Annotated in this window: 52 protein-coding genes and 1 tRNA gene (1 of these 53 running past the window's edge); 50 read left to right on the forward strand and 3 right to left on the reverse strand. The window is 46.8% G+C overall.

Annotated features, from left to right (window positions below; genetic code table 11):
- Positions 1-185 precede the first annotated feature (185 nt).
- From ARB69_RS08940 to ARB69_RS09030, 18 genes are all read left to right on the forward strand, one after another.
- Complete coding sequence (locus ARB69_RS08940; protein WP_055152716.1) at positions 186-566, forward strand: hypothetical protein; 381 nt, start codon at positions 186-188, stop codon at positions 564-566.
- Positions 563-2,137 carry an IS66 family transposase gene (locus ARB69_RS08945; protein ID WP_055152718.1) on the forward strand — a complete coding sequence of 525 codons (1,575 nt, stop codon included), beginning with the start codon at positions 563-565 and terminating at the stop codon, positions 2,135-2,137. The genes ARB69_RS08940 and ARB69_RS08945 overlap by 4 nt, the downstream gene beginning before the upstream one ends.
- A gap of 87 nt (positions 2,138-2,224) precedes the next feature.
- Positions 2,225-3,082, forward strand: coding sequence for a DeoR/GlpR family DNA-binding transcription regulator (locus ARB69_RS08950; RefSeq protein ID WP_055152720.1), 858 nt, complete (start codon positions 2,225-2,227; stop codon positions 3,080-3,082).
- A gap of 446 nt (positions 3,083-3,528) precedes the next feature.
- Positions 3,529-4,890, forward strand: coding sequence for a dicarboxylate/amino acid:cation symporter (locus ARB69_RS08955; protein WP_050638778.1), 1,362 nt, complete (start codon positions 3,529-3,531; stop codon positions 4,888-4,890).
- A gap of 304 nt (positions 4,891-5,194) precedes the next feature.
- Positions 5,195-6,580, forward strand: coding sequence for an MATE family efflux transporter (locus ARB69_RS08960; protein ID WP_050638777.1), 1,386 nt, complete (start codon positions 5,195-5,197; stop codon positions 6,578-6,580).
- 66 nt (positions 6,581-6,646) lie between these two features.
- On the forward strand, positions 6,647-7,846 hold the full coding sequence (locus tag ARB69_RS08965) for an MFS transporter (protein WP_330377587.1): 1,200 nt from the start codon (positions 6,647-6,649) through the stop codon (positions 7,844-7,846).
- 359 nt (positions 7,847-8,205) lie between these two features.
- On the forward strand, positions 8,206-8,661 hold the full coding sequence (locus tag ARB69_RS08970) for a MarR family winged helix-turn-helix transcriptional regulator (protein WP_050638776.1): 456 nt from the start codon (positions 8,206-8,208) through the stop codon (positions 8,659-8,661).
- A 34-nt stretch (positions 8,662-8,695) separates the two neighbouring features.
- The gene (locus tag ARB69_RS08975; RefSeq protein WP_055152722.1) at positions 8,696-11,020 is read left to right on the forward strand and encodes an ABC transporter ATP-binding protein; all 2,325 of its coding nucleotides are present in this window, start codon (positions 8,696-8,698) and stop codon (positions 11,018-11,020) included.
- A complete protein-coding gene (locus ARB69_RS08980; RefSeq protein ID WP_055152724.1) occupies positions 11,013-12,857 on the forward strand; it encodes an ABC transporter ATP-binding protein in 1,845 nt (614 codons plus the stop codon). Before ARB69_RS08975 ends, ARB69_RS08980 begins: the two co-directional genes overlap by 8 nt.
- Before the next feature lie 928 nt (positions 12,858-13,785).
- Positions 13,786-14,340: a sigma-70 family RNA polymerase sigma factor gene (locus ARB69_RS08990; protein WP_050638772.1), complete on the forward strand. Its 555-nt coding sequence runs from the start codon at positions 13,786-13,788 to the stop codon at positions 14,338-14,340.
- A 2-nt stretch (positions 14,341-14,342) separates the two neighbouring features.
- Entirely contained in the window at positions 14,343-15,356 is a 1,014-nt protein-coding gene (locus ARB69_RS08995) for a DUF5643 domain-containing protein (protein WP_050638771.1), read from the forward strand.
- A gap of 544 nt (positions 15,357-15,900) precedes the next feature.
- Complete coding sequence (locus ARB69_RS09000) at positions 15,901-16,320, forward strand: pyridoxamine 5'-phosphate oxidase family protein (protein ID WP_055152728.1); 420 nt, start codon at positions 15,901-15,903, stop codon at positions 16,318-16,320.
- A gap of 60 nt (positions 16,321-16,380) precedes the next feature.
- Positions 16,381-17,007 (forward strand): CatA-like O-acetyltransferase, encoded by a 627-nt coding sequence (locus ARB69_RS09005; RefSeq protein ID WP_055152730.1) that lies wholly within the window; start codon positions 16,381-16,383, stop codon positions 17,005-17,007.
- Positions 17,008-17,053: 46 nt separating this feature from the next.
- A complete protein-coding gene (locus tag ARB69_RS09010) occupies positions 17,054-17,545 on the forward strand; it encodes a GNAT family N-acetyltransferase (protein WP_055152732.1) in 492 nt (163 codons plus the stop codon).
- Between the two features lie 24 nt (positions 17,546-17,569).
- Positions 17,570-18,250, forward strand: coding sequence for a response regulator transcription factor (locus ARB69_RS09015; protein ID WP_055152734.1), 681 nt, complete (start codon positions 17,570-17,572; stop codon positions 18,248-18,250).
- Positions 18,251-18,412: 162 nt separating this feature from the next.
- Positions 18,413-19,786: a sensor histidine kinase gene (locus ARB69_RS09020; RefSeq protein WP_055152794.1), complete on the forward strand. Its 1,374-nt coding sequence runs from the start codon at positions 18,413-18,415 to the stop codon at positions 19,784-19,786.
- Positions 19,787-19,875: 89 nt separating this feature from the next.
- The gene (locus tag ARB69_RS09025) at positions 19,876-20,613 is read left to right on the forward strand and encodes a PepSY domain-containing protein (protein ID WP_167702489.1); all 738 of its coding nucleotides are present in this window, start codon (positions 19,876-19,878) and stop codon (positions 20,611-20,613) included.
- Between the two features lie 75 nt (positions 20,614-20,688).
- A complete protein-coding gene (locus ARB69_RS09030) occupies positions 20,689-22,038 on the forward strand; it encodes an alanine/glycine:cation symporter family protein (RefSeq protein ID WP_055152736.1) in 1,350 nt (449 codons plus the stop codon).
- 339 nt (positions 22,039-22,377) lie between these two features.
- Here ARB69_RS09030 and ARB69_RS09035 read toward each other — a convergent pair whose 3' ends face one another.
- Positions 22,378-23,229 carry an Rpn family recombination-promoting nuclease/putative transposase gene (locus ARB69_RS09035; protein ID WP_055152738.1) on the reverse strand — a complete coding sequence of 284 codons (852 nt, stop codon included), beginning with the start codon at positions 23,227-23,229 and terminating at the stop codon, positions 22,378-22,380.
- A gap of 360 nt (positions 23,230-23,589) precedes the next feature.
- Here ARB69_RS09035 and ARB69_RS09040 point away from each other — a divergent pair, with 360 nt between their 5' ends.
- The 9 genes from ARB69_RS09040 (at position 23,590) to thiI (ending at position 32,406) form a co-directional block, all read left to right on the forward strand.
- Complete coding sequence (locus tag ARB69_RS09040; RefSeq protein WP_050638762.1) at positions 23,590-24,114, forward strand: MogA/MoaB family molybdenum cofactor biosynthesis protein; 525 nt, start codon at positions 23,590-23,592, stop codon at positions 24,112-24,114.
- Positions 24,111-25,112, forward strand: coding sequence for a GTP 3',8-cyclase MoaA (gene moaA / locus ARB69_RS09045; RefSeq protein ID WP_055152739.1), 1,002 nt, complete (start codon positions 24,111-24,113; stop codon positions 25,110-25,112). The genes ARB69_RS09040 and moaA overlap by 4 nt, the downstream gene beginning before the upstream one ends.
- A gap of 2 nt (positions 25,113-25,114) precedes the next feature.
- Positions 25,115-25,543, forward strand: a complete 429-nt coding sequence (locus tag ARB69_RS09050; RefSeq protein WP_055152741.1) for an MOSC domain-containing protein — start codon at positions 25,115-25,117, stop codon at positions 25,541-25,543.
- A gap of 57 nt (positions 25,544-25,600) precedes the next feature.
- Positions 25,601-26,503, forward strand: a complete 903-nt coding sequence (locus ARB69_RS09055; protein WP_055152743.1) for a DMT family transporter — start codon at positions 25,601-25,603, stop codon at positions 26,501-26,503.
- Positions 26,504-26,768: 265 nt separating this feature from the next.
- On the forward strand, positions 26,769-28,148 hold the full coding sequence (locus ARB69_RS09060) for an MATE family efflux transporter (RefSeq protein WP_055152745.1): 1,380 nt from the start codon (positions 26,769-26,771) through the stop codon (positions 28,146-28,148).
- Positions 28,145-29,098 carry a 50S ribosomal protein L11 methyltransferase gene (prmA, locus tag ARB69_RS09065; RefSeq protein WP_050638757.1) on the forward strand — a complete coding sequence of 318 codons (954 nt, stop codon included), beginning with the start codon at positions 28,145-28,147 and terminating at the stop codon, positions 29,096-29,098. Before ARB69_RS09060 ends, prmA begins: the two co-directional genes overlap by 4 nt.
- Before the next feature lie 52 nt (positions 29,099-29,150).
- On the forward strand, positions 29,151-29,894 hold the full coding sequence (locus tag ARB69_RS09070) for a 16S rRNA (uracil(1498)-N(3))-methyltransferase (protein WP_050638756.1): 744 nt from the start codon (positions 29,151-29,153) through the stop codon (positions 29,892-29,894).
- Positions 29,895-30,013: 119 nt separating this feature from the next.
- Positions 30,014-31,171 (forward strand): cysteine desulfurase family protein, encoded by a 1,158-nt coding sequence (locus tag ARB69_RS09075; RefSeq protein ID WP_050638755.1) that lies wholly within the window; start codon positions 30,014-30,016, stop codon positions 31,169-31,171.
- 53 nt (positions 31,172-31,224) lie between these two features.
- On the forward strand, positions 31,225-32,406 hold the full coding sequence (gene thiI, locus ARB69_RS09080) for a tRNA uracil 4-sulfurtransferase ThiI (RefSeq protein ID WP_055152747.1): 1,182 nt from the start codon (positions 31,225-31,227) through the stop codon (positions 32,404-32,406).
- Positions 32,407-32,615: 209 nt separating this feature from the next.
- Here the strand turns inward: thiI and ARB69_RS09085 are convergent, their stop codons facing one another.
- Positions 32,616-32,852, reverse strand: coding sequence for an HPr family phosphocarrier protein (locus ARB69_RS09085; RefSeq protein ID WP_050638753.1), 237 nt, complete (start codon positions 32,850-32,852; stop codon positions 32,616-32,618).
- 277 nt (positions 32,853-33,129) lie between these two features.
- Here ARB69_RS09085 and mtaB point away from each other — a divergent pair, with 277 nt between their 5' ends.
- The 8 genes from mtaB (at position 33,130) to ARB69_RS09125 (ending at position 39,939) form a co-directional block, all read left to right on the forward strand.
- Positions 33,130-34,452 carry a tRNA (N(6)-L-threonylcarbamoyladenosine(37)-C(2))-methylthiotransferase MtaB gene (mtaB, locus tag ARB69_RS09090; protein ID WP_050638752.1) on the forward strand — a complete coding sequence of 441 codons (1,323 nt, stop codon included), beginning with the start codon at positions 33,130-33,132 and terminating at the stop codon, positions 34,450-34,452.
- Between the two features lie 171 nt (positions 34,453-34,623).
- Positions 34,624-34,887 carry an IreB family regulatory phosphoprotein gene (locus ARB69_RS09095; RefSeq protein ID WP_009003184.1) on the forward strand — a complete coding sequence of 88 codons (264 nt, stop codon included), beginning with the start codon at positions 34,624-34,626 and terminating at the stop codon, positions 34,885-34,887.
- A gap of 5 nt (positions 34,888-34,892) precedes the next feature.
- Complete coding sequence (gene ruvX / locus ARB69_RS09100; RefSeq protein ID WP_050638751.1) at positions 34,893-35,339, forward strand: Holliday junction resolvase RuvX; 447 nt, start codon at positions 34,893-34,895, stop codon at positions 35,337-35,339.
- A gap of 51 nt (positions 35,340-35,390) precedes the next feature.
- Positions 35,391-35,651 carry a DUF1292 domain-containing protein gene (locus ARB69_RS09105; RefSeq protein WP_025656754.1) on the forward strand — a complete coding sequence of 87 codons (261 nt, stop codon included), beginning with the start codon at positions 35,391-35,393 and terminating at the stop codon, positions 35,649-35,651.
- A 106-nt stretch (positions 35,652-35,757) separates the two neighbouring features.
- Positions 35,758-36,225 (forward strand): Fur family transcriptional regulator, encoded by a 468-nt coding sequence (locus ARB69_RS09110; RefSeq protein WP_025656755.1) that lies wholly within the window; start codon positions 35,758-35,760, stop codon positions 36,223-36,225.
- Between the two features lie 137 nt (positions 36,226-36,362).
- Complete coding sequence (locus ARB69_RS09115; protein WP_055152749.1) at positions 36,363-38,033, forward strand: ribonuclease J; 1,671 nt, start codon at positions 36,363-36,365, stop codon at positions 38,031-38,033.
- A gap of 3 nt (positions 38,034-38,036) precedes the next feature.
- A complete protein-coding gene (locus ARB69_RS09120) occupies positions 38,037-38,699 on the forward strand; it encodes an O-methyltransferase (RefSeq protein WP_050638749.1) in 663 nt (220 codons plus the stop codon).
- A gap of 16 nt (positions 38,700-38,715) precedes the next feature.
- Positions 38,716-39,939, forward strand: coding sequence for a peptidase U32 family protein (locus ARB69_RS09125; RefSeq protein ID WP_055152751.1), 1,224 nt, complete (start codon positions 38,716-38,718; stop codon positions 39,937-39,939).
- 408 nt (positions 39,940-40,347) lie between these two features.
- Here ARB69_RS09125 and sigK read toward each other — a convergent pair whose 3' ends face one another.
- Entirely contained in the window at positions 40,348-40,965 is a 618-nt protein-coding gene (gene sigK / locus ARB69_RS09130) for an RNA polymerase sporulation sigma factor SigK (protein ID WP_035312852.1), read from the reverse strand.
- A 1,085-nt stretch (positions 40,966-42,050) separates the two neighbouring features.
- Between sigK and ARB69_RS09145 the strand changes: the two genes are divergently transcribed.
- The 15 genes from ARB69_RS09145 to ARB69_RS09215 all read left to right on the forward strand — a co-directional run.
- Positions 42,051-43,583 (forward strand): YifB family Mg chelatase-like AAA ATPase, encoded by a 1,533-nt coding sequence (locus tag ARB69_RS09145; protein ID WP_055152757.1) that lies wholly within the window; start codon positions 42,051-42,053, stop codon positions 43,581-43,583.
- A gap of 4 nt (positions 43,584-43,587) precedes the next feature.
- Positions 43,588-44,670 carry a DNA-processing protein DprA gene (gene dprA / locus ARB69_RS09150; protein ID WP_050638745.1) on the forward strand — a complete coding sequence of 361 codons (1,083 nt, stop codon included), beginning with the start codon at positions 43,588-43,590 and terminating at the stop codon, positions 44,668-44,670.
- Positions 44,671-44,705: 35 nt separating this feature from the next.
- A complete protein-coding gene (gene topA / locus ARB69_RS09155; protein WP_050638744.1) occupies positions 44,706-46,778 on the forward strand; it encodes a type I DNA topoisomerase in 2,073 nt (690 codons plus the stop codon).
- A 96-nt stretch (positions 46,779-46,874) separates the two neighbouring features.
- Positions 46,875-47,654: a GTP-sensing pleiotropic transcriptional regulator CodY gene (gene codY, locus ARB69_RS09160; protein WP_050638743.1), complete on the forward strand. Its 780-nt coding sequence runs from the start codon at positions 46,875-46,877 to the stop codon at positions 47,652-47,654.
- 141 nt (positions 47,655-47,795) lie between these two features.
- Positions 47,796-48,122, forward strand: a complete 327-nt coding sequence (locus ARB69_RS09165; protein ID WP_050638742.1) for a hypothetical protein — start codon at positions 47,796-47,798, stop codon at positions 48,120-48,122.
- A 240-nt stretch (positions 48,123-48,362) separates the two neighbouring features.
- A complete protein-coding gene (locus ARB69_RS09170) occupies positions 48,363-48,647 on the forward strand; it encodes a co-chaperone GroES (RefSeq protein ID WP_025656764.1) in 285 nt (94 codons plus the stop codon).
- Positions 48,648-48,755: 108 nt separating this feature from the next.
- On the forward strand, positions 48,756-50,381 hold the full coding sequence (groL, locus tag ARB69_RS09175) for a chaperonin GroEL (RefSeq protein ID WP_050638741.1): 1,626 nt from the start codon (positions 48,756-48,758) through the stop codon (positions 50,379-50,381).
- A gap of 818 nt (positions 50,382-51,199) precedes the next feature.
- On the forward strand, positions 51,200-52,654 hold the full coding sequence (gene guaB, locus ARB69_RS09180) for an IMP dehydrogenase (protein WP_050638740.1): 1,455 nt from the start codon (positions 51,200-51,202) through the stop codon (positions 52,652-52,654).
- Positions 52,655-52,932: 278 nt separating this feature from the next.
- On the forward strand, positions 52,933-53,625 hold the full coding sequence (locus ARB69_RS09185) for an N-acetylmuramoyl-L-alanine amidase family protein (RefSeq protein ID WP_050638739.1): 693 nt from the start codon (positions 52,933-52,935) through the stop codon (positions 53,623-53,625).
- Positions 53,626-53,772: 147 nt separating this feature from the next.
- Positions 53,773-54,558, forward strand: a complete 786-nt coding sequence (locus tag ARB69_RS09190; protein ID WP_055152759.1) for a shikimate kinase — start codon at positions 53,773-53,775, stop codon at positions 54,556-54,558.
- Entirely contained in the window at positions 54,558-55,070 is a 513-nt protein-coding gene (locus ARB69_RS09195) for a YqeG family HAD IIIA-type phosphatase (RefSeq protein WP_055152761.1), read from the forward strand. The genes ARB69_RS09190 and ARB69_RS09195 overlap by 1 nt, the downstream gene beginning before the upstream one ends.
- Before the next feature lie 91 nt (positions 55,071-55,161).
- A complete protein-coding gene (efp, locus tag ARB69_RS09200) occupies positions 55,162-55,719 on the forward strand; it encodes an elongation factor P (protein WP_025656772.1) in 558 nt (185 codons plus the stop codon).
- A 463-nt stretch (positions 55,720-56,182) separates the two neighbouring features.
- The gene (locus tag ARB69_RS09205; protein WP_055152763.1) at positions 56,183-57,127 is read left to right on the forward strand and encodes a DUF5688 family protein; all 945 of its coding nucleotides are present in this window, start codon (positions 56,183-56,185) and stop codon (positions 57,125-57,127) included.
- Positions 57,128-57,408: 281 nt separating this feature from the next.
- A tRNA-Arg gene (locus tag ARB69_RS09210) sits at positions 57,409-57,480 on the forward strand.
- A 178-nt stretch (positions 57,481-57,658) separates the two neighbouring features.
- A protein-coding gene (locus ARB69_RS09215; RefSeq protein ID WP_050638734.1) for an AzlC family ABC transporter permease crosses the window boundary here: on the forward strand, positions 57,659-57,671 show its beginning. 692 nt of this gene lie beyond the right edge of the window; 13 of the gene's 705 nt are visible here — the first part of the coding sequence; it begins with the start codon at positions 57,659-57,661; the stop codon falls past the right edge of the window.

The raw sequence follows: 57,671 nt of genomic DNA on the forward strand, positions 1-57,671 counted from the left end.
GTTACTATTCACAGTCGATTTAGCGTTCATTCTTTAGGAAGCTCGTAACAGAGCTTCTTTTTCTTTGCCATAATGCACAAACATAGTGGTCATATTTGTATATATTTATAGCCACTATCCCTTGACAATTAGTAGTGGTTATAATATAATATATATAGCCATTATTCGTTGAAAGGAGATTCACCATGTCTACTATCGTTCGTCATTATGATAAGAAAACCGGCAAGACCCGAGTTTATGAGTCTACCCCTCACTATGATCCCGTCACAAAGCAATCAAGACCTAAGAGAAAATATCTTGGTACACTTGATCCAGAAACCGGGGAATTAATTCCCTCTTCCGGGCGTCGCGGAAGAACTTCATCTTCAGATAATAAAACCACTAATACTGCTACTGACAGTTCATCTTCAAGGATCAAATCTCTTGAAAAGAGTTTGGCAGATAAAAATGACGAGATATCTGCTCTCCAATCCGAGATAAAAGCTTTGAGAGCCACTATTCGATCCTTCGAGAAAATATGCAGTTCTATATCTGCTATTCTTACAAAGGTGCCTGACAATCTATGATAAAGTTTACCGGTGATCTGCGTTGCGACTTTGCAAAGGCAACCGCAGAAATAGCAAAACTAAAAGATCGTATTCTCGGCTACCAGGAGGAGATTGCCAGTCTCCGCAGGTCTGTTAAGAGTCTCCAAAAATCAAAGGATTCCGATAAAAAACGATATCAAGAATCCTTGTCCGAGAAGGACGCTGTTATCAAGGAACTTCAAAACAGGCTTGCCCATGCGGAGGCTCTTCTTAATCATGATGGCAGCAATACCGGTACTCCGACATCACAAACACCGATAAATAAAAACAAACTCATACCAAACTCCCGACGTAGTTCGGGCAAGCCTAAAGGCGGACAGGTTGGACACGAAAAATCATCTCTGAAAGAGCCGGATGAATCCGAGGTGACCGAAACGATCGAACATCCATTGCAGGATGATGAGTGTTGCCCAAAGTGTGGTCTCTCTGACTGCACGCCTACCGGCGAATCCGAGGTCAAATACGAATACGATATACGCATCAAAGTAGTAAAGATAAGGCATGAATTCTTTTACTACGAATGTAATAATTGCGGAACCGTATTTCGCTCTCAAATACCACCGACGCTCAAGGAAAAGGCTCAGTATGGCAGTGAATTACAGGCACTCGCTTTATCCCTCACTAATACTGTCAATGCGTCCATGAATAAGGTCTCTATGTTTCTCGATGGTATCACAGGCGGAGAATTAACCCCATGTGAGGGATATGTTGCGAAGCTGCAGGTGCGTGCCGCAAAGGGACTGCTTCAATTTCGAGAGGATCTTAAGCTTTTGCTCATCACGCGCAAGATAATCTACTGGGATGATACGGTAATCATGATCCTCACAGAAAGAGCCTGCTTTCGTTTTTATGGCGATGAAACCATTGCTTATTACACCGCTCATGCCCATAAGGATATGGAGAGCCTTGATGATGACAACGTTTTAAATCTCCTGACTTCTGCCACAAAAACAATGCACGACCACAATACCGTAAACTACAACAAGAAATACAGCTTCGAAAACATCGAATGTAACCAGCATCTTCAAAGAGACTGCCAAAAAAACTCTGATAATACCTGTCATAAATGGTCTGACGATTTAAAGGAGCTTATCAGCTCAACCATCAAGGAACGCAATGACGCGATTGCCCGGAACGAGTCTTCTTTTGATGAGTCCTACATCTCACAATTTTACAAGAAAGTGGATGAATATCTTGCAAACGGCTGGTCTGAAAATGAGGCTGATCCCAACAATTATGGTGCGGCATGGGAAAGAACCCTTTTGAACAGAATTGCCACTTATCGCAGACCATACTTTCTATGGGTAGAGGACTTCAGCTTGCCTACCACAAACAACCTCAGCGAACGTGGACTTCGTGGTGTGAAATCCCATATGAAAATATCTGGCCAATTTGAATCTGAAGCCGCAGCGGACAATCATGCACTCATCAGAACATACATAGAAACCTGCCGCCGAAATCACATCAATGAGATCGACGCTCTAAAACGTTTGTGTACCGGAAATCCCTATACAGTTGAAGAAGTTTTTTCCTCATCACCTCCTCTTTGAAAGTCGATTCAAATATGAAAAATCAAGCGGAAATGACACCCGCTCTATTTGTCATGCCCTAATCGACTGTGAATAGTAACGGAAAAAATGCCTTCAAAGGAAAAAACTCTTGCTAAAACTCTAGTGGCGGGTATATTATTAAAGAAAACAGGCACTGAAAATAGTAATGAGAAGAGGAAGGAAAGCATGTCGAGCAGAGAGAGACTGATGGTCATCAGGCAATGTATTCAGAATATGAAGAAAGTATCTGTTGCGGAGCTGAGCAGTCAGTGCTCCGTGACGGAAGAGACAATCCGCCGGGATCTGGATAAGCTGGAAGCCGAGGGCGTTGTAACCAGGATCCATGGCGGAGCAATCTGGAATGCGGATGTACAGAAGGAAGGCATTCATTTTTATAAGAGAATGTCTAAAAATCTGAAAGAAAAACAGAATATCGCCCGCAAGACGGCAGAGCTGCTTGAGGGGAAGCATACCATTATAGCGGACTCCAGCACAACCGTTATGGAGGCGCTGAAGCTGATGCAGGATAATCCGGATGTCACAATTGTGACCAACTCCACGGAAGTATTCCGTGAATTTCAGCAGTCCGCGGTAAATGTCATATCCGTGGGAGGCGAATTTAATAAAAAATCGCTGTCGCTCCAGGGACAGCTCGCGAAGAGCAACATGTCCAAATACCATGTCAGCGTGGCCCTGATCAGCTGCAAAAGCGTGGATATTGAGAAGGGTGTCCAGGACTCCAATGAAAGCGAGGCGGAGATTAAGAAGATTATGCTTGAGCAGGCGGATGAGGTGGCCCTCCTTGCAGATCATACCAAGTTTGACCAGACGGCATTCGTATGCCTGATTGATCTGAAGAGTGTAAACTATATTATCACAGACAGACAGCCCAGCGATATCTGGATACATTACTGCAGGGAGAACGGGATAGAGCTTATATATTAAACAACACTACACCTATAAACTAAAACTGAACACCTGAGTTTTCGGCTATACTGTGAAACAAACTCCATTAGAAAAGCTGCCATTTTGGGCGGCTTTCTTTGTTTTGGGCTAGATAAACAGTATAAATATTTGAAACACAGAATATATTGCTTTGAAAACAAAAATGTGCATAAAAACAAGATAAAAAAGTTGTGAAAAACAACTAAAAATATTTGAAACACAGAAATAATGTTGACATTAATCACCATAAAATGTAAAATAAAAGTAGATCAAAGACAGGGGCGTGTAACCTTAGAAGTATGAGTAAGGCCCTGAAAACCGGCATTTCTTTCTTCTTGGCAACGGGGGATATAGGTTGGGTAGGAAAGCCGGAGACGTTCTTGGAAAACCAAAAATAGAGAAGCGATGCAAAGCAAAAGCAAAGAAGAAAGAGGTTGGTGGATTTTATGGGTAAGAGAAGGAAAAAAATGTCGATCATCAGGCGGATGATGTTTGCAGTACTGTTCGGATTCTGCGCCGGTTTTTTGTGTCTGCTGCTGAGAGAATTTCTGCTTGGAAATGGAAACAGTGATGTCTGGAATACGATTCATGCCATTTTCTTTCAGGATATCACGGCGACAGAAGGAATCGAAGGAATCGGGCTGTTCTATATTATCGGGCAGGTATTTATGCGGGGACTTCAGATGTCGATCGTTCCGCTGGTCATCACCTCTCTGAGTCTGGCGCTCTGCAGTCTGGCAGATCCGGAGCGCCTTGGCAAGATTGCCGGAAAGACATTTATTACATATATCTGTTTCTATGCGGCGGCGGCAGCCCTCGCAGGGGCAGCGGCCTATTTCGTGAAAAGTATGGGCTGGTTTGATGTAAAGCTTCCGGGAGAGATGGTGACAGAGGCAGTCACCATGGAAGGATATAATCCCCTGGTCACAATTGTAAATGCCGTGCCGTCAAATATCTTTTCCGTATTTTCATCTAACAGTTCCATCCTGTCTGTAGTAGTTGTTGCCATTATCATGGGCCTGTGCATGACGGCAATGGGGAAAAAGGCAGAGCCATTGAAAAAGGTTCTTGAGAACTTAAACGAGATTGTACAGAGGTTTCTGGACTTCTTGATTGATGAGGCCGGCCCCATAGCGATTTTCTGCATGATTACAAGAACCCTTGCAGTATATGGGATTGAATATATCGGTCCCACGCTGGTGTGGATCGTGACGACAATCGTAGTCAGTCTGGCACTGGTAGTTACGATTTATCCGATTGGAATCATGCTGACAACACGGATGAATCCGATTCCGTTCATGAAGAAAACATTTAAGGTTGGCTTGTTTGCAGCGGCTACGAATTCATCAGCAGCTACCTTACCGCTGAATACGAGAACCTGTGTGGATGAGCTTGGATGTACGGAAGAGATCAGCAGTTTTGTCCTGCCGACAGGTATGACAGTGAATATGAACGGTACCACCGCAATGCACATGATCGCCGTTACATTTATCGCGTCTGCGGCAGGCATCGATATCAAACCTTCCACCCTGGTCGTAGCGGCCTTCCTTTCGATCTGTACGGCAATGGGAACACCAGCAATTCCAGTGGCCGGCACTACCATGGTATATGTAGTTATGACCGGGCTGGGCCTGAACAGTGACTTATGCATGATTGGATATTCCCTTGTACTTGCAATGAATTACCTTCCGGGTATGGCGGTAATCACGCTGAATGTCATCGGAGATGCAGCAACGAATCTGATTATTAACGTAAAAGAAGGCGTGCTCAATAAAGAAAAATATTATAAGAAAATGGAAAAGGAATAAAACCTGCGGATTCTATACGGCGGAGAACCGCAGTCTTAATGAAAAATATGTGGTCAAAGATGGCTGCAATGTGTTCAAAATGAAGTGATTTTGAACACATTGCAGCCTTTTTTCAACACGATATAGGGGCAGGATTTTCTGAATCATATTAGATATTAAGGCGGCAGAAATAGCAGATGAAAAAATGGCTGAAAAAATGAAATATCTTTTGCTGCATTTAGCTGGAAATAGTATGAGAAATCCTTTATACTATAAGTATTTCGGTTCTATAGAAATTAGAAGGATAAAGAGAGAAGGTTACCTTATGTTAACAGGTATGAAGAAATTATTCGCCCCGGTAGATATGACGGAGGGGAGCCCGTGGAAACGGATTGTTGCATTTACGATTCCTATGCTGATGGGAAATATTGCACAGCAGCTGTACAATACGGTGGACAGCATTATCGTGGGAAGATTTGTGGGGGATAATGCCCTTGCAGCAGTCGGGAGCGCGGGGCCGATTCTCAATCTGCTGCTGGTCCTGTTTGTGGGAATTTCGGTCGGAGTGGGAATCATGGTGTCCCAGTATTTTGGGGCCAGGCAGAGATTGGAGTTATCCAAAACGATTGGCTGTTGTATTACCCTGACCGTGATAACAACGATCCTGGTTATGGTGGTCACACCGATCGTCACGATGCCGCTTTTGAGGCTTTTGAATACGCCGGATACGATTATCGGATGGTGCAATTCGTACCTTATGATTCTGTTTATGGGGATTATCGGGTGTGCATTTTATAATATTCTGGGCGGGATTCTCAGAGGTTTGGGGGATTCCATTTCGGCCCTTGTTTATCTGCTTGTAGCTACCGTACTGAATATTGTTTTGGATTACATATTTGTTGCGTATTTTAACATGGGAGTTGCCGGAGTTGCCCTGGCTACTGTGATTGCGCAGATGGTATCGGCGCTGTTGTCTCTGCGGAAGCTGCTCAGAATGAAAGAGGTATTTGATATGAAGAAAGAATACCTTGTGCCGGAGAAGAAGTATATGTGGGGCCTGATACGTTTGGGGCTGCCTTCCGGGTTAACCCAGGCGATTTTTTCGCTGTCCATGATTATTGTACAATCTCTGACAAACAGCTTTGGTGAAATGTTTATCGCTGCCAATGTGATAGTGATGCGTGTGGATGGGTTTGCAGTCATGCCGGCGTTTTCTTTTGGAACTGCGATGACCACTTATTCCGGCCAGAATGTGGGCGCGCGCCGGATGGACCGGGTTGTGCAGGGGGCTAAGCAGGGGACTGCCATAGCAGTCGGAACGTCTACGGCGATCACCATCCTGATCCTGCTGTTCGGCAGATATCTGATGTCCATATTTACCTCCACACCGGAACTGGTGGAATTAAGCTTTTCCATGATGAAGATACTGGCTGTGGGCTATATCGCCATGGAGGTGACCCAGTGTCTGTCGGGTGTAATGAGAGGGGCAGGCGATACCGTGACGCCGATGTGGATTTCTATGGTGACCACAGTTGTAATCCGCGTTCCGCTGGCCTATGGTATCGCGTGGCTGACCAGATCCGATTCCATGCCTAACGGAAACAGTGCATGTATTTTTATCTCCCTGCTGATCTCATGGATACTGGGAGCGTGTATTACAGTTCTCTGCTACCGCGCCGGACGGTGGAAGAAAAAAGCAATAGCAGAATAGAAAGGAACGATAACAGGAGCCGTGCATAGTAACCTGCGCGCCCCCTGTTCTGAACATATGGAGATGATGAAAAGTTATAAAAAAACAATTTATGCCTGCTATACAGGGTACATTACCCAGGCAATCGTTAATAATCTGGGGCCGCTGCTGTTTTTGACCTTTCAAAACCAGTTCGATATATCTGTGGAAAGAATCGGTTTCCTGATTACACTGAACTTCGGCGTACAGCTTGTGGTTGACCTGCTGGCCGCAAAATATGTGGACCGTATTGGCTACAGAATCAGTATTGTGGCCGCTCACATCATGGCATCCGCAGGGCTTGTGGGAATGGGCCTGTTCCCGTTCGTGATGCCGGATCCCTATCTGGGCCTGCTGGCAGCTATTGTGCTGAACGGGATCGGCGGCGGACTGATCGAAGTCCTGATCAGTCCGATTGTGGAGGCTGCACCTTCGGGGGAGAAGGAAAAGGCGATGAGCCTACTTCATTCTTTTTACTGCTTCGGGCAGGTGGGCGTGGTGATACTGTCCACGCTGGGCTTTAAAGTATTCGGGATGGAACACTGGAATTACCTGCCGGTTATCTGGGCCGTGGTTCCGTTTGTCAATATTTTTGTTTTTACAAAAGTTCCGATCCGTACCCTGGTTGAGGAAGATGAGAGGCTGCCGGTAAGAAAGCTTTTTTCCATGAAAATGTTCTGGATTTTTGTTCTGATGATGCTCTGCGCCGGTGCATCCGAGCAGGCCATGTCCCAATGGGCTTCCTACTTTGCGGAAAGCAGCCTGCAGGTATCGAAAACGATGGGAGACCTGATGGGACCCTGCGCGTTTGCGGCATTGATGGGGGCATCCCGGGTATTCTACGGAAAATGCGGGGACAAAATCCCTCTGGAGAAGTTTATACTGGGCAGCAGTATTTTGTGTATCATAAGCTACCTGTTCGCGGTCTTTATGCCGGTTCCGGTTCTGAGCCTGCTGGGCTGTGCGATGTGCGGGCTCTCAGTGGGAATTATGTGGCCGGGTACGTTTAGTATTGCGGCAAGAGAATGTACCCGGGGAGGAACGGCAATGTTTGCGTTTTTTGCACTGGCTGGAGATGCCGGATGCATGGCGGGGCCGGGACTAACGGGCGTAGTGGCGGAACAATTCCCGAGATGGGGGCTGAAGGCGGGCCTGCTTTTTGCCATTGTATTTCCTGTTGGGATGGCGGGGATACTATTGGGGAGGCGGGCCGGGAAAGTACAGAGGATGCCGGACAGAAACCTGTGACAGGAACCTGACGGGAAGCAGTCTTCCGATTTCGCGGGCTGCTGTTTTGTGAAGAAATACTTGGGCGGGGGTGAAAATTGCTTACAGCAATGAATTTTCACCCCCGCCCTTTATCTGAGCACTCTCAGAAACTCTATGTGTGAACGCAATGCATGCGAAACAGGAAGACGGTTTCTTGATAACCTGTGCCTTGTTATTATATTAATTCACATAACTAATTAATTGTGATGCATAATTGTTAAAAAACTGTGAAATATTGAACCATATATTGACATTTCTATATAATACTACTAATATAATCGTTAAACGTCTAACTAATTTTCGGATTTGGGATAGGGATTCCGGGAAAGGAGATTTATATGAATTGTGATGCCAACCATGTTCCCACAGTTGGGATTATGAGCCAGATCATGCATATGAGCATGAATCGGGCCAGGCTGTTATTTGATGAGTATGATTTAAAGATTGGGCAGGCGGGGATTCTCTTTATGCTGGAACATTTTGGAGAGATGTCCCAGCGGGAACTTGCCTCGAAGATGAATGTGACTCCGCCGTCTATTACTGCGGCAATCGGGAAGATGGAACGTCTGGGATACATCAGGCGTAAGCCGGATGATAAAGACCAGAGGATTATGCGTCTGAGTACCACTGATAAGGGGAAGGCGTGCCTGGAGCATACCAAAAAAGTGGCGAAGCAGATGGATGAACTCATGTTCAAAGGCATGAGCCAGGAGGAGAAGCTGCTGTTTAGAAGACTTCTGCTTCAGATGCAGGAGAATTTAAAAGAGGAAAAAGAACTCTCCGGTTTAAAATGACAGACATGATAGTATATGCAGAAAGGGAGATATTATGAAGAAACTATTTAAGTATATGGGGATGTACTGGAAAGCCGTTATAGCGATTCTGGCAGTCCTCATCATACAGGCGTACTGCGACCTGTCGCTGCCCGGATATACTTCGGACATTGTGAATGTCGGGATTCAGCAGGGCGGTATTGACGAATCGATACCGAGAGCAGTTACGGCGGATGATATGGAGAAGCTTCTGCTTTTTGTAAGCAGCAAAGATGCGGATACAGTGAAAGAAGCTTATCAGTTGAAGGAGAAGGACACAGGGTATGACTATGACGGTTCTGTGTATGTCCTGAAGAGTAAGGCCGCAGAGGATGAAGCGCAGGTGGAAAAACTGTCCTCAATTCTTGGCAGTCCGATGATGCTGGTGTCCGGCTTTGAATCCGGAAGCGATATGACTGACCAGATGGAAGTCTCCATGAAAGACAAAATGAAGGCTATGATTGAGGAGCAGGCGCAGAAGCAGGCAAAGGAACAGATTGACGCTCAGCTGAAAAAGATAGATGAAGCCGATGTATTTGAACTGTTTGGTATGATTCCTGAGGAGCAGCGTTCTGAGGTGACGAAGCAGATAGAGGACAAATTTTCCGACATGCCGTCGACTATGATAGACCAGGCTGCCAAAGTGTACATTAAGGATGCATACACACGGCTGAACGTGGACACAGATCAACTGCAGAACAGTTACCTGTTGTCTACGGGGGCGAAGATGGTAGGACTTGCATTTTTGGGGATGGCAGCCAGCATTCTGGTAGGATTTATGGCTTCCCGCGTGGGTGCAACTGCAGGACGTGATCTCCGAGGAAAAGTATTCCGGAAGGTTGTCGGCTTTTCGAACAATGAATTCGACCACTTCTCAACTGCGTCTCTGATCACGCGGAGCACAAACGATATCCAGCAGATCCAGATGCTGCTGGTTATGCTGCTGCGGCTGGTATTATATGCACCGATTATGGCCGTGGGAGGCATTTACAAAGTATTCCATACCAATGTATCCATGTCATGGATCATTGCACTGGCAGTGATCCTGATCGGCCTGGTAGTTCTGGTTCTATTTACCGTGGCTATGCCGAAGTTTAAGATTCTGCAGACCCTGGTAGATAAGCTGAACCTGGTTACAAGGGAGATTCTGACAGGGTTATCCGTTATCCGTGCATTTTCGACGGAAAAGCACGAGGAAGCGCGTTTTGACAAGGCAAACAGGGATCTGACGAGAACGACCCTTTTTGTAAACCGTGCCATGACATTCATGATGCCGGTTATGATGCTGATTATGAACGGCATTTCCGTTCTGATTATCTGGAGCGGCGCCCACGGCGTTGACAGCGGACAGATGCAGGTCGGGGATATGATGGCCTTTATTCAATATACAATGCAGATCATTGCCAGCTTCCTGATGCTATGCATGATTTCCATTATGCTGCCAAGGGCGGCCGTTTCTGCGGACCGTGTAGATGAAGTGCTTACAAGCAAAACCATAATACATGATCCGAAGGAAGCAGTAAAGCTGCCGGAAAAAATGCAGGGCGTTCTGAAGTTCGACCATGTATCGTTCCGATATCCGGGGGCAAGCGAAGACGTGCTCCACGATATTGATTTCACAGCGAAGCCGGGTGAGACAACTGCGATCATCGGAAGCACGGGAAGCGGCAAGTCCACGCTGGTGAATCTGATTCCAAGGTTTTATGATGTGACGGAAGGCAGTATTACCCTGGACGGCATAGATATCCGCGATATAACCCAGCATGACCTGCGGGATAAGCTGGGATATGTGCCGCAGAAAGGGGTGCTGTTCTCCGGCGACATTGCTTCTAATATTATGTATGGGAACCCGGAGGGCAGCGATGAGGAGATGGAAGAGGCAGCAGCAGTCGCACAGGCTGCCGGATTCATTGAAGAAAAATCCCAAAAATATGAGAGCCCGATTTCCCAGGGAGGAACGAATGTATCGGGCGGACAGAAACAACGCCTCTCCATAGCCAGAGCGATCGCAAAACATCCGGATCTCTATATTTTCGACGACAGTTTTTCTGCGCTGGATTATAAGACAGATGTTACGCTTAGAAGAGCGCTGAAGGAAAATACGGCAGACAGCACGGTACTGATTGTTGCGCAGCGTATCAGTACGATCCTGCATGCGGAACAGATTATTGTTCTGGACGATGGTATGGTGGCAGGGAAGGGTACACACCGGGAGCTGCTGAAGAATTGTGAAGTATATCAGCAGATTGCGGCATCCCAGCTGTCGGAGGAAGAACTGAAGGCGGGGATGGAGACAGCAGAGTCAGACACGAAAGGAAGGGAGGAAAACAGCCATGAGTAGAGAAGGCGGCAGAAGGCCTATGGGCAGACGGGGCCCTATGAAGGGTATGGTTCCGGGTGAGAAGCCAAAGAATCTCAAAGCAACCGTAAAAAAACTGCTCAAATATATGAGCAAATATAAAATACAGCTGTTTTTCGTAATCGTATTTGCGATCGGCGGTACGATTTTTAACATCATTGGCCCGAAGGTCCTTGGTAAGGCAACTACGGAGATATTCAACGGCCTGGTCAGCAAAGTGTCCGGCGGAGACGGCATGGATTTTGGGAAAATCGGTCAGATCCTGATCTTTACGCTGAGCCTGTATCTGGTGAGCGCCTTGTGTTCGTTTGTTCAGGGCTTTCTGATGACCGGCATTTCCCAGAAAATGACATACCGTCTGAGGAGAGAGATATCAGAAAAAATCAACAGAATGCCGATGAATTATTTTGATACAAAGACATATGGTGAAGTGCTGTCCAGAGTGACCAATGATATAGATACGCTGGGACAGAGCCTGAATCAGAGTATGACCCAGATGATTACTTCAGTTACGACAATCATCGGTGTGCTGGTCATGATGCTCTCGATCAGTCCTCTGATGACAGTAGTGGCGCTTTTAATACTTCCGCTTTCCATCGGTTTCATTTCCGTGATCATGAAACGTTCCCAGAAGTACTTCCGCGGACAGCAGAAATACCTCGGTGAAGTCAACGGACAGGTGGAGGAAGTATATGGCGGCCATAACATCGTAAAGGTATTTAATAAAGAAAAAGATGTAATAGAAGAATTCGAAGAAACCAACAATAAACTATACGACTCTGCATGGAAGTCCCAGTTCATATCCGGTATGATGATGCCGATCATGCAGTTTGTCGGGAACCTGGGGTATGTGGTAGTTGTTATTCTGGGAGGTTATCTGGCGGCAAAGCGTACAATCGAGGTTGGAGATATCCAGTCCTTTACGCAGTATGTAAGAAACTTTACGCAGCCGATCCAGCAGGTAGCGCAGGTAGCCAATCTGCTGCAGTCCACAGCAGCGGCATCCGAGCGTGTGTTTGAATTCCTGGAGGAAGAGGAAGAAGACCAGACTGTGCAGAATCCGGTATCCGTGGAAGGTCTGCAGGGCAATGTCGAGTTCGACCATGTACGGTTTGGCTACAATGAGAACAAAATTATTATCAATGATTTCTCTGCCAGGGTAAAAGAAGGCCAGAAGATAGCGATCGTAGGGCCCACCGGAGCGGGTAAGACCACGATGATCAAACTATTAATGCGTTTTTATGATGTCAGCAGCGGAGCCATTTTGATTGATGGACATAATATCAAAGACTTCAACCGGAGCGAACTGCGCCAGATGTTCGGCATGGTGCTTCAGGACACGTGGCTGTTCCACGGAAGCATCCGGGATAACATCCGTTACGGAAAACTGGATGCAACAGACGAAGAAGTGATCGAAGCGGCAAAGGCAGCGAGAGTGCACCGTTTTGTCCAGACACTTCCGGGCGGTTATGATATGGAACTGAATGAGGAAGCCAGCAACGTATCCCAGGGCCAGAAACAGCTCCTAACCATCGCAAGAGCCATCCTGGCAGATCCAAAGATCCTGATCCTGGACGAAGCAACCAGCTCTGTAGACACAAGAACAGAGATCCAGATTCAGAAGGCCATGGACACCCTGATGAAGGGCAGAACCAGCTTTATCATAGCCCACAGGCTGTCAACAATCAGGGATGCCGATATCATCCTTGTTATGAAAGATGGAGACATCGTAGAACAGGGGAACCACGAAGAACTGATCCGCAAAGGCGGGTTCTATGCAGAACTCTACAATTCCCAATTCGAGAGGGCGGCGGGGTAGAGGTTTATTGCTGGTGGGGGCGCCTGCCTGGACCAGGGAGATGGCTGCCTCCGCGGCAAACCGGGATGGTTTTCGGAAGCAGGCCGCTTACGGAGAAGTTCTAGCACAAAATGAGCCGTCCACGAGGGCACGTACAACATTCAGCCAGAAAGCCTGATGCTTTCTGGCCTCAGGTTGTACTGAAAAGTGATTTGGAAAATCACTTTTCATCCCTCGTGGACGGCTCATTTTGCGCAAGAACTTCTAGACCGTGCGCTCGATGCTTCCGAAAACCATCCCGGTTTGCCGCGGAGGCAGCCATCTCCCTGGCCCAGGCAGGCTGGGCGCATCCGGCAGGAAGAAAAAACTCTTTTGGGGAGCCTGGACGGGGGAGGCGGATGGGAATTGGCGGATAGGGAAGTTATATGACCCGATTGGGTTAAAAAGCAAGATTATTACAAGTGGTGAAAAACTTCAAACTATCACTTACTGGGGCATACAATGTTCCGTCAATTCAACTCAATCCGCCGCCCCCGTCGAAGTCCCGGGCATCAGAAAGGTTTTTTCCTTACGGAGGATGAACCCAGCTGTGCGGAATTGGAATATGCCTCTCCTGGATGCGTCTTTCAGGATATTAGTGCCGCTTCATCAAAATCGGAGCCGCCATGTGAACTGTTTTCAGGCCCACAAGGCCTGAAAACAAGCAGACCCGAAGTGGGAATTCATCAGAATTCCCGCAAGTGTCCGCGGTGTTCATCATGGCGGCTCCGATTTTGATTAGCGGCACTTATATCCTGATTCCGCATCCAGGAGAGGCATATTCCAATTCCGCACAGCGTCCCCCCTCCGAAAAAAATTCCAACTTTCTGATAGACTTCCCCCTTGTTTGTACGTAATAATAGGTGTAACGATATTTTGTAAGCTTACAATTTTGAGAAGGACGCAGATTATGAAAATTAATGAGGAAAATTATATCAGGGAGCTAAAGCAGCATAATGAGTCGGCTCTCGCCTATATTATTGAGCGGTATGGGGGGCTTGTGAAGTCGGTTGTGAGAAAGCATCTTTATGCTTTGCCGCAGTATCAGGAGGAATGTATGAATGATATTTTCTTCCAGGTGTGGAATAACATCCAGTATTTTGACTGTATGAAGAATTCTTTTAAGAACTGGATCGCGGGAGTTTCACGATACCGTGCCATCGACTGCCTGCGGAAGCACCGCAGGGAGCTGGAGGTGGAAAATATTGAGGATGTGGCCGCGGCAAAGGAGGAAGAGGCTTATCAGAGGCTGATTGACCAGGAGATATCAAAGGAGCTGGAACAGATGCTTTCATGCCTGAACCCACGGGATCAGGAGCTTTTTCGGAGGCTTTATATTGAAGAACAGGATATCAGCCAGGTGAGCAGGGAGATGGGCATGCAGGAGTCGGCTGTTTATAATCATGTATCCCGTGGAAAACGTAAAATCAGAAACTTGTATCCAAGAGAGCAGAAGGAGAGATGAATATGAAGAGTAATATATATATGATGTTGAATGACATAGATTCTGAGGCCGATGCGTACCAGGAGGAAGCGTGGTCGGAGGTGGAAGCAAAAAGGACGAAGAAAAAGGTTCTTGGCAGGGTTCGAAGAAAAGGCAGGAAAAAATATGTTATGGCAGGCGTATGTGCGGCAGCAGCTTTTGCCCTTTTGACAGTCATGCCTCTTCGGGGAGCCGTGGCAGATGCGGTGGAACAATTGTCCTACCGGATCGGCGCTTTTCTCGGGATTGATAAGAATCTGGCGCCGTATGAACAGATTGTCAATCAGTCTGTGACGGAAGACGGGATAACGATTACACTGAATTCTGTGGTGTTGGATGTGGATGAGCTCGTTGTTTCGACGACAGAGGTCTATGAAGATGCTATCACAGAAGGCGGGCCGGGGCTGATGGGAAATGTTTACATCAATGGCGTGCGGGCATCGGGCGCAGCAGGCGGAGGCTCTTACACTACCGATGAACATACGCGGGAAGTGGTGATGAAATATTATCTGAATCAGGTGGATTTGGCGGAATTGAGCCGGGAGGTCAACGTGGCCATACGGTTCAGCGATTATGAGGAAAACAGGGGCGGCTGGGAATTTAAATTTACTGCCAGCGGGGAACAGCTTTCTGCTGATACGCAGACCATTGACCTCACATACCGGTACCAGCTGCCGGATGGATGTAATATCACATTTACGAAGTATACGAGCAACGCCATGGGACAGAAAATATTTTATACCAATGACGGAAATAAAAATGACTATGATATGAAACTTGAGGGCACGGATAATCTGGGCAATCCGGTAAGTTTCTATGTAAGCTCATCCAATAAAGAGGGCGGAAGGTTCGTCATTGATAACTCGGCCGGGAATTTAAGCGATGAGGCGGAGACGCTGACATTGACGCCCTATGCGGTTAAGTATCCGGAAACAAGCGGGAGACTTAGTCATGATTTTGAGCAAGTTGGAGAGGCTTTCACGATTGAGGTTCGATGAAGGGGGCGCTCCGTGAAATGCGCTGCGGTAAGCCCTTCACATACACACATGGCGGTTTGAAGGGCGGACGCTTTAAGCAGCAGTAGGACGGAAAAGAGCAGAATTGCATGACACCACGGACATTCAGCGTGTAAGCCGATGCTTACACGCCTCAGGTCCGCTTGAACCCTGATTCGGAATCAGGGTTCAGTCATGCAATTCTGCTCTTTTCCGTCTTACTGCTGCTAAACGCGCTGGGAGCTCTTCAAACCGCCATGTGTGTATGTGAAGGGCTTACCGCAGCGCATTTCACGTCGCTTTGGTGCATCCGGGCGGGAGTAATGAGGGGAGGCGGATAGTGGTGGATTGGTTTGACAAGAACGGCCGGGAGAGATAAGGGAGAGGTTCTTTACTTGCTATTGATGGGGTTAATAATTATAATGAGTATATTGACGGGGGAACTTTTGGGGAAAAGGGGGTTTTTGGAGACTTTAAGGAGTGGCTAATTTACTATAGAGCCTGGTTCATTTATAATAGGGATTATGATAAGGAGGAGAGTAAGAAAATGAGAGATCCGGTAAAAACGATTGGGAATTTGATTGATAAGCAGGGGGTGTCTTTTATCAGTTCTGTGGATGAGAAAGGGTTTCCTAATACGAAGGCTATGCTGCCGCCTAGGAAAAGGGAGGGGATTCGGGTGTTTTATTTTACTACGAATACTTCTTCTATGAGGGTAATGCAGTATCGGAAGAATCCACAGGCCTGTATTTATTTTTGTGACAGAAGATTTTTCCGGGGCGTGATGTTGACTGGTACTATGGAGGTACTGGAAGATCGTGTTTATAAGGAGATGATCTGGCAGGATGGGGATACGATGTATTATCCGGAGGGGGTGACCGACCCGGATTATTGTGTTTTGCGTTTTACAGCAAGACAGGGGCGGTTTTATAGCAATTTTAGTTCCGAAACGTTCGATATTGAATAAACTATTATTTTTGTGATATCATTTTTTATAAATGATATCTGGAAGGGGCGTGTAATTGTATTGAATCATTATCAGGTAATTGATGAAAAAAGTTGGGAGAGGGCTATGCACTGTATGGTTTTTAGGAATAGTGTTGAGCCTGCTTTTTGTGTAACCTTTGAGGCAGATGTTACGAATTTTCTGAAAAAGGTAAAACAGCATAAATACTCTTTTACCCTTGCTATTGTGTATGCTGTGTGTAAGTGCGCGAATGAGATAGAAGCGTTCAGATACCGTTTTTTGGATGGTCAGGTTGTTTTGTTTGACAAGATTGATACCGCATTTACATATTTAAATACGGAGAGTGAATTATTCAAGGTAGTTAATGTGCCCATGCAGGAGAATATGCAGGATTATGTGGAACTCGCCGCCAAGACAGCCAGAGAGCAGAGAGAGTATTTTACCGGACCTTTGGGGAATGATGTGTTTCAATGTTCTCCAATGCCGTGGATCACATATACTCACATCTCCCATACAAATTCAGGTAGAAAAGATAACGCCACACCTTTATTCGACTGGGGCAGATATTACGAAAAGGATGAACGGATCGTTATGCCTTTATCTGTGCAGGCACATCATTCATTCGTAGACGGTATACATATTGGGAAATTTGCAGATGGGCTGCAAAAATATCTGAATGAGTTTTAGCAATAGTGAGAAGCTTAAATGAATCTTGAAATTTGGAGGACTGAAAATGGCAGAATCATTAACGTTTCGTTATGCAGAACGAGAGGATACGGAACTTATTTTAAAGTTTATCAGGGATCTTGCAAAATACGAAAAAATGGAAAATGAATTAATTGCAACGGTAGAATTGTTGGAAGAATCACTGTTTGAAAAGCAAAAGGCGGAAGTTATCTTTGCCATGGCGGATAACCGGGAAGTTGGTTTTGCCTTATTTTTTCATAACTTTTCTACTTTTCTGGGACGGGCGGGACTATATCTTGAAGATATATTTGTTCTTCCGGAATATCGGGGGCGCGGTTATGGGAAAGGCATCTTGAAAAAGCTGGCTCAGACCGCAGTCGAAAGAAGCTGCGGCAGGCTTGAGTGGTCTTGTCTTGACTGGAATAAGCCCAGTATTGACTTTTATTTATCTTTGGGAGCCGAGCCGATGGAAGAGTGGACGGTTTACCGTCTTGCAGGTAATACGTTAAAAGAGCTGGCGTGTAAAACGACAGATTAGATTAGAGTACCAGGAGGTGCGGTATTGAGGATTTTACTGGCGGAAGATGAGCCGGATCTGAACCGGCTGATTCTAGATAAGCTGCGGGGAGAGCATTACAGCGTAGATTCCTGCATGGACGGGCAGGCGGCATTGGATTACCTCGAGGCCGCGGACTATGATGCTGTGATTCTGGATATTATGATGCCGGGCGTGGATGGGCTGACTGTCTTAAAACGGCTCAGGGCACAGGGCGGGAATATACCGGTTCTGCTGCTGACGGCACGGGACAGTATCGAAGACCGGGTGGCGGGACTGGATGCCGGAGCCAATGATTATCTGGTCAAGCCTTTTGCATTTGAGGAACTGCTGGCCCGGATCAGGGTGCTGCTGAGATCCCCCCGGGACACAGGCGGGGTATGCTGCAGAATAGCTGATCTGGAAGTACATCTGGATACCCATGAGGTTATGCGCGGTGGAAAGCAGATTGCGCTTTCCGGGAAAGAATTTGCGCTACTCAGGTATATGGTCCAGAATGAGGGGATCGTGCTGTCGCGGGAAAAACTGGAGCAGCATCTCTGGAATTATGATTATCCGGGCGGTTCCAATGTGATTGATGTGTATATCCGCTATTTGAGAAAGAAAATCGATGAGGAATTTGAAATAAAACTTATCCATACGGTGCGCGGAACAGGATATGTCCTGAAAGTGAAGAACTGTGGATAACCGTCTGTCTTGTAATGCAGCGCATGGCGCACGTTTAGCACGGATCTAAGCGGAGCGGAGACCTGAATGCCTGCAACCATTATGTTTTCGTACGGTCTGCGCAGTAAATGCGCAGACCTGTCTGAACTGTTACGGAAACCCTGCTTGAATCTGGAGGTAGCTATGAGAAGATTTTCCCTGAAGATGAAGCTGACGCTCTTATACTCTTCATTTCTGATCATTATAATCGGTACGGTTCTGGCGATCCTGTTCTCGCTCAGCAGCAGGGAAGTCCTCCTCTCTGCCCAGGAAACGCTGAAAAGACAGGTGCAGAAAGGGGTTAGATATATCAGTTATAAGGACTGGGAGCTGGAGGTGGATGCAGATTTCTACGATCTGGAACAAAATGTCTATCTGTCACTCTATGACGGCGCGGGCGAATTTCTCTATGGCAGGATTCCTTATGAATTTGAGGAGCAGCCTGCGTTTGAGGTAGAAAGTCTTCAGACCGTGTCCCAGGGCGGACAGGCCTGGTATGTCTATGATTTGCTGCACAACGATGGAATCCACGGAAATATCTATGTGAGAGGCATTACTTCTGTGGACAGGGTGAAATACAGCTTCCGTATCACGCAGAGGTTTGCCGCTGTACTGCTGCCTCTGCTTGCTGTGGCCACAGCGGCGGCGTGTTATTACTTTACACGGCGGACGCTGCTTCCCGTGAAGCAGATGACAGACACCGTACAGCAGATCCAAAAGGACGGAGACCTGTCCAGGCGGATTGTGTTCCCTTTAGAACGCAAAGATAAAAGCCGGGACGAGATCTATACACTGGCTGTTACCTTTGATCAGACACTGGAACGGCTGGAAGAATCCTTTGAGCGCGAAAAGCAGTTTACTTCCGATGTATCCCATGAACTCAGAACTCCGGTCAGCGTGATACTCGCCCAGTGTGAAGAACTACTGCAGAGCAGGGAGATGCCAAAGGAACAGCGCGCCAGGGTACGGGTCGTGCAGAAAAAGGCAGAGGAGATGGCGGGCATGATCTCAAAGCTGCTGCTTTTATCCCGCGGAGAACGGGGGATGCTGGAATTGAACCGGGAATATCTGAACCTGAGCGAGCTGACCCTGATGTGCGTGCAGGAACTGGAGAACGCTGCAAGGGAAAAGAAGATAACAATAGAGACTGAGATAGAGCCGGAGGTGTATGCCTGTGTGGATGAAACCTTATATATACATATGCTGGACAATCTGCTTTCAAATGCAGCCGCATACGGCAGACAAGGCGGCTGTATACGGGTGACCCTTTTCAAAAAGGAAGGGTGTATTATTGGCTCGGTATTGGATGACGGAATCGGTATATCACAAGCGGAACTTCCGCATATCTGGACGAGATTCTACCGTGCCGATCAGTCAAGAACCTCAGACGAACATGTGGGGCTGGGGCTTCCGATGGTGAAATGGATTCTGGAGGCACATGGAGGCGGCGTTGAGGCAGAGAGCAGAAGCGGGGAGGGCAGTACGTTTCAATTTTTCTTTCCTGACGGTATTTTTTAATCTTTCTTTAATCTAAGGCAGGTATACTGAGAATATGAAATGACAGATGCGGGGAGACTAATATGTACCTGCCGAAAGGAGGAAAGAAGATGAAGATAAAGAATGGTTTGAAGGTATATGCTGCCGTACTGTGTATGGTATCTGCGGTTTTGATGCCCGGATGCTCCAAAAAAGGGATTGGGGAAGAGAAAGCTAAGGAAATAGCCTTCGAAGATTCACAGACTGATGAGAAAGAGGCGTCCAGACTTCAGGTTTCCAGAGAAAAAGAGGACGGGAAGTCTGTCTATGATGTTTATTTTATGAATACGGAAAGCAAGATGGAATATGAGTATGAAATTCTGGCCGATGACGGAACGATATTAAAGGCAGAAAGTGAAAGCACATATGCACGCCAGCAGGACGCACAGTACAAGCTGGATATCCAGACCCAGCTCGAGGAAGCAAAGGCGTTAAAAGAAGGCCTTGAGGAGCAGAAGCAGCGGTTAGAGGATCTGCTTGCGCGGGAGGAAAAAGACTTAGACAACGAAGGCCTTCAGGATAATCTGGATGAAGTAAACGAAGAACTGCAGTCTGTTACGTATCACCTACAGGATCTGCAGACTTATATGGAGAATAATAAGGATCAGCTGATCGGTGTCAATCTGAAGGAGGCACAAGAGCTGGCCCTGGAGCGTGTGGAGGGCGCGGGTAAGGATGATATTGTGATTGCGCTGGAGTACGATGACGGCGGGTATAAGTACGAGGGCGACATTATATACGGCGGACATAAATACGATTTTGAGATCCATGCCATGACCGGCGCGTTTTTGGAATGGAGAAAAGAATAATGTAAATGAGAGAAGATGATAAAGTGGGGACTCCTGTCATATAAATAGAGTGATATCCGTTTGCGGGGTTATGACATGGAGACATTATCACAGATCATGAAATCGATCTACGGGTACTTGTGGGGAATGCCGATGCTGGTGGTTCTTCTGGGTACCCACTTGTATTTTACCGTCAGGCTTGGTTTTATCCAGCGCAAGATCCCTCTGGGAATACGGCTTAGCTTCTCCAAAAAAGAAGCCGGTGACGATGGAATCTCGCCCTTTTCTGCGCTGGCGACTGCGCTGGCGGCTACAATTGGTACAGGGAATATCGTGGGCATCTCTGCCGCGATTGCCATAGGAGGGCCTGGTGCGGTGTTTTGGTGCTGGCTGACCGGAGTGTTTGGTATAGCAACCTGCTATGCCGAGTGCTTCCTATCCGCAAAATACAAAATAAGAAGGCCGGACGGTTCATATACCGGCGGACCGATGTACGTGATGGAAAAGGTGCTGCATCAGAAAAGTGCGGCGGTGGTGTTTGCCGTCAGCACAATCCTGGCTTCCCTGGGAATGGGAAGCAGCGTCCAGTCACATTCAATCTGCGCCGCGGTGCAGGTGGAATTTCCGATTTCCCCGTCCATAATCGGAATCATTGCGGCAGTCCTGGTGGGGGCCGTGATGCTCGGCGGTGCAAAACAGATCTCAAAAGTGTGTACATATCTGGTTCCTTTTATGAGTGTTTTTTATTTCGGCGGCTGCCTGTTCCTGATCTGGATAAACCGGGCATATCTGGGGGCGGCACTAGCTGTGATTGTGAAGTCTGCATTTACCTCCAAATCAGTATTCGGAGGGCTTGCCGGCACAGCTGTGATGGTGGGCATGCGGACGGGAATCTCAAAGGGACTGTTTACAAATGAGGCGGGTCTGGGCTCCATCCCCATGACTGCGGCTGCATCCAGAACCAGTTCCCCGGTTAAGCAGGGAATCATTTCCATGACAGGGCCATTCTGGGATACGGTCGTGATGTGTGCAATCACCGGGATCGCGATCGTGAGCAGTATGTTAAGTGAGCCGGGGATCTATATTGGGGCTGCGGATGACCAGCTGTGCTTCCTGGCATTTGAAAAACTGCCGATAGGCGGGAGCACGATGCTGTCCGTCTCGCTGGTGCTTTTTGCCTATGCCTCTATCATTGGGTGGAGCTATTATGGCGAGTGTGCGGTGCAGTATTTGTGGGGAAATAAAAAAATCCTTCCCTTTAGAATCGCCTATATAGCGGCGGTATATCTGGGGGCAGTGATGTCCCTGGATCTTGTGTGGACGGTATCGGATCTATTTAACTCATTTATGGCGATTCCTAACATACTTTGCATCTGGATGCTCCGGAAAGTGGTGATTCGGGAGACTGGGGCGAGCTTTGGGAGTGTAAGAGGCGGGGGACGCTGAATAACCGGGAAGCCTGCCTCATGCCGGAGTGTCTATGCCATTTTAAAAAGCCCCTCCGTTTACGTAAGAGTCCCTAAAGATAAAACTAGTACACCGAAAAATAAATAGCACAATGCTTCGCCCGTCTGATTTCACGAAAGCACAGATGCAAAAGCCTCAGCGTAACCCACTATGCCTGCGTTTTTGCATCTGCACTCTCGAAAAATTATACGTAGCGAACCATCATGCTATTTACTTTGAGTTATACGAGAGAATAGCGGTCCAGCGGTATTCTCTATGTTTTTCCTTAAGGGACTCTAATATGAACGCTAAGACTTTAAAAATGGCATAGATACTCCTTTATTCTGTTTGCCTGAATCTTTCATAATACTCCTTTGCTTTGTCCTCAGTCATTGTGAACCTTTTCTGTAATTTTTTTATAATTTTATCCTTGTCAAATTCTTCCTCAATATAATCCAGTACCAATGCTTTGATTCCCTGCTCTATTCCCTCATTTCTGGCTTCTTCACGCTCATAATATCTTTCTTCCCAAGCCTGCATATATCTCACCCCTGCTTCCTCGCTCGTTTTCACCTTACGTACCCGCTGATGTATACGCTTAATCCGCTCGCTGATTGTATTCATTGCTGTCTCATCATTTGTATGTTCCAGATAGTAAAGAAACTGCATCAGTTCTTCTGACACCTCATGTCTGTTCTTACCGCGTGTATTTAAAAATATCCGTACTGCTCCGTCCTCCAGGCAGCACTCTGGTACCTCCTCACATCTGGATTTGAAAGTATACATATATTTCTCATATCCAAACAAATCAAATGTCATAATCATAATTATGTACGCTGTATTCAGTTGGCTATAATCGGGTACCCCTGGCTCCAAAAGAGAGGCGTCTATTATAGCCTGATAGTACCTGCTCCTTTTTGCCAGATCCCCTTTCTTTTTCTGCTGCATCTCCGTATTATAAATGGCAGCTTCTTCGTCCATAGAAAATACATCTAATCGGATTGTACGCAAAAGCGGTGACACTCTAAGTTCCTTTTCTGTCTCATTTTTATTAAGCAGCGGAACAGTGCGCCCAAAAATAATACTTAATACATCCTGATGAGCGCCTGGGTCTTCCAATACTTCATCAAATAAAAAGCGGTTTGTAAGGTTCAGTTCTTTTAGCGGTTTTATTTTTCGCTTTGTGTCCATATATTTCTCCTCTATTTTAACATATATTTTCATCTGTTAATAGTATTTGGCACGCGAAAAAACAAGCATAGGCATCCCTCCCTGCGATCTTTGATTTCTCCAAACATTGAATTATCGGGCGAAACTGCCCTTAGGATTGAAATTAGATATTTCAAAATAATGAATACAAAGAATGTTTGAAATGCATCCAATTCATTTTATTGGATTTATTAACATTACCATATATATATGCGGACTGTCAATGGACAAAGCCATGGATGATTCGGGTCTTTTAAGGGACGCATGTTCATGCTATAATATAGTGAATCGTTAAAAAATTGGAAGATTTAAAAGCCGTATTATATAAGGAGCAGAAATAGGATGCCGATAAAATGGAAAACAGCGATTATTACACTGAGTGACAAGGGATACGCCGGGGAGCGGGAGGATAAAAGCGGACCGCTGATCCGGGAGATGATTGAGCGCGCCGGATATGAGGTGACGGAGATGGTTTTGCTGCCGGATGAGCAGATGATGATTGAGGAGAAGCTGACAGAACTCTGCGACGAGAGGGAGACAGACTTGATTCTTACCACCGGCGGGACGGGATTTTCACCGAGGGACTGCACGCCGGAGGCAACTCTTGCCGTGGCGGAAAGGAATGCGCCGGGAATTGCCGAGGCGATGCGGTATGCCTCGCTGCAGATTACCCCGCGTGCCATGCTGAGCAGGGGAGCCTCCGTGATGCGGGGGAAGACTCTGATTATTAACCTTCCGGGCAGCCCGAAAGCGGTGAAGGAAAATCTGGAATATATTCTGCCGTCCCTGTCCCATGGACTGGAGATCATGAAGGGAGTCACGGGGGAGTGTGGAAGCGAAGCTAAAAAACCGGGGGCAAAAGCATGACGGATCAGTATGGACGGGAAATAGAATATCTGAGAGTGTCTGTAACAGACAGGTGCAATCTCCGGTGCAGCTACTGTATGCCCGAGGAGGGAGTCGAGCAGGTCGCGCACAATGAGATCCTGACTTACAGCGAGATTGCCAGGATCTGCCGGATCTGTGCGGACAAGGGGGTCTCAAAGATCAAGCTGACAGGCGGAGAGCCGCTGGTGAGAAAGGGCATCAGCGGCCTTTTGTATGAACTTAGGCAAATAGATGGAATAGAGCAGATTACTTTGACAACGAACGGAGTGCTGCTTGCAGGACAGATCGAAGAACTGGCGAAAGCGGGCCTGGATGCTGTTAATATCAGCCTCGATACGCTGGAACGGGAACAGTATGCACAGATTACCAGACGGGACGAGCTTGGGAAAGCGATGGAAGGTCTGGAGGCGGCGCTTAAGTATCCGGGCATCCGGGTGAAAGTCAACTGTGTCGCTCTGCAGGGAGTCAATGAAACCCAGTGGGTTCCCCTGGCGGAACTGGCAAAGAATGAGCCGGTGGATGTGCGGTTTATAGAGATGATGCCCATCGGGCTTGGAAAATCCTGTGCCGGCAGCAGCCAGGAGGAGGTGTGCCGGGTGCTGAAACAAGCGTATGGTGATCCGAGGTTTTTATCCGGAAGCTTTGGAAATGGTCCCGCAGTTTATGCTGCTTTTCCGGGCTTTTCCGGGAAAATAGGTTTCATCAGCGCCATTTCACACCAGTTCTGCGGAAGCTGCAACAGGGTCCGCCTGACTGCGGAAGGTCTTTTAAAGCCTTGCCTGCAGTATTCCAAAGGGGCGGATTTAAGGCGTCTGCTGAGAAGCGGGGCCGATGATGCAAAGCTGGATGAGGTCATCGGGAAGGTCATATTTGAAAAGCCCCGGTGCCATCAGTTCACGCTGAAAAGAGATGAGAGACAGGGGACAGAGAATGAGGGGCCGCTGGAAGGAAAACAAATGTCAAGAATCGGAGGATAAACATGGGAAAAGTAATTGCTGTTTGTACAAGCCCTGCAAAGGGGACACAGAAGACCAATGTCGGGGAGGCAGTATTTATAGAAGATTTTGGGATTGAGGGGGATGCCCACGCCGGGAAATGGCACAGACAGGTGAGCCTTCTTTCTTATGATAAAATAGAGGATTTCCGCAAGCGAGGTGCGGAGGTGGCCGACGGCGCTTTTGGGGAGAATCTGGTTGTTGAAGGGATCGATTTTAAGACATTCCCTGTAGGAACCCGTTTTCAGTGCAATGATGTGATCCTGGAGATGACACAGATCGGAAAGGAATGCCATCACGGCTGCGAGATCTTTCAGAAAATGGGCGACTGCATTATGCCAAGGGAAGGCGTCTTTGCAATCGTGATAAGAGGGGGGACAATCCGGACGGGGGATATCCTGGAAGTGATTTGAAATGAAAAGGAAGAATTTACGAAGCATACACCAGCTGGAATATGAGGACTGATAAGAATGGCACAGAATCGAAATGTAAAGTTAAAGGGATGTCTGTATGCCTTTATGGCAGGTATGCTGTGGGGGATTACAAGTCCCGCGGCACAATACTTATTTGAAAGAAAAAATATCGTTTCCGAATGGCTTGTACCCTTCCGCCTGGTTTTTGCCGGGCTGCTCCTGCTGATCTATGCGGGAGTAAGGGGGCAGGATATTACCAGTGTCTGGAAGGAGAAGACGGATGCGTGCAGGCTGGTTCTATTCGGGGTATTCGGCATGCTGGGCATGCAGTTTACCTTTTTCTCCGCCGTGCAGGAGATGGATGCCGGGACGGCCACAATTTTTCAGTACCTGAACCCGGCCATGCTGATCTTATTTTTCGCTGTTGTTTATAAAATTATGCCGGGGAAGAAGGAGATCGCAGCTGTTCTGGCAGCAATCTCCGGGATTGCCATCGTTGCGACGCACGGAAATCTTTCGTCACTGGCGATTTCCCCAAAAGGGTTTTTACTTGGAATGCTTTTGGCAGTGACGACCTGCTTTTACGGTGTGCTCCCGGCGCCTTTGGTTAAACGGTACAGCGCGGAAGCAGTCAGCGCCTGGGGGATGATTGTGGGAGGCCTGGTACTGATGGCTGTGACGAGGCCGTGGCGGATACCTGTTGTGATCGATGTTCAGGTTGCGGCGGCTTTTGTTACGATTATCACCGTAGGGACAATCTTGCCGTTCTGCTTTTATCTGTCCGCAGTAAAGTACACCGGTTCTGTATATGCCGGGCTTTTTTCCTGTGTGGAGCCGGTCGCGGCCTCAGTTGTAGCGGCGGTATTCCTGGGCACCAGATTTATGAAAATGGATATTCTGGGGTTTGCGCTTGTCCTGTCCACACTGTTTATACTGGCAATCCCTGAGAAATTGCGTTAAAATGTAACAGTCCAGGTCTGCCTGTAATCTTACGGTTAAATTAATAAAATGCCGCTGCCTGCGGGACGGCCTGTAAAGAGCAGAAAAGAGGAGACTGTTCACACACAGCGGCTGCGTACAGCACGGTCTGAACAGCATCGGACCGGATGCTGATTCCTCTGGCGTCTGAAAAATTTCTTGCATGTGTGTCTGAAAAGTTATATAGTGGACAATGGATTGCCGAAAAGCGGCCATAACATGAGGAAGAAATACAGAGGCTTAGAAGATGAAAAATACAGTAAAAAAGAAAACATTGATGAAAGATATGACACAGGGAAGCCCGGTCAAACTGATTCTGGAATTTACCCTGCCTATGATATTTGGATTTTTATTCCAGCAGTTTTATAATATGGCGGATACCGTGATTGTCGGCCGGTTTCTGGGGGTTAAAGCGCTTGCGGCTGTGGGCGCCACGGGTTCTGTGAATTTTTGTGTCATTGGATTCTGTATGGGGATATGCAATGGATTTGCAATACCGGTTGCACAGAAGTTCGGCGCAAAAGATGAGCGGGGGCTTCGCAAATCGGCCGGAAACGGGGCAACTCTGAGCGTGATATTTGCGGCGGTGATGACAGGCATCACAGTGGTACTGTGCCGCCAGATTCTGGAACTTATGAACACCCCGTCCGATATTATCGACGGGGCCTACCAGTATATTGTTGTGATATTTGCGGGCATTCCGGCCATTTTTCTATATAATCTGCTCTCCGGCTACATCCGCTCACTTGGAGATGCGAGGACGCCGGTCCTTTTCCTTACCGTGTCCTCTCTGCTGAATATTCTGCTGGATGTGCTGTTTATTGTAGTGTTTAAGATGGGTGTGGCGGGAGCTGCCTATGCAACGGTAGCATCCCAGGCGGTTTCGGGGATACTGTGTCTTTTCTATATGATGAAGCATTTCCCGATTCTGCGGCTTCAGAAAGAGGACTGGAAACTGAACCGAAGATATGTCGGCCCGCTGTGCAGGATGGGAATTCCTATGGGGCTGCAGTATTCCATCACTGCCATCGGCAGCGTGATTCTGCAGATTGCGGTGAATTCTCTGGGGTCTATGGCGGTGGCTTCGGTGACTGCGGCTTCCAAGATCCAGATGCTTTTGTGCTGTCCCTTTGATGCGATGGGGTCTACCATGGCGACCTACGGCGGTCAGAATGTAGGGGCCAAGCGTCTGGACCGGATCAGCAAAGGTTTGAAAGGCTGTCTTATCATCGGAGCGGTTTATTCTGCAGTGGCACTGGGAATTACTGTTCTGTGGGGAAAGCAGATTGCCTGGCTGTTTATCGATAAAGGGGAAAGCCAGATTCTGGGACAGGTGTACCAGTACCTGCTGGGCTCCGCGGTCTGTTACATGCTGCTTGCCGCGGTAAATATTGTACGTTTTCTGATACAGGGTATGGGATACAGTATGTTTGCCATACTCGCAGGAGTGTGTGAAATGGCGGCGAGAGGATTTACAGGATTTATTCTGGTGCCGGCCTTCGGATATGGAGCAGTGTGCCTTGGCAACGGGCTTGCGTGGCTGGCTGCAGACTTGTTTCTGATTCCGGCATTTTTTCAGGTGATGAAGAGATTAAGAAGATTATTTCAGGAGGAAAAGATGAGATGAAATGGAATAGTTTCCGGTTAAAGACGACAACAGAAGCGGAAGATATTGTCAGCAGCATGCTGATGGACCTGGGAATCCAGGGAGTGGAGATCGTGGATAAGGTTCCGCTGACGCAGGCGGACAAAGAGCAGATGTTTGTAGATATTCTCCCCGAGGGGGAAGCAGATGACGGAGTGGCATACCTGAACTTTTATCTGGAAGTGGAAGCGGATAAAGAAAAGATTCTCGGCGATGTCAGAAGAGAACTGGAGGAGATGTCTTCCTATGTGGATGTGGGAGAATGCATCATAGAGGAGTCCCAGACAGAGGACGTCGACTGGGTGAACAACTGGAAGCAGTATTTCCATCAGTTCTATGTGGATGATATCCTGATCATTCCATCCTGGGAGGATGTTAAGCCGGAAGACAGCGACAAACTTGTGATCCACATCGATCCGGGTACTGCATTTGGCACGGGCATGCATGAGACCACGCAGCTTTGCATCCGTCAGCTGCGCAAATATGTGACTTCTGAGACACAGATTCTGGATGTGGGCTGCGGGAGCGGTATCCTGGGTATGCTGGCGCTGAAGTTCGGGGCAGCCTATTCCGTGGGTACGGATCTGGATCCCTGTGCGATAAATGCCACCAATGAGAATATGGAGGTCAATGGAATCAACCGTGATCAGTACGAAGTGATGATCGGGAATATCATTGATGATAAGGCGGTACAGGAAAAAGCAGGATACGCCCGGTACGATATTGTTGCGGCAAATATTCTGGCGGACGTGTTGGTGGAGCTGACACCGGTGATCGTGAACCACATGAAGGCAGGCGGTATTTATATTACCAGCGGTATTATCGATGATAAGGAACAGACCGTGATCCGCGCAGTGGAGGAAGCCGGACTGGAAGTGCTGGAAGTGACTTACCAGGGTGAATGGGTATCTGTAACTGCAAGAAAGAGTTAGAAAGAGACGGCGTCAGAAAGAGGCAGATTCAGAAGAAAGTGGGGGATGTGAGATGCATCGTTTTTTTACAGAACCGTCCAGGGTTCATGAAACAGTGATAGAGATTGGCGGGCCGGACGTAAACCATATAAAAAATGTGCTCCGCATGAAGCCTGGAGAAGAGGTGGAAATCAGTGACGGAGCAGGGAAAGAATATCTGTGTGAGATAGACCGGTATGAAGAGGAAGCTGTGATTCTCCGGATTTTGTCATCAGCAGGAGAGCCTGCCGAGCTGCCATCTAAGATTTACCTGTTTCAGGGGCTGCCCAAAAGTGATAAAATGGAACTGATTATCCAGAAAGCCGTGGAGCTCGGAGTCTATGAGGTGATCCCGGTGGGAACCAACCGTGCAGTGGTAAAGCTGGATGAGAAGAAGGCGGCCAAAAAAACAGAGCGCTGGAACGCGATCGCCCTGAGCGCCGCAAAGCAATGCGGCCGCAGCATCATTCCGCAGGTGACGCAGGTGAAAAGTTTTGGCGCAGCGCTGGAATATGCGGCGGGGCTGGATATTGTGCTGATCCCATATGAACTGGCAAAAGGAATGGAAGAGACAAAGCGGCTGATTTCGTCTGTTGAGCCGGGGCAGAGCATTGGAATATTTATCGGACCGGAGGGCGGATTCGAGGAAGAAGAGATAGAAAAAGCCGTGAATATGGGAGCACTTCCCATCACGCTGGGCAGAAGGATACTGCGCACGGAGACGGCCGGATTAACGATTTTGTCCATTCTGATGTACCACCTGGAGCCTTCCGTGTAATTTTTACGTTCCAGGCAGAGTATTTTCGGTGATTTCATTGCTGCGGGAAAGGATCTTTCTGAACATTAAGTGTTCGGAAAGCATAGTGTAATAATAAGAAACAGTAAAGGAAGAATATCATGGAAGTATATTTGGATAATTCAGCAACGACCAGATGCTATCCGGAAGTTGGGGATTTGGTTTATAAAGTGATGTGCCAGGATTACGGCAATCCCTCTTCTATGCACAGAAAAGGCGTGGAAGCAGAACGGTACGTGAAAGAGGCGAAAGAGAGACTGGCCAGGATTCTGAAGGTGAACACGAAGGAAATCTTTTTTACTTCAGGAGGAACCGAAAGCGATAATCTTGCGCTGATCGGCGCCGCCCGTGCAAATAAGCGGGCCGGTAACCATCTGATTACAACAGCAATTGAGCATCCTGCTATTCTGAATACAATGCGGTATCTTGAAGAAGAGGAGGGCTTCCGCATCACATACCTGCCGGTAGATGCACATGGAAGGGCAAAAATGGAAGCTTTGAAGGAAGCTCTGTGTGAAGACACGATCCTCGTATCAATGATGTATGTGAATAATGAAGTCGGTTCTGTGCAGCCCGTAGACGAGGCGGTTCAGATCGTAAAGAAATATAACCCGAACATTTTATTCCACTCAGACGCGGTACAGGGATTTGGCAAATATCACATATACCCGAAAAGGCAGGGAATCGACATGCTGACTGCCAGCGGACATAAGATTCATGGGCCGAAGGGAACCGGATTTATTTATATCAATGAAAAGGTGAAGATAAAACCGATCGTGTTCGGAGGGGAACAGCAGAAGAATATCCGTTCCGGGACGGAAAATGTTCCGGGGATTGCCGGGCTTGGTCTGGCGGCGCAGATGATCTACAGTGATTTGGATATGAAGGTGGCCTTGATGCGGGAATTGAAGGCATATTTTCTGGAAGGAATCTCCGGAATCGAGAATATCGCTGTACACGGCCTGACTGATGAGAACAGCGCGCCCCATATAATTAGTGTTGGAATTGCCGGAATCCGCAGCGAAGTGCTTCTGCATGCCCTGGAAGATAAAGGAATCTACGTTTCGTCCGGTTCGGCATGCTCCTCCAATCATCCGTCTGTCAGCGGTGTGCTCAAAGGAATCGGAGCGCCGAAAGAGTATCTGGATGCAACGCTGAGATTCAGTATGTCGGAGTTCACCACAAAAGAAGAAATTGACTATACGCTGGAGACGTTATATAATTGTGTTCCAATGCTTCGGAAATATACAAGACACTAAAATCTTGCGTTTCCTGCCAGGATGCAGGAAACGCAGCACATAAGGAGAGAGAGATGAGATTTCATTCATTCTTGATTAAATACGGAGAAATCGGTATTAAGGGTAAAAACAGATATCTGTTTGAGGACGCTCTGGTCCGCCAGATGCGCTTTGCGTTAAAAGGGGTAGACGGAGAATTCTATGTTCACAAAGCCCAAGGCAGGGTCTATGTGGAATGTGAAGGCGAGTATGACTATGAAGAGACGATAGAGAGCCTGAAGAGAGTATTCGGAATCGTGGGAATCTGCCCGGTCGTGCGTGTGGAAGACCGGGGATTCGAGCAGCTTTCCAAGGATGTTATATCCTATATGCAGGAAATGTATCCCGATGGGACCCAGACATTCAAGGTAGAGGCCCGGAGAAGCCGAAAACAGTATCCCATGACTTCGATGGAAATCAACTGCGAGCTGGGCGGGGTGATACTGGATGCATTCCCGGGAATGAAGGTAGACGTGCACAATCCGGATATCCGGCTGAATGTGGAGGTGCGGGAGGAGATCTATCTTTATTCCGAGATCATACCGGGACCCGGCGGTATGCCTGTGGGTACGAACGGCAGCGCCATGCTTCTGCTGTCCGGCGGAATCGACAGCCCAGTTGCAGGCTATATGATCTCAAAGCGGGGAGTCGGGCTGCACGCCACGTATTTCCATGCTCCGCCGTATACCAGCGAGAGGGCGAAAGAAAAGGTGGTTGATCTGGCCAGACTGGTTTCCAGGTACGCAGGGCCGGTTCAGCTGCACGTTGTTAATTTCACGGATATCCAGCTCTATATCTATGAAAAATGCCCGCATGAGGAGCTTACCATTATTATGCGCAGATATATGATGAAGATTGCGGAGCATTTTGCAAAGGAGAACGGCTGCCTGGGCCTGATCACAGGGGAAAGCATCGGACAGGTTGCGAGCCAGACCATGCAGAGCCTTGCGGCCACAAACGCAGTGTGCACGCTGCCTGTTTACCGCCCATTGATCGGATTTGATAAACGGGAAATCGTGGAAATCGCAGAGAAGATCGATACGTATGAGACTTCGATCCAGCCATTTGAAGACTGCTGCACCATCTTTGTGGCAAAACATCCGGTTACAAAACCGAATCTGGAGCGGATTGAAAAGTCGGAGCTGAATCTGACAGAGAAGATAGATGAGCTTGTGAAGACGGCAATTGATACGACAGAGATACTGACAGTGAAGTAGTGTGCCGGGGGGATGACTCTTCCGGCTGCGGCGTGTGCATCCCCCGGAGAGTTTCATATAATAGGAAAATGCCGGGCATTTTTCTATTATATAAAAAGGGCTGCCTCTTGTGAGACAGCTCATATCATGCAGATGTATGCCAATCCGGCATTCTGTATACCGTGTCCGGGGCGGACACGCTTTTTGTTTTTGTGGTGTTGAGCCACTTACTATTTAATAATGTATGGATCCAGTGCGCTGAGAATGTCGTCTGTTACATTACCCTCAGCATGTACGTTCAGTTCGATCGGTTTTGAAAGATCTAAACTGAAAATACCCATGATTGATTTGGCATCTATGACATACCTTCCGGATACTAAATCAAAGTCATTATCAAATTTTGTAATTTCATTTACAAATGATTTTACTTTGTCGATCGAGTTTAAAGAAATCTGTACTGTTTTCATCGTGAAATCCCTCCTTAATATACATTTACAGGGTTTTACCCTATGTCTATTCTACGAGAAGACAGTTTAAAAGTCAAGAAACAAAGAAGGAAAAAAGTAACAATTTATAACAGCTCAGACAGGTCTGTGCATTTACTGTGCAGACCGCACGTAAACATAGTGGCTGACGGCATCCAGTTCTTCGCCGCGGGCGAATTCTAATAGGCTGGATGCGTAACAGTTCAGGTTTGCCTGAACTGTTACAACAATTTAGACAAGAAAATAGGAGAATTAATTTATGAAGAAAGTTGCACTGCACAATCTGGGGTGTAAAGTGAATGCTTACGAGACTGAGGCGATGCAGGAAATGTTGGAGAATGCAGGGTATCAAATCGTTCCGTTTAAAGAAGGCGCGGATATCTACATTATTAACACCTGCACCGTGACAAATATTGCGGACCGCAAGTCCAGGCAGATGCTCCACCGGGCCAGGAAGATGAATCCGGATGCGGTGGTGGTCGCTGCGGGATGCTATGTGCAGGCGCAGGAGGACAAGCAGGAGATAGATCCCTGTATTGATATTGTGATTGGCAATAATAAGAAACAGGATCTGCTGACTATCCTGGAAGAATATGAAAACAAGCATCATGCAAAAGAAACGGCTGGTCACAACTCCGTATTCGCCAGGGAATTGATAGATATCAATCATACGAAGGAATACGAACCCCTGCGCCTGTCAAAGACGGGGGAGCATACGAGGGCTTATATTAAGGTACAGGACGGCTGCAATCAGTTCTGTTCTTACTGTATTATTCCCTATGCGAGGGGACGTGTGAGAAGCCGGGCAAAAGAAGATGTGATGGAGGAGGTAAAACGCCTTGCAGAAAACGGGTACCAGGAAGTCGTCCTCACAGGAATCCATCTGAGTTCCTATGGGATTGACCTGGAGGAGCCGGAAAACCTGCTGTCCCTGATTCAGGCGGTGCATGAGATCGGGGGGATCAAAAGGATACGCCTGGGTTCTCTGGAGCCGCGCATCATAACGGAAGAGTTTGCGAAGAGGCTTTCGTCACTCGAAAAGCTTTGTCCGCATTTTCATCTGTCTCTGCAGAGTGGGTGCGATGCGACTCTGAAAAGAATGAACAGAAGGTACGACAGCAGGGAATACTATGAAAAATGCCGGCTGCTGAGAAAGTACTTTGATCATCCCGCGCTGACAACCGACATCATCGTCGGATTCCCCGGGGAGACAGAAGAAGAATTCGAGCAGTCCAGGGCATTTGTGGATAAGGTAGACTTTTATGAGACCCATATTTTTAAATACTCAAAAAGGCAGGGCACAAAGGCTGCGGTCATGGAAAATCAGGTGCCGGAACAGGTAAAGTCACAAAGAAGTGAGATTCTGCTTGCCCTGAATGAGAAAAAGAGACTGGCCTACGAGAAAAGTTTTATCGGAAAAGAAGTGGAAGTTCTGCTCGAGGAAGAAATAGAACAAAATGGCAGGAAAAAGCTGGCCGGCCATACAAAAGAGTATATGAAAATTGCACTAGACGCGGATAAAAATCAGCAGAATTGTATCGTAAAAGTTGAAATTGAAAATGATTTACAAATTATACATTGAATTTTAGCAGTGTTTATATTAGAATTGTAAATAGGGTACTAGGCAAGAATGCCGGATTTATGTTACTATGTGCGGCCCCTGGGCCGTGAATAGTAACGGATTTATCAAAAGATTGTTGGAAAATACAGATAGCACTAAAACAACAGGGTACACAAAAATGGAGGAGAAGAAATGAGCGATTTAAGCAACACCCAATTCTTTCAGGTAGAGCCGGGTCCCCAGATTTCCGCAAGGGATATTCTGGAGATCGTATACAAAGCTCTGAAAGAGAAGGGGTATAACCCGGTGAACCAGATTGTCGGTTATATCATGTCCGGCGATCCGACTTACATCACAAGTTATAACGGCGCAAGAAGCCTGGTGATGAAAGTGGAGAGGGATGAACTGGTAGAAGAATTGTTAAAAGCGTATATTACGCACAATTCCTGGGAATAATCATTATGAGGATTATGGGACTTGATTATGGCACGAAGACAGTCGGCGTCGCGATCAGCGATGCTCTGGGACTTACTGCCCAGGGAATTGAAACAATTCAGAGAAAAGAGGAGAACAAGCTGAGGCGGACTCTGGCGCGTATCGAAGAACTGGTTTCTGAATACGAGGTGGAGAAGATCGTGCTTGGTTTTCCAAAACATATGAATAACGACATAGGAGAACGTGCGGAGAAATCTTTAGAGTTCAGGGATATGCTTGCGCGGCGCACCGGGCTGGAAGTCATCATGTGGGATGAGCGCCTGACGACCGTGGAGGCAGAGCGGACTTTGATTGAGAGCAATGTGAGACGTGAGAACCGGAAAAAGTATATTGACAAGATTGCGGCAATATTCATCCTGCAGGGATATCTGGATTCTGTATATTTGCAGAGGCAGACCGGGCAGGGCAAGTAAAGCACGGCCTGCGGGCAGATGCAGTGGCTGCGGAAATAAGGGGACATTTGTATGGAAAAGATTAAATTTACATTTGAGGATACAAGTGAAACAGTAGAATTTTTTGTTCTGGAACAGACAAAAATTAATGGTGCTGTATACATACTGGTCACAGACTCAGAAGAAGATGACGCGGAATGTCTCATATTAAAGGACATGAGTTCTGCAGAGGATGCGGACAGTGTCTATGAGGTTGTTGAAGATGATACTGAGCTTCTGGCGGTTTCCAAGGTTTTTGAGGAACTGCTGGAGGACGTAGATATTGAAATGTAAGATCTGTATCCGCCGTGCGGCATAAGTTTACGGGGCCGGGCTGCGGTAGGCCATAAAAGGCAAAAGATTTTTACAATAGATTTACTTACTGCTAATGAATCGGAGTATGGCAATGGAACAGGAAAAAGTGCAGGAACTGCTTAAAGTAAAACTGAGAGAAAAAGGCTTAAAAGTAACACAGCAGAGATTGCTGGTTTTACAAACGCTGGCTAAGAACAGCGGCAGCCATATGGCGGCTGAAGACATATACGAAGTGATAAAGGAGGGCTATCCTGAGATTGGACTTGCCACCGTTTATCGTACTTTGCAGCTGCTCCTTGAAATGCAGTTGGTGGACCGCATTAATTTAGATGACGGGTGTGTCAGATATGAGATCGGACATATTTTTGAAGGTGATACAAAGCACAGCCATCATCATCTAATATGCAGGACATGTGGAAAGGTACTTCCTTTTGAAGATGACCTCCTGGAGGAACTGGAGCGTCATATTGAGGAGGATACAGGATTCCATGTGCTGGATCACGAACTGAAATTTTACGGACTTTGTAAAGAATGCCTCAGTAAAAGCAAATAATCCGTTGTTAAATGTAACGGAGGGTTGCTGTTTTTTTCATGCGCAGAAGTAGGTGCTGTTCACACACTTCAGGTGCGCACGGCATGTTCTGGACATTAATGAAGTAAGTACATAAAACACATGGAGGTGTAAAATTATTGAAAAAAACAAACAATGGTAAATTAAGGATTATCCCTCTCGGCGGTCTTGAGCAGATAGGGATGAATATTACTGCCTTTGAATACGAGGACAGTATTATTGTAGTGGACTGCGGACTCGCATTCCCGGAAGACGATATGCTCGGTATTGATCTTGTAATACCGGATGTAACATATCTTAAGGATAATATCGACAAGGTTAAGGGATTTGTTATTACCCATGGACATGAGGACCATATCGGCGCCCTGCCCTATGTACTGAAGGAGATCAATCTCCCGATTTATACAACAAAGCTGACCATGGGTATTATTGAAAATAAATTAAAAGAACACAATCTGGTCCGCGGTACAAAGAGGAAAGTGGTACGCCACGGGCAGTCAATCAACCTTGGTAAGTTCAGAATTGAGTTTATCAAGACCAACCACAGCATTCAGGATGCATCCGCGCTGGCTATCTATTCTCCGGCGGGTATCGTAGTGCATACCGGAGACTTCAAGGTGGATTATACGCCGGTATTCGGCGATGCCATCGATCTGCAGCGCTTTGCTGAGATTGGCAAGAAGGGCGTGCTGGCGCTGATGGCGGATAGTACGAACGCAGAGAGGAAAGGGTTTACCCAGTCTGAGCGGACAGTGGGAATCACGTTTGACCATATTTTTGCGGAGCATCAGAACACAAGGATTATTATCGCGACATTTGCATCCAATGTAGACCGTGTACAGCAGGTCATCAATTCTGCATATAAGTACGGCCGCAAGGTGGTAGTGGAAGGCCGCAGTATGGTAAATATTATTTCAACAGCATCGGAATTGGGATACCTGAATATACCGGAGAATACACTCATTGAGATTGACCAGATGAGACATTATCCGCCGGAGAAGATGGTGCTGATTACGACAGGAAGCCAGGGAGAATCCATGGCGGCGCTGTCCAGAATGGCTGCGGACGTACATCGTAAGGTTACTATTCAGCCGAATGATACGATTATATTCAGTTCCAACCCGATACCGGGTAACGAGAAGTCTGTATCACGTGTTATCAATGAATTATCTGCAAAGGGAGCGAACGTAATTTTCCAGGATGCTCATGTTTCCGGACATGCCTGCCAGGAAGAACTTAAGCTGATTTATTCCCTTGTAAAACCTAAGTATGCCCTCCCGGTGCACGGCGAATACCGCCACCTAAAGGCAAATGCGGCGATTGCAAGTTCTCTGGGTATACCGAATGAGAATATCTTTATTATGCAGTCCGGAGATGTCATGGAGTTGAGTGAGGATGAGGCTAAACTCGTGGATAAAGTACACACAGGCGCAATCCTGGTGGACGGGCTTGGAGTCGGAGACGTTGGAAACATCGTACTCAGAGACAGGCAGCATCTGGCGGAGGATGGTATTCTAATCGTTGTACTGACGCTGGAAAAGGGAACAAACCACCTGCTTGCAGGACCGGATATTGTATCCCGCGGTTTCGTCTATGTGCGTGAATCAGAAGGGCTGATGGAAGAAGCACGCCAGGTAGTGACAGACGGCCTGGAGCGCTGCCTTGCCAATAAGCATGCGGACTGGAATAAGATCAAACTGGCTATACGCGACACAATGAATGATTTTATCTGGAAAAAGACAAAGAGACGCCCGATGATTATACCAATTATAATGGATGTGGATGTGTAAGATATGATAGTTGATGAACGTATCGTTACATTCATCAATTCCATGGAGACAGAGAACAGTGAAATACTGGAGGCCATCGAGAAGGAAGCCCTGGATACTTGCGTTCCGATCATAAGAAAAGAAATGCAGAGCTTCCTCAAGGTGCTTATCACCATACAAAAACCTATGCGCATTCTCGAAGTCGGGACTGCCGTAGGTTTCTCTGCGTTATTGATGAGTGAATACGCCCCGGAGGGGTGTGAGATTATAACAATAGAAAAATATGAAAAAAGAATTCCCATTGCCCGTGAAAACTTCAGGAGGGCGGGGAAAGAGCAGCAGATAACCCTGCTGGAGGGGGATGCTTCTGAGGTGCTGAAAGACTTGGACCAATCCTTTGATTTTATCTTTATGGACGCTGCCAAGGGCCAGTACATCCATTTTATGCCCGAGGTCCTGCGGCTTCTGGCGGATGGCGGCACGCTCGTCTCAGACAATGTCATGCAGGACGGAGATATTATCGAGTCCCGCTTTGCAGTAGAGCGCAGGAACCGCACCATTCATGCCAGGATGCGGGAATATCTGTATGAACTGAAGCATAAAGAAGGGGTGGTAACGTCCATACTGCCACTGGGTGACGGCGTGGCAGTCAGCACAAAAAGAGGACAGCTGAAAGAGGAAATGTAATAGAAAGGAATAGGAAATGGGAAGACGTCCAGAACTTTTGATTCCGGCGAGCAGTCTGGAAGTATTAAAAACAGCAGTCATATTCGGAGCAGATGCAGTATATATTGGCGGAGAGGCTTTTGGGCTCCGTGCAAAGGCCAAGAATTTCTCTATGGATGACATGAAGGAAGGCATTGCCTTTGCCCATAAGCATTGTGTTAAAGTATACGTCACAGCCAATATACTGGCGCATAACCGCGATCTGTCCGGTGTAAGAGAGTATTTTAAAGAACTGAAGGAAATAAAACCGGACGGCCTGATCATAGCGGATCCGGGGGTATTTGAAATTGCAAAGGAAGTATGTCCTGAGATTGAACGTCATATCAGTACACAGGCCAATAACACGAACTACGGCACATATAATTTCTGGTACAAACAGGGAGCTAGCCGTGTTGTCTCGGCAAGGGAGCTTTCGCTGGATGAACTGAGAGAACTGCGTGCCAATATACCGGACGATCTTGAAATAGAGACATTTGTCCACGGGGCCATGTGTATCTCCTATTCCGGAAGATGTCTGCTGAGCAACTATTTTACGGGCAGAGACGCGAACCAGGGCTCCTGTACCCACCCCTGCCGCTGGAAGTATGCGGTTGTAGAGGAGACAAGGCCCGGCGAGTATATGCCGGTCTACGAGAACGAGAGAGGCACCTATATCTTCAATTCAAAGGACCTGTGTATGATCGGGCATATCCCCGAACTTCTGGAAGCGGGCATAGACAGTCTGAAGATCGAAGGACGCATGAAGACTGCCCTGTATGTGGCAACCGTTGCGAGGACTTACCGCAAAGCCATTGATGACTGCCAAAAAGATCCAAAGCTGTACAGAAAAAACATGCCCTGGTACCTGGAACAAATCTCTAACTGCACATACCGCCAGTTTACAACGGGGTTCTTCTTCGGAAAGCCGGATGAGACAACCCAGATCTATGACAGTAACACCTATGTCAAAGAATACACATATCTAGGAATTATCGGCCAGGAGCGGGACGGGCTGTACGAAATAGAGCAAAGAAACAAATTTTCCGTAGGTGAAACAATAGAGATCATGAAACCAAACGGAGATAATATAGAAACTACCGTGCTTCAGATCATAAACGAAGATGGAGAAGAACAGGAAAGCGCGCCGCATTCCAAACAAAAATTGCAGATCAAACTGAGCAGAAAAGCAGAAAGGTTTGATCTTCTTCGGCGGAGGGAATAGTGGGAGGACGCGAATTGATACACTGCAGCCGTTTGGTGTCACTCCCAGGGGAGGGGCCTTTACTGCCGATGGATGAACCAGCTGAAAAACCGGGAAGCCTGCCCCAGGCGGGGAGCATCTATGCCATTTTAAAAGTCCTATAGTTTACGTTAGAGGCCCATAAGGAAAAAAACAGAAAATGGTGGGCAGAATTTGCCGTCTCACGGCAAATTCTGAAGCGGCCTAAGGCCCAAAATTATCGAATTTTGGGCTGCATGCCGCTGGCCCGCCATTTTCTGTTTTTTTCCCTTTAGGGCCTCTTACGTAAACGGCGCGGATTTTTAAAATGGCATAGATGCTCCCCGCCTGGGGCAGGCTTCCCGGTTTTTCAGCGTCCCTCTTCCGCAAAAAACTCCCCATTACACCCCCTTAGAAGAATTCCCGCAGCTTTTCCACCGCACTTTTTTCGATACGGGAGACGTAGGAGCGGGAGATTCCCAGCTGCCTGGCAATTTCCCGCTGTGTGTATTCTTCCCCGTTGTAGAGGCCGTACCGCATTTTCAGAACGAGCCTTTCGCGTTGGGAGAGTTCGTTTTCAACTTTGTCATAAAGCTTCTGGATATTTTCTTTGAGGTGGATTTTCTCGGGGACATCTGCTTCGTCGGTTTCGATGATGTCATAGAGCTTGATTTCGTTGCCTTCTCTGTCGGTACCGATAGGTTCATACAGCGAGATTTCCTTGCTTGTTTTCTTTTTGGCCCGCAGATACATCAGAATTTCGTTTTCAACACATTTGGAAGCATAGGCTGCAAGCCGGTTGCCCTTATCGGGATTAAATGTAACGACAGCTTTGATCAGGCCAATGGTTCCTATAGATATGAGATCCTCAGGGTCCTCGTCGAGATACTGGTATTTTTTAATGACATGTGCAACGAGCCGCAGATTTCGTTCGATTAAGACATGTTTTGCCTGAAGGTCGCCCTCTGTATATTTTTGCATGTAATATTTTTCTTCCGATGGAGTGAGGGGATTTGGAAAAGATTTCAAGAACAGCACCTCTAAGCACATTTGATATAGTCTATGTGAAAAACGTCAAAATTGTGCTTTTCCACACAAAATAAATAGGGAGTTGCGGAGGGGACGCCTGTCCGGGAGGGGGCTTCTGCCGCAGGCCGGGAAACTTCCATGCCCCTTTTCGGCTGCGGCCCGTTTGCTTAGTCTCGCTAGATAAAAACCGCATCGGCTGGGGAGGCGCCAGCGGCATTCACCCCGCAATCCTGAAGAATTGCGCGGCTCAGGCCGCTTTGAAATCTGCTTCGGAAGCAGATTTCAGCCTCCCCATCCGATGCGGTTTTTATCAAACGAGACTACGCGCACTCTATGCATCCGAAAAGGGGCATGGAAGTTTCCCGGACTGCGGCAGAAGCCCCCTCCCGGACAGGCTGGTCGCATCCGGACGCTGGATATTTCTTTTGTCGGGGCGGGAAGCTGCGAGGGAGGCGGATTGAATCGCATATGGGCGATTTAATGACTGGGGTATTTGTGTGATTTTTTAGTAAGCCATCTCCAGCCTTCAGATATCCGTCCCTACATCACAAATACGCCTCCTCCGCAGATCCCCCTCCGTGGGAGTATTTTATCTTCCGCCTTGATGCGTCCAGCTGAGAGAGAGGGGAGACTGGTTTCCGGCGGGGCGGTGTATGCCATTTCAAAGTCCATAGAGTGCGTCTTAGAATCCGTTGGGGAAAAAACAGGGAACTTGGAGGGCGGAATTTGTTTTACAAAAACAAATTCCGTTGCCGCCGGCGGCGCGAATGCATCGGCATTCGGGCCAACTGCGGCATGTCCCTCCAAGTTTCCTGTTTTTTCCCCTACGGATTCTTAACGCACGGGCAGGATCTTGAAATGGCATACACCGCCCCGCCGGAAACCAGTCTCCCCTCTCTCTCAGCGCCCCCTCAAAGCAAAAAACTCCCCTCAAAGATCTCCTTCTTGACAGGAGTGAGACAGTAAGTTATGATGGATTCACCAGTTCCGGGGATTTCTTCCCTGGTTGTCAATTCGGGCCGTTTCGGCCATGTTTCATTTATTTACTTATTTATTTTTGATCAATGCTTGAAAGGAGTGTGTGAATGAGTTTCAGCACAGTTTTATCAGCGTCTGTTCAGGGGCTGAAGGTGGAGTTTGTACATGTGGAGGCGGATGTCAGCAATGGGCTTCCTGCTTTTCATATGGTTGGGTATCTTTCTTCGGAGGTGAAGGAGGCAGCAGAAAGAGTGCGGACGGCAATCCGCAATTCGGGCCTGGATTTTCCGGCTAAGAAGACGGTGATTAATCTGTCACCGGCAACGATGAGAAAGAGAGGGGCGGCGTTTGATCTGCCCATTGCGGTGGCAATTCTTGTATCCCTGGGGCTGATTCCTGAGGACAATGTGAAGAATGCCCTGGTTATAGGGGAACTGAGTCTGGACGGATGTTTACAGAAAGTTCCGGGAATTCTTCCTGTGATTATGGAGGCAAGGGCGGCAGGGATTCCCGTGTGTGTAGTACCGAAAGCAAATGCACCTGAGGGTGCGCTTGTAGAAGGAGTCGCGGTGCTGGGGGTCCGAAATCTTCATGAAGTTATTTCTTTTTTGTCTGGAGAAGTGCGGTTGGAGCCAGAGCCGTATCCAAAACATAAGAAAGAGGAACCCGTACAAAAGTTTCCGGATTACAGTGAGATACAGGGACAGGAAAATGTAAAGAGGGCCGCAGAAGTAGCCGTAGCGGGCGGCCATAACCTTTTGCTGGTTGGGCCGCCGGGAAGCGGAAAAACAATGGTGGCCAGACGAATTCCGGGGATTCTTCCGCCTATGACGCTGGAGGAAAGCATGGAAATTACGAAGATATACAGCATAATGGGGCTGGTAGATAAGGAAGCACCGCTGATACGGCAGAGACCATTCCGCAGTGTCCATCATACGGCTACGAAGGCGGCGCTGATTGGAGGCGGCCTGGTTCCTGCTCCCGGTGAGATCAGCCTGGCTCATGGCGGCGTACTGTTTTTAGATGAACTTCCGGAGTTCCAGAAGGCGGTGCTGGAAGTGCTGCGGCAGCCTCTGGAGGAACATCAGATACGCATAACGAGGGCCCACGGCAATTATGTGTTCCCGGCTAATTTTATTTTGATTGCGGCCATGAATCCATGCCCCTGCGGTTGCTATCCGGATTTTGAACGGTGCACCTGTACTCCCGGTCAGATCCAGCACTATTTGGGTAAGATCAGTCAGCCTTTTATTGATCGTCTCGACATTTGTGTGGAGGCTCCCAAAGTGGAGTACGAGGCACTTTTGCGAAAAAGAAAAGGAGAAAGTTCCGAGGAGATACGAAGACGCGTATGTGATGCCCGTGAAATTCAAAACCGGCGGTATGCAGGAACAGGTATTGTTTCAAATGCGATGCTTGGGGTAAAAGAGCTGGCGGTATACTGCAGGCTTGGAAAAGCGGAAAACAGGCTGATGGAGCAGGCATTTACTTCCCTCAGGCTCACGGCCAGAACCTACCATAAAATCCTGAAGGTGGCCAGAACGATTGCAGATTTGGACGGGCAGGAAAGAATTGCTGTGAAACATATAAAAGAAGCCATAGGTTACCGTACGATGGACAAAAAATACTGGGGGAGATGAGAAAATGAAATATGAATATTGGCTTGCTGCTATTACACCTTTGAGTGACCGTAAAAAATATCTGCTAAGAAAACATCTTGGTTCCGGTGAATGTATATTTTATATAGAAGAAACAAAACTAAAAGAATTAGAGTTCTTAAATGAAAGGGACATCCATACAATTAGGCAGGCGCAAAAGGAGCGAAATCCGGAGGAAACAGCAGCAAAGCTGGAGGAGAAATCCATCCGCTTTGTTCCCTGTTTTTCCCGGGAATTTCCAGGAAGGCTGCGGACAATTCCGGATCCGCCCTATGCGCTTTACGTAAAAGGCAGACTGCCGAAAGAGGAGAAAAGGGCGGTTGCAATTGTGGGCGCCAGGCGCTGTACACCCTATGGAGAAAAGTATGCCCTGGAATTCGGGGAGCGGCTTGCCGCGTGCGGCGTTTCGGTTATCAGCGGGCTGGCAAGGGGCATAGACGGAACCGCCCAGCGGGGCGCTCTGATGGGAAAGGGCCACACCTATGCGGTATTAGGCTGTGGGGTGGATATCTGTTATCCACGGGAACATATCGGGCTGTATGTGGATATCTTGGAAGAGGAAGGAGGAATTCTGTCCGAATTTCCGCCTGGAACCCCTCCCGCACCCCAGAATTTTCCCCGGCGGAACCGGATTATCAGCGGTTTGTCGGATTTGGTTCTTGTGATCGAGGCACGAGAGAAGAGCGGATCATTGATTACCGCGGATATGGCCCTGGAGCAGGGAAGGGATGTGTATGCGCTGCCGGGGCCTGTTAACAGCAGCCTGAGCCAGGGATGTAATGAGCTGATCCGGCAGGGCGCAGGTATTCTGTTGTCCACGGAAATGCTTCTGGAGGAGCTGAATATGAACTGCACCGAAGAGAACAAAAAAACAGCCAAAATTGAAAAAGTGCTTGAAAGTGGGGAAAATATGGTGTATAGTCGTCTTGGTTTGTATCCCAAGAATCTCAGCCAGCTCACAGAGGAAACTAAGCTGCCGGCAAATGAGGTACTTGAGCGGCTTGTGTCGTTAGAACTGAAAGGATACATCAAAGAGATTTCAAAAAATCATTATATTAAGATAAAATGATAAATAGAGGCGTGAAAGCCTATTGGAGGAAGTTTATGGCACATTATCTGGTTATTGTGGAGTCACCTGCCAAGGTGAAAACAATCAAAAAGTTCCTGGGGAGCAACTATTCAGTTGCTGCATCGAACGGTCATGTCCGAGATCTGCCCAAGAGCCAGCTGGGCATTGACATAGAGAACGACTATGAGCCCAAATATATAACGATTAGGGGAAAGGGAGATATCCTGGCGAATCTGCGCAAGGAAGCAAAGAAAGCCGACAAAGTCTATCTTGCAACTGACCCCGACCGTGAGGGAGAGGCGATATCCTGGCATCTGGCAACGGCCCTGAAATTAGATGATAAGAAAATGCGCCGTATTACATTCAACGAGATTACTAAAAATGCTGTAAAGGCATCTTTAAAGGCCCCCAGGGATATTGATATGAGTCTGGTTGACGCCCAGCAGGCACGCCGTATCCTGGACAGAATGGTGGGCTACCGTATAAGCCCAGTGCTGTGGGCAAAAGTAAAGAGGGGACTCAGTGCGGGCCGCGTGCAGTCGGTTGCGCTTCGTCTGATTGCAGACAGGGAGGCCGAGATCGATGCGTTCATACCGGAAGAATACTGGTCTCTGGACGCTGTTTTAAAGGTAAAAGGCGAAAAGCGTCCGCTGGTGGCTAAGTTTTACGGTACAGAGAAACAGAAGATGACGATTGGTTCAGAGGAAGAACTGAATCAGATAATCAAAGCGGTAGACAACGAAGAGTTTAAAATCACTGATATTAAAAAAGGAGAACGCATCCGCAAGGCCCCGCTTCCTTTTACCACCAGTACACTGCAGCAGGAAGCCGCTAAGGTACTGAATTTTGGAACACAGAAAACGATGCGCATTGCACAGCAGCTGTACGAAGGAATTGATATCAAGGGGAACGGGACAGTCGGTGTGATTACTTATCTGCGTACGGATTCCACCAGAATCTCCGAGGAGGCGGATGAAGCGGCAAGAGAATATATTGCATCAGCCTATGGAAAAGAGTATGTCGCTGCAGGTGCACAGGCAAAAAAGACAGAGAAGAAGATTCAGGATGCGCATGAGGCCATCAGGCCTACCGATATTACCAGGACTCCGGCCTCTTTGAAAGATTCTCTTTCCAGGGATCAGCTGCGCCTGTACCAGCTGATCTGGAAACGGTTTGCAGCAAGCAGGATGCAGCCTGCAAAGTATGAAACGATTTCTGTAAAAATAGGAGCGGGTGATTACCGGTTTACAGTAGCAACTTCCAAAGTAGTATTCGATGGTTTCCGCAGCGTTTACACAGAGGCTGACGAAGAGAAAGAGGAGAGCAATGTTCTGGTAAACGGCCTGGGTATGGACACCCGGCTGAATAAGGAGAGCTTTGATTCAAAGCAGCATTTTACGCAGCCGCCGGCGCATTATACGGAGGCGACTCTGGTTAAGATGCTGGAAGAACTGGGCATTGGCCGTCCAAGTACTTATGCTCCTACGATCTCCACGATCCTGGGACGCCGCTATGTCACAAAGGAAGCAAAGAACCTTTATATCACAGAGATCGGCGAGGTCGTGAATAATATCATGAAGCAGTCTTTCCCAAGCATTGTGGACGAGAACTTCACTGCTAATATGGAAGGCCTGCTGGATATGGTGGAAGAAGGCAAGGTGCCTTGGAAAGAGGTCATCCGTAACTTCTATCCGGATCTGGAAGAAGCAGTGCAGATCGCCGAGAAAGAGCTGGAAAGCGTTAAGATCGAAGACGAAGTGACAGACGTGATCTGTGAAGAGTGCGGCCGCAACATGGTGGTAAAATATGGTCCTCACGGAAAGTTCCTGGCTTGTCCGGGATTCCCGGACTGCAAGAATACAAAACCATATCTGGAGAAGATTGGCGTTCCATGCCCGGTCTGCGGTAAAGAAGTAGTAATCCGCAAGACAAAGAAGGGCAGAAAGTATTATGGCTGTGAAAATAATCCGGAATGCGAGTTTATGTCCTGGCAGAAGCCATCCAAGGAAAAGTGCCCTGAATGCGGCAATTATATGGTAGAAAAAGGCAGTAAACTCGTATGTGCAGATGAAAAATGTGGATATGTCCGAAATCTGAAAAAAAATTAGATAAATGACGTTGATATTTCGTGAGTTGTATGATAACATAACTATATCGAACGAATTGGAACGAGTTGTATACACAATTAAATCTGGAGGAAATCAATGAGCGTACAGTTATTGGATAAGACAAGAAAAATTAATAAGCTGCTTCATAACAACAATTCCAGCAAGGTGGTTTTTAACGATATTTGTGCCGTCCTTACGGAGATTCTGGATTCCAATGTCCTTGTTGTCAGCAAAAAGGGCAAGATATTGGGAGTGAGCAAATGTGGACAGGTGGAAGGCATTAGGGAACTCGTTGGCGAGTCAGTCGGTGCGCATATCGATGAGATGCTGAACGAACGTCTGCTGAATATCTTATCTACCAAAGAGAACGTAAATCTGGAAACACTTGGTTTTTCGCCGGAAGCGGTGAGAGGGTACCAGGCTATTATTACACCGATTGACATAGCAGGAGAGCGTCTGGGAACTTTGTTTATTTACAAACAGAATTCCGTATATGAGATTGATGACATTATCTTGAGTGAGTACGGAACAGCGGTCGTAGGGCTGGAGATGCTTCGCTCCGTCAATGAAGAGAGCGCGGAGGAGACGAGAAAAGAACACATCGTTCAGTCTGCGATCAGTACCCTTTCTTTTTCAGAGCTGGAGGCAATTATTCATATTTTTGAGGAACTGGATGGTACGGAGGGCATACTTGTAGCAAGTAAGATTGCAGACCGTGTGGGCATTACCAGATCCGTAATTGTCAATGCACTTAGAAAGTTTGAAAGTGCAGGTGTGATAGAGTCCAGGTCATCCGGCATGAAAGGGACATATATTAAGGTTCTGAATGATTATGTGTTTACGGAACTGGAAAAAATAAAAAAAGAGCGTCTGTAGATATTCAGACGTATTTATCTATTATTGAGCATAGTAAATTGGAGAGGGTATCAGGCAGCTGATACCCTCTCTTATGATAACAATCAATCATGATCCGGAAGTTAAGGGCAGAAAGTCAGATCGTTTAGGAGGCGGAGAAATATGTATGAAGGTAACCCGGTAGACTTACAGATGGAAAAAGTAATTTCGGCAGATGTAATTTTTGACGATGCGACGCATCATTGCAAGGTTTTTAAGTATGATTTGGAGGAAGATTACATATACTTGCAATTAAAAGAAGATGATTTGACGGCAATTTCCCTGGATGCCAAATATCAGTGCTATATTTCCACTAAGAAAGAACTGCTTTACTGTACTGGAGCAGTGAAAGAACGCTTTCAGTGTGAGAATGGCAATATGCTTGTCTTTAAGATAGAGAATGGATTCTATATTGTGGATAGCGTAAAACGGCCGATTAAACGAAAGTAAGCAAAAGATTTAACAGAAGTCAGTTTTATAAACTAAGAATCCCGCAGGGCATACCGTAACACATGCCGTTACTGTGCACGCCCGTAGGGGGTGAACAGTAACGCAAGCTGCAAAATAATGTATAAATTTTAGAAACTCTGTTGACAAATTGGAAACAGAGTGCTATTTTATATTCATGAGGTTAGCACTCAAAAGAAATGAGTGCTAATAACTAGCAAAATCAATTAAGGAGGAATTACTATGAAATTAGTACCATTAGGTGACAAGATTGTATTAAAACAATTTGAAGCGGAAGAAACAACAAAGTCAGGTATCGTCCTGCCGGGTCAGGCAAAAGAAAAGCCGCAGGAGGCATTGGTAATTGCAGTTGGACCTGGTGGAAATATAGACGGTAAAGAAGTGACAATGCAGGTAAAAGTCGGCGATAAAGTTATCTACTCCAAATATGCAGGAACGGAAGTAGAGTTAGAAAAAGAAGAGTATATCATTGTAAAACAGAGCGACATTTTGGCAATTGTTGAGTAGGGGGTCCGTTAAAATTAATTTAATTGCTTGACTAATTTCTATAAAATAATATGTTTTAACAGATGAACTTGAAGAAAGAATTTAATTAGAATAAGAGGAGTGACAGACATGGCAAAGGAAATCAAATACGGAACAGAAGCCAGAGCAGCGCTGGAAAAGGGTGTTAACAAGCTGGCCGACACAGTAAGGGTAACATTGGGACCAAAAGGAAGAAACGTTGTACTTGACAAATCATTCGGAGCACCGCTTATTACAAACGATGGTGTAACGATTGCAAAAGAAATCGAACTGGAAGACGGATTTGAAAACATGGGAGCACAGCTGATAAAAGAAGTGGCGTCCAAGACAAACGATGTAGCCGGAGATGGTACAACAACAGCTACAGTACTTGCACAGTCCATGGTACACGAAGGAATGAAGAATCTGGAAGCAGGTGCGAATCCGATCATTCTCCGTAAAGGAATGAAGAAAGCTACAGACGTAGCAGTAGATGCCATTGCAAAAATGAGCAGCAAAGTGAAAGATAAAGAGCAGATTGCCAGGGTTGCAGCCGTATCATCAGGGGATGATGCAGTTGGACAGATGGTAGCAGACGCTATGGATAAGGTTTCCAATGACGGAGTTATCACGATCGAGGAGTCCAAGACAATGCTTACCGAACTGGATTTAGTAGAAGGTATGCAGTTTGACCGTGGATACATTTCCGCATATATGGCAACAGATATGGAAAAAATGGAAGCAAATCTGGAAGATCCGTACATCCTGATCACAGACAGGAAGATCTCCAGCATTCAGGATCTTCTTCCGCTCTTAGAGCAGGTTGTACAGTCAGGCGCAAGACTTCTGATTATTGCGGAAGATATTGAGGGAGAGGCTCTTACAACATTGATTGTCAATAAACTGCGCGGAACATTTAACGTAGTAGCAGTAAAAGCACCGGGCTATGGTGACAGAAGAAAAGAAATGCTGCAGGATATTGCGATTCTGACAGGCGGACAAGTGATTTCAGAAGAACTGGGAATGGATCTGAAGGAAGCTTCCCTGGATCAGCTGGGACGTGCAAAATCCGTTAAAGTTCAGAAAGAGAACACTGTTATTGTTGATGGTTGCGGAGACAAGAAGGCAATCGAAGACAGAATTGCCCAGATCAAGAAGGGAATCGAAGAGACTACATCTGATTTTGACAAAGAAAAATTACAGGAAAGACTCGCAAAACTGGCTGGCGGCGTAGCAGTTATCCGCGTAGGCGCTGCAACAGAGACTGAGATGAAGGAAGCAAAACTCCGTATGGAAGATGCTCTGAACGCAACAAGAGCTGCAGTAGAAGAAGGAATCATCGCAGGCGGCGGTTCTGCATACATTCACGCAGCGAAAGAAGTTGAAAAACTTGCCGAGGAACTGGAAGGCGACGAGAAAACAGGCGCTAAAGTAGTTCTGAAGGCTCTGGAGTCACCACTGTACCACATTGCATCAAATGCTGGTCTTGAAGGAGCAGTTATCATTAATAAAGTAAGAGAGTCCGAACCAGGAGTTGGATTTGACGCATACAAAGAAGAGTATGTAGACATGGTAAAAGAAGGAATCCTGGATCCTGCAAAAGTTACCAGAAGCGCATTACAGAATGCAACAAGCGTAGCATCCACACTGCTGACGACAGAATCAGTAGTGGCTGCAATCAAAGAAGATACACCAGCAATGCCGGCAGGAGCAGGCGGCGGAATGGGTATGATGTAATTGGGTGAAAGGGGATCTTTGGTGAAGTAGGGTCCGCCTGCCGAGAGCGGTCAGTGGAATGGACGGAGGCGTACATCTGTTGGGGCTATGCGGCAACCCGTTTACGGGGAAACACTAACGTAAAAAGAACGGCCCACTGAGGGCACGTACAACATGCAACGGGAAAGCTTGATGCTTTCCCGTTTAAGTTGTACTGGGAATTGATTTGGTAAATCAATTCCCATCCCTCAGTGGGCCGCTCTTTTTACGTAAGTGTTTCCAGCCGTGCTCTCTAAGCCGCATAGCCCCAACAGATGTACGCCTCCGTCCATTCCACTGACCGCTCTCGGCAGGCTGCGCGCATCAAGACGGAAGATGCCCATTTTACCGGGAGGATTACGCAGGGCGGCGGATTGAGCTGATTGAGGGGAGCGTAGCTTGTACAAGGTCGCAATTCTCAAATCCTCCTGATCAACCTCCTTATCTAGATTAAAGCGCCCCACATCGTATCAATCCGCAGCACCCGCCGGAAAAAATCATCAGATTTTTTCTGAGTGTCTGCGGAGTCTGCCATTTTATCTGAAATTTATTTAGCCGCTTACCCGCCCTCCGCCTGCATCGCCCGCTTCCCCTGTCCGCCTCCTCCCCTGCGGCCCCTTCAGCCAAAAAAGTCCCCCCAAATATTCCAACTTATAAGTGGTGGTTTTTAATGGGGGTTAGTATTTATTATGTGTTTTTCCGGCGGAAACCTGGGAATCCCTTGACAAGTTTGTTTAATTTTTGTACTATATCAGTTAAAACATCAGCTTACATATTAGAGAAAGAGAGGAAATAAAATCATGGGTAAAATTATTGGAGAAGGTATTACATTTGATGATGTGCTCTTAGTTCCGGCATTTTCCGAAGTAATTCCGAACCAGGTTGATTTATCAACGAACTTGACGAAGAAGATTCGACTGAATATTCCGATGATGAGCGCAGGAATGGATACGGTTACTGAACACCGTATGGCTATTGCGATGGCTCGTCAGGGCGGAATTGGTATTATTCATAAAAACATGTCTATTGAACAGCAGGCGGATGAGGTTGATAAGGTTAAGAGGTCTGAGAATGGGGTAATTACGGATCCTTTTTATTTATCACCTGAACATACACTGGAAGATGCCAATAATCTGATGGCAAAGTACCGCATCTCAGGAGTTCCTATTACGGAAGGAAAAAAACTCGTCGGAATTATTACAAACCGTGATTTAAAATTTGAAGAAGATTTCTCTAAGAAGATTAAGGAGTCCATGACTTCCGAAGGGCTGATTACAGCGAAGGAAGGTATCACATTGGACGAAGCGAAGAAGATTCTTGCGAAGGCAAGGAAGGAAAAGCTGCCGATCGTAGATGATGAAGGAAACCTGAAAGGTTTGATTACAATTAAGGATATTGAAAAACAGATTAAGTATCCTTTGTCTGCAAAGGACGGTCAGGGACGGCTGCTCTGTGGTGCGGCGATCGGTATTACAGCAAACTTTCTGGAGCGTGTGGATGCACTGGTGAAGTCTAAAGTAGATGTGGTGGTTATGGACTCTGCACACGGTCATTCTGCGAATGTTCTGCGCACGGTACGCATGGTAAAAGAAAAGTATCCGGAACTTCAGATTATTGCAGGGAATGTTGCAACAGGGGATGCAACAAGGGCTCTGATTGAGGCAGGAGTCGATGCCGTCAAAGTTGGAATCGGGCCTGGTTCTATCTGTACAACGCGTGTCGTTGCAGGAATCGGTGTTCCGCAGATTACTGCAGTTATGGATTGTTATGCAGTGGCAAAAGAATATGATATACCGATTATTGCGGATGGCGGTATTAAGTATTCCGGAGATATGACTAAGGCAATCGCTGCCGGTGCAAATGTTTGTATGATGGGCAGCATATTTGCCGGATGTGATGAAAGCCCGGGAACATTCGAGTTATTCCAGGGAAGAAAATATAAGGTATACCGCGGTATGGGCTCGATTGCCGCTATGGAGAACGGAAGCAAGGACAGATACTTCCAGGCGGATGCTAAGAAACTTGTTCCGGAAGGCGTTGAAGGACGGGTTGCATACAAGGGAACCGTGGAAGACACCGTATTCCAGCTGATGGGCGGTCTGCGCTCCGGTATGGGTTATTGCGGAACTCCTACAATTGATGAGTTGAAGCAGAACGGGCAATTTGTGAAAATTTCCGCGGCATCTCTGAAAGAGAGTCATCCGCACGATATTCATATTACAAAAGAGGCGCCGAACTACAGCGTGGACGAATAAAATACAGTTATACAGGAGCAGCCGAAGGACGGTTGCCCCTTGAATCATATAGAACCGGACAATTCCGGAGATACCCGAAATATTCAGCAATGAAGCAGGGATCCCGGAGCTGTCCGGTTTTTTATTTACTATAGCCGGTTCATGGGGTAAAAGCTCACTACGCCTGCAGGAGCTCTCTGTTACAGGGTACTCTTGCTAAGACAATTTTAATAAAATATTCATTTTTGTTTCGACAAAATATGATAAGATATAAACAGTTTTTGGATTGGGGAACAGGGATGAAAAGACGAAGATATACAAAAAGAAAAATAAACCTGAAGAATATAAGAATCGACAAGAAGTCTCTCTATATATATGGAGGAATCGTGTTTCTGGTAATCCTGACAATTGTCCTGGGAATCTATTCCTGCGTTGCTGATGGGAGAAGGAATCGTGCTAATACGGGCCTGTCTGTGGATGCCTCAGAGCCGAAGATTGATGTACAGCTGCTGGATGTGAATGAGTATTCGAGGCCGGGGACTGAATCTGATCCGATTACCGGCATCGTCATTCATTATACGGCGAATCCGGGCAGCACAGCACAAAACAACAGGGACTATTTTCAAGGGTTGAAGGACAGCCATGAGACGTCGGTGAGCAGCCATTTTGTGGTCGGCCTGGACGGAGAAATTATCCAGTGCGTGCCGACATGGGAGATTGCTTACGCTTCTAACAGTAGAAATCATGATACGGTTTCAATCGAATGCTGCCACCCGGATGAGTCGGGAGAGTTTAATGACGCGACTTATAAGTCTGTGGTTCAGCTGACAGCATGGCTGTGTAAAAAGTTCGGCCTGACGGAGCAGAATGTGATCCGCCACTATGACGTTACGGGTAAAATCTGTCCCAAATATTTTGTGGATCATGAAGATGCATGGGAACTGTTTAAAGGCGATGTGAAAGCCGCTCTGGAGAAATCCGTTAAGGAATAGGAGTAAAACTTCATATTCATGAAAAAAGGACCGGAAAAGCAGAAAATACGAACACAGGCGGTTAGTTTCTGCTTGCTATCATCTGGGAAAGTTGCTATAATATGGTGTATTGTTTTGGAATAAGAGATTAAAGGTGGACGTTGGAAGATGAATGATTTAGAGATGTACCGCGAACAGCTTGCTTTGTGTGATGATAAGATTATAGATGCGCTGGTTGAGCGCAATGCAATTGTAGAAAAGATCATGGCATATAAAGAGGAATACGGCATGCCGATTTTGCAGCCGGCACAGGAAGCCAAGCAGGAACGGAGACTGAAGGATAAGATGGAAGGCTGTAAGTACCAGGACGAGATTTACGACGTGTTCAGAAGAATTGTACGTAACAGCAAGAGGATTCAGGCAAGGAAGCTGTTTTCTTACAATATAGTACTGATCGGATTTATGGGCGCAGGCAAGTCTACAGTGTCTGATTATCTCAGCACAATGTTTGCGATGCGTATTGTGGAGATGGATCAGGTAATTGCGGAACGTGAAGAAATGAGTATTCCGGATATTTTTGCCACATATGGTGAAGAATATTTTAGGGAGCAGGAAACAAAACTGCTGATCGAACTGCAGGATAAAAAGAATACTATTATATCCTGCGGAGGCGGAGCAGCCCTCCGGGCGGAGAATGTTGCCGAGATGAAGAAAAACGGCCGTGTAGTTCTTTTGACTGCGAGTCCGGAGACCGTTTATGAACGGGTGAAAGACAGTGATGACAGACCGGTGCTCAAAGAGAATAATAATGTAGAGTTTATTGCAGATCTGATGGAAAACCGCCGTGAGAAGTACGAGGCGGCTGCCGATATCGTGATACAGACTGATAACAAGACGGTGCTGCAGGTTTGTGAGGAACTGATTACAAAGTTAATGGAGATGGATGTGGAATAATGTTTGACAGATTTTTTCCGGATGACTATAAGATGTCTACATATGTCATCCCATTTGAAAAATTATATGAAGAAGGATTCAGAGGCGTTATATTTGACATAGATAATACACTTGTACCTCATGGCGCCCCTGCAGATGACCGTGCTAAAAAACTGTTTGCCAGGCTGAAGGAAATCGGTTTTTCTTCATGCCTGATTTCAAACAATCAGGAAGCGCGGGTCAAGATGTTCAATGAAGAGATTCAGACGAACTATATTTATAATGCCCATAAGCCATCCACAAAGAATTATAAAAAAGCGATGGAGATTATGGGGACGGACGATTCCAATACTCTTTTTGTAGGAGACCAGTTGTTTACTGATGTGTGGGGGGCTAAGAGAAGCGGCATCCGCAATATACTGGTTAAGCCGATTCATCCGAAGGAGGAGATTCAGATCGTATTGAAACGGTACCTGGAGAAGATTGTACTGCATTTCTATAAAAAGAAGCAAAAGAAGCGGATCTCCGGGTAAAAAAAGGTTGAAAAATGAATGAAACTATTATAAAATTATAAACAGTGTAAAAAGGTAGGCGCATTGGCAGCGCAATTGAAGGAGGATTACAATGATATCAGCAGGAGATTTTAAGAATGGATTAACCGTTGAGATTGAGGGGAACATCTATCAGATTTTGGAATTCCAACATGTAAAACCAGGTAAAGGTGCAGCGTTTGTAAGAACAAAGTTAAAAAATATAATTAACGGCGGTGCTGTTGAAAAGACTTTCAGACCCAATGAAAAGTTTGAACAGGCACGTATTGACCGTAAGGACATGCAGTATCTGTATCAGGACGGAGATTTATTCAACTTTATGGATGTTGAGACATATGATCAGATCGCACTGAATGCTGAAGTGGTGGGTGACGCTTTAAAATTTGTAAAAGAAAATGAAGTCGTAAAAATCTGTTCTCATAATGGAAATGTATTCTCTGTTGAGCCGCCATTGTTTGTAGAGCTTGCAATCACAGAGACAGAGCCGGGATTTAAGGGTGATACTGCACAGGGAGCAACAAAGCCTGCGACCGTAGAGACCGGGGCAGTTGTAATGGTACCTCTGTTTGTAGAGCAGGGAGATGTCTTAAAGATTGATACACGTACAGGGGAATATTTGTCACGTGTTTAATTTGGAAAAGAAACAGAGCAGAGCAGGGGGCGCTTTATGACTGGGCTGCCAGGAAGGGCATGGGCCTGTATTTGGCGCCTGTGCCGCTAGCTGTATCTAAGAAAAACCGATGCCGGATATGAGGGCTATGGGAACTCCGTGTGGGAATCTGATGATTTCCTGAACCGGGTTTCCAGAAAATTTGATTTTAGAATCAAGTTTTCCCCGCATATCCGGCATCCTTTTTTAGATGCAGTAAGCACACAACGGTGTTTTACAACGTTATATACCAGTATAGCACTGGGAATGCATCGGTTAGATGAAGGGCAACAATATTTTGCCTCATTTGGGATTGTGTTTTTGATGAAAATCATATATAATTTACTCACCTAATATGTTTCAAATCATTATTTTATCATGGACATAGGTCGTGTCACTTTTCCTATTTTGTTTTGATGAGCACAGAAAATTTGAAAGGAGAATTATGAATTATCAGGAATTTTTGTGTGCTGTTGAACAGGATTTAAATAAAAAATTAAAGGAGGGGATTCAGGCGAGCGTCTATACTGCCCGAAAGAATAATGGCAGTGAGAAGCAGGGAATTATGATTAAGGCAGATGGTGTGAATGCGGCGCCGGCTATTTATCTGGAAGAACTATTTGAGCGGGTTCTGAAGGGAGAACGGATGGACAGGGTTGTCCAGGAGATTCTGGACTTTTATGAAGAGGTGGACTGCAGTAAAGTGTGGGACTGCAGCCAGTTTCAAAAGTATGAAAATATCAGGGATCGTGTGGTATTCCGTCTGATCCATACGGAAAAAAACAAAAAGCTTTTGGAGTGTATTCCTTTTATGGAAGTACTGGATTTATCGATTGTGTTCTATGTACTTTTAGAACAGGACAGGAATGGGACGGCCAGTATTCAGATCAATCATGAACATCTGAGGATGTGGGGCGTACAGAAAGAAGAGTTGTACCGGGCTGCGGTCAGAAATGTAACAAACCTTCTGCCGGCAGAGTTTTATACTATGCGCCATGCCATAGAGGAGATGTTGGAGGTGGACTCGGATGAGGAGGAGAATCTGCTGGAAATTCAGAACGATGAAAAGAAAGATGTTATGTACGTTTTGACGAATTCACTCCGCAATTATGGAGCTGCATGCCTGCTTTACCCTCATGTACTGGAGATGGTGGGGGAGATGTTAAAGGAAGACTATTATATTCTGCCCAGCAGCATACACGAACTGATTATTGTTCCGGAATCCAAGGCGCTCGACGCGGATGAAATGAGCGAAATGGTTGTTGAAATTAATGAAACCCAGGTAGAACCGGAGGAAGTACTGAGCGATCATGCATATTTTTACCAAAGAGAGGAGAAGAAGTTAATGTCCAGGAAAAAGGGGGATGCGTGGTGCAAAGAGAGGGGATAGATCGTACACGGGACACCCTGGAAACGAGTCATTCCCTGTCTGTCGGGTGCGCCAGCTCCATATAGGGGGAGACGAAAGCCCCCGGAGGAACCTGTCTGTCGGACAGGTTCCTCCGGGAGGATTTGGGCTGCTCCTCCATGGAACGTTTCCCGATCCGCACCGGGGTGAAAGCTCTTCACGAAATCTTGTTTTCCTCTTTACATTTCATAAATTTTGTGCTAGGATAATAAAGCATTCTGTTAAGGGTTCATTCCATTACAGCAGAATTGCACAGTAATTATGCGTCTGTAGCTCAGTGGATAGAGCAATGCCCTCCGGAGGCATGTGCGGCGGTTCGACTCCGCCCAGACGTGTATTTTTTATGCCCTGGAAAAAGTTTCGTATTAAAATAAGTGTTTTAGTACCGGGCTTTATCAGAAGGCTGGTAATACATTTCCAGGCATTTTATTTTATATAGATAAGACGCAGCGTACTCAGTGAAATTACTGAGCGTGGATTAAACAAAAGAGAATCAGAGGAGAGGGTTAGATCATGTCAGGGTATA

The organism is Faecalicatena contorta (genome assembly GCF_001404335.1).
Taxonomy (GTDB): Bacteria; Bacillota; Clostridia; order Lachnospirales; family Lachnospiraceae; genus Faecalicatena; species Faecalicatena contortus_B.

Bases quoted from the DNA above. Each gene is read 5' to 3' on its own strand.
- ARB69_RS08960 (WP_050638777.1), top strand. From the start codon at position 5,195: ATGTTAACAGGTATGAAGAAATTATTCGCCCCGGTAGATATGACGGAG.
- ARB69_RS08990 (WP_050638772.1), top strand. From the start codon at position 13,786: ATGAAAATTAATGAGGAAAATTATATCAGGGAGCTAAAGCAGCATAAT.
- ARB69_RS09070 (WP_050638756.1), top strand. From the start codon at position 29,151: ATGCATCGTTTTTTTACAGAACCGTCCAGGGTTCATGAAACAGTGATA.
- ARB69_RS09000 (WP_055152728.1), top strand. From the start codon at position 15,901: ATGAGAGATCCGGTAAAAACGATTGGGAATTTGATTGATAAGCAGGGG.
- ARB69_RS09205 (WP_055152763.1), top strand. From the start codon at position 56,183: ATGAATTATCAGGAATTTTTGTGTGCTGTTGAACAGGATTTAAATAAA.
- ARB69_RS08940 (WP_055152716.1), top strand. From the start codon at position 186: ATGTCTACTATCGTTCGTCATTATGATAAGAAAACCGGCAAGACCCGA.
- efp (WP_025656772.1), top strand. From the start codon at position 55,162: ATGATATCAGCAGGAGATTTTAAGAATGGATTAACCGTTGAGATTGAG.
- ARB69_RS09085 (WP_050638753.1), bottom strand. From the start codon at position 32,852: ATGAAAACAGTACAGATTTCTTTAAACTCGATCGACAAAGTAAAATCA.
- groL (WP_050638741.1), top strand. From the start codon at position 48,756: ATGGCAAAGGAAATCAAATACGGAACAGAAGCCAGAGCAGCGCTGGAA.
- dprA (WP_050638745.1), top strand. From the start codon at position 43,588: ATGAAATATGAATATTGGCTTGCTGCTATTACACCTTTGAGTGACCGT.
- ARB69_RS08965 (WP_330377587.1), top strand. From the start codon at position 6,647: ATGAAAAGTTATAAAAAAACAATTTATGCCTGCTATACAGGGTACATT.
- ARB69_RS09165 (WP_050638742.1), top strand. From the start codon at position 47,796: ATGTATGAAGGTAACCCGGTAGACTTACAGATGGAAAAAGTAATTTCG.
- ARB69_RS09145 (WP_055152757.1), top strand. From the start codon at position 42,051: ATGAGTTTCAGCACAGTTTTATCAGCGTCTGTTCAGGGGCTGAAGGTG.
- topA (WP_050638744.1), top strand. From the start codon at position 44,706: ATGGCACATTATCTGGTTATTGTGGAGTCACCTGCCAAGGTGAAAACA.
- moaA (WP_055152739.1), top strand. From the start codon at position 24,111: ATGACGGATCAGTATGGACGGGAAATAGAATATCTGAGAGTGTCTGTA.
- ARB69_RS09055 (WP_055152743.1), top strand. From the start codon at position 25,601: ATGGCACAGAATCGAAATGTAAAGTTAAAGGGATGTCTGTATGCCTTT.
- ARB69_RS09060 (WP_055152745.1), top strand. From the start codon at position 26,769: ATGAAAAATACAGTAAAAAAGAAAACATTGATGAAAGATATGACACAG.
- ARB69_RS09035 (WP_055152738.1), bottom strand. From the start codon at position 23,229: ATGGACACAAAGCGAAAAATAAAACCGCTAAAAGAACTGAACCTTACA.
- ARB69_RS09125 (WP_055152751.1), top strand. From the start codon at position 38,716: ATGGGAAGACGTCCAGAACTTTTGATTCCGGCGAGCAGTCTGGAAGTA.
- ARB69_RS09075 (WP_050638755.1), top strand. From the start codon at position 30,014: ATGGAAGTATATTTGGATAATTCAGCAACGACCAGATGCTATCCGGAA.
- mtaB (WP_050638752.1), top strand. From the start codon at position 33,130: ATGAAGAAAGTTGCACTGCACAATCTGGGGTGTAAAGTGAATGCTTAC.
- ARB69_RS09110 (WP_025656755.1), top strand. From the start codon at position 35,758: ATGGCAATGGAACAGGAAAAAGTGCAGGAACTGCTTAAAGTAAAACTG.
- ruvX (WP_050638751.1), top strand. From the start codon at position 34,893: ATGAGGATTATGGGACTTGATTATGGCACGAAGACAGTCGGCGTCGCG.
- ARB69_RS09030 (WP_055152736.1), top strand. From the start codon at position 20,689: ATGGAGACATTATCACAGATCATGAAATCGATCTACGGGTACTTGTGG.
- ARB69_RS09105 (WP_025656754.1), top strand. From the start codon at position 35,391: ATGGAAAAGATTAAATTTACATTTGAGGATACAAGTGAAACAGTAGAA.
- ARB69_RS09010 (WP_055152732.1), top strand. From the start codon at position 17,054: ATGGCAGAATCATTAACGTTTCGTTATGCAGAACGAGAGGATACGGAA.
- ARB69_RS09025 (WP_167702489.1), top strand. From the start codon at position 19,876: ATGAAGATAAAGAATGGTTTGAAGGTATATGCTGCCGTACTGTGTATG.
- ARB69_RS09190 (WP_055152759.1), top strand. From the start codon at position 53,773: ATGAATGATTTAGAGATGTACCGCGAACAGCTTGCTTTGTGTGATGAT.
- ARB69_RS08950 (WP_055152720.1), top strand. From the start codon at position 2,225: ATGCCTTCAAAGGAAAAAACTCTTGCTAAAACTCTAGTGGCGGGTATA.
- ARB69_RS08970 (WP_050638776.1), top strand. From the start codon at position 8,206: ATGAATTGTGATGCCAACCATGTTCCCACAGTTGGGATTATGAGCCAG.
- ARB69_RS09040 (WP_050638762.1), top strand. From the start codon at position 23,590: ATGCCGATAAAATGGAAAACAGCGATTATTACACTGAGTGACAAGGGA.
- ARB69_RS09195 (WP_055152761.1), top strand. From the start codon at position 54,558: ATGTTTGACAGATTTTTTCCGGATGACTATAAGATGTCTACATATGTC.
- ARB69_RS08955 (WP_050638778.1), top strand. From the start codon at position 3,529: ATGGGTAAGAGAAGGAAAAAAATGTCGATCATCAGGCGGATGATGTTT.
- thiI (WP_055152747.1), top strand. From the start codon at position 31,225: ATGAGATTTCATTCATTCTTGATTAAATACGGAGAAATCGGTATTAAG.
- codY (WP_050638743.1), top strand. From the start codon at position 46,875: ATGAGCGTACAGTTATTGGATAAGACAAGAAAAATTAATAAGCTGCTT.
- ARB69_RS08975 (WP_055152722.1), top strand. From the start codon at position 8,696: ATGAAGAAACTATTTAAGTATATGGGGATGTACTGGAAAGCCGTTATA.
- ARB69_RS09095 (WP_009003184.1), top strand. From the start codon at position 34,624: ATGAGCGATTTAAGCAACACCCAATTCTTTCAGGTAGAGCCGGGTCCC.
- ARB69_RS09185 (WP_050638739.1), top strand. From the start codon at position 52,933: ATGAAAAGACGAAGATATACAAAAAGAAAAATAAACCTGAAGAATATA.
- ARB69_RS09020 (WP_055152794.1), top strand. From the start codon at position 18,413: ATGAGAAGATTTTCCCTGAAGATGAAGCTGACGCTCTTATACTCTTCA.
- ARB69_RS08945 (WP_055152718.1), top strand. From the start codon at position 563: ATGATAAAGTTTACCGGTGATCTGCGTTGCGACTTTGCAAAGGCAACC.
- prmA (WP_050638757.1), top strand. From the start codon at position 28,145: ATGAAATGGAATAGTTTCCGGTTAAAGACGACAACAGAAGCGGAAGAT.
- guaB (WP_050638740.1), top strand. From the start codon at position 51,200: ATGGGTAAAATTATTGGAGAAGGTATTACATTTGATGATGTGCTCTTA.
- ARB69_RS08980 (WP_055152724.1), top strand. From the start codon at position 11,013: ATGAGTAGAGAAGGCGGCAGAAGGCCTATGGGCAGACGGGGCCCTATG.
- ARB69_RS09120 (WP_050638749.1), top strand. From the start codon at position 38,037: ATGATAGTTGATGAACGTATCGTTACATTCATCAATTCCATGGAGACA.
- ARB69_RS09050 (WP_055152741.1), top strand. From the start codon at position 25,115: ATGGGAAAAGTAATTGCTGTTTGTACAAGCCCTGCAAAGGGGACACAG.
- ARB69_RS08995 (WP_050638771.1), top strand. From the start codon at position 14,343: ATGAAGAGTAATATATATATGATGTTGAATGACATAGATTCTGAGGCC.
- ARB69_RS09170 (WP_025656764.1), top strand. From the start codon at position 48,363: ATGAAATTAGTACCATTAGGTGACAAGATTGTATTAAAACAATTTGAA.